The 57,671-nt window shown below is 72.6% G+C and carries 39 protein-coding genes (2 of these 39 running past the window's edge); 28 read left to right on the top strand and 11 right to left on the bottom strand.

Annotation, left to right across the window (positions count from 1 at the left end):
- Positions 1-3,364: the 3' portion of a non-ribosomal peptide synthetase gene (locus OG403_RS31775; protein ID WP_329570500.1), read on the top strand. 13,346 nt of this gene lie to the left of the window's left edge; only the last 3,364 of its 16,710 coding nucleotides appear in the window; the start codon falls outside the window, past its left edge; the stop codon is at positions 3,362-3,364.
- 109 nt (positions 3,365-3,473) lie between these two features.
- Complete coding sequence (locus OG403_RS31780) at positions 3,474-4,682, top strand: MFS transporter (RefSeq protein WP_329570502.1); 1,209 nt, start codon at positions 3,474-3,476, stop codon at positions 4,680-4,682.
- Between the two features lie 48 nt (positions 4,683-4,730).
- Here OG403_RS31780 and OG403_RS31785 read toward each other — a convergent pair whose 3' ends face one another.
- The 3 genes from OG403_RS31785 to OG403_RS31795 form a co-directional block, all read right to left on the bottom strand.
- Positions 4,731-5,723, bottom strand: a complete 993-nt coding sequence (locus OG403_RS31785; RefSeq protein WP_329570504.1) for a ParB/RepB/Spo0J family partition protein — start codon at positions 5,721-5,723, stop codon at positions 4,731-4,733.
- Positions 5,724-6,299: 576 nt separating this feature from the next.
- On the bottom strand, positions 6,300-6,584 hold the full coding sequence (locus OG403_RS31790; protein WP_329570506.1) for a phosphopantetheine-binding protein: 285 nt from the start codon (positions 6,582-6,584) through the stop codon (positions 6,300-6,302).
- 15 nt (positions 6,585-6,599) lie between these two features.
- The gene (locus tag OG403_RS31795) at positions 6,600-7,271 is read right to left on the bottom strand and encodes a 2OG-Fe dioxygenase family protein (RefSeq protein WP_329570507.1); all 672 of its coding nucleotides are present in this window, start codon (positions 7,269-7,271) and stop codon (positions 6,600-6,602) included.
- 302 nt (positions 7,272-7,573) lie between these two features.
- Here OG403_RS31795 and OG403_RS31800 point away from each other — a divergent pair, with 302 nt between their 5' ends.
- The 11 genes from OG403_RS31800 (at position 7,574) to OG403_RS31850 (ending at position 23,277) form a co-directional block, all read left to right on the top strand.
- Positions 7,574-10,054: a non-ribosomal peptide synthetase gene (locus OG403_RS31800; RefSeq protein ID WP_329570509.1), complete on the top strand. Its 2,481-nt coding sequence runs from the start codon at positions 7,574-7,576 to the stop codon at positions 10,052-10,054.
- Positions 10,051-11,352, top strand: a complete 1,302-nt coding sequence (locus OG403_RS31805; RefSeq protein ID WP_329570510.1) for an ATP-grasp domain-containing protein — start codon at positions 10,051-10,053, stop codon at positions 11,350-11,352. Before OG403_RS31800 ends, OG403_RS31805 begins: the two co-directional genes overlap by 4 nt.
- Positions 11,349-13,280, top strand: a complete 1,932-nt coding sequence (locus tag OG403_RS31810; protein WP_329570511.1) for a hypothetical protein — start codon at positions 11,349-11,351, stop codon at positions 13,278-13,280. The genes OG403_RS31805 and OG403_RS31810 overlap by 4 nt, the downstream gene beginning before the upstream one ends.
- A 221-nt stretch (positions 13,281-13,501) precedes the next feature.
- A complete protein-coding gene (locus tag OG403_RS31815) occupies positions 13,502-13,717 on the top strand; it encodes an MbtH family protein (RefSeq protein ID WP_329570513.1) in 216 nt (71 codons plus the stop codon).
- A 44-nt stretch (positions 13,718-13,761) separates the two neighbouring features.
- A complete protein-coding gene (locus tag OG403_RS31820; RefSeq protein WP_329570515.1) occupies positions 13,762-15,531 on the top strand; it encodes a condensation domain-containing protein in 1,770 nt (589 codons plus the stop codon).
- A 17-nt stretch (positions 15,532-15,548) separates the two neighbouring features.
- Positions 15,549-17,120 (top strand): amino acid adenylation domain-containing protein, encoded by a 1,572-nt coding sequence (locus OG403_RS31825; RefSeq protein WP_329570517.1) that lies wholly within the window; start codon positions 15,549-15,551, stop codon positions 17,118-17,120.
- Entirely contained in the window at positions 17,089-18,663 is a 1,575-nt protein-coding gene (locus OG403_RS31830; RefSeq protein ID WP_329570519.1) for a carbamoyltransferase C-terminal domain-containing protein, read from the top strand. Before OG403_RS31825 ends, OG403_RS31830 begins: the two co-directional genes overlap by 32 nt.
- Before the next feature lie 88 nt (positions 18,664-18,751).
- The gene (locus tag OG403_RS31835) at positions 18,752-19,588 is read left to right on the top strand and encodes a 2OG-Fe(II)-dependent halogenase WelO5 family protein (protein WP_329570521.1); all 837 of its coding nucleotides are present in this window, start codon (positions 18,752-18,754) and stop codon (positions 19,586-19,588) included.
- A 75-nt stretch (positions 19,589-19,663) separates the two neighbouring features.
- Positions 19,664-20,563 carry a 3-oxoacyl-[acyl-carrier-protein] synthase III C-terminal domain-containing protein gene (locus tag OG403_RS31840; RefSeq protein ID WP_329570523.1) on the top strand — a complete coding sequence of 300 codons (900 nt, stop codon included), beginning with the start codon at positions 19,664-19,666 and terminating at the stop codon, positions 20,561-20,563.
- A gap of 27 nt (positions 20,564-20,590) precedes the next feature.
- Entirely contained in the window at positions 20,591-22,384 is a 1,794-nt protein-coding gene (locus OG403_RS31845) for an NAD(P)/FAD-dependent oxidoreductase (RefSeq protein ID WP_329570525.1), read from the top strand.
- Complete coding sequence (locus OG403_RS31850; protein ID WP_329570526.1) at positions 22,381-23,277, top strand: formyltransferase family protein; 897 nt, start codon at positions 22,381-22,383, stop codon at positions 23,275-23,277. Before OG403_RS31845 ends, OG403_RS31850 begins: the two co-directional genes overlap by 4 nt.
- A gap of 99 nt (positions 23,278-23,376) precedes the next feature.
- Here the strand turns inward: OG403_RS31850 and OG403_RS31855 are convergent, their stop codons facing one another.
- The 3 genes from OG403_RS31855 to OG403_RS31865 all read right to left on the bottom strand — a co-directional run bounded on the left by OG403_RS31855 (position 23,377) and on the right by OG403_RS31865 (position 27,533).
- Complete coding sequence (locus OG403_RS31855) at positions 23,377-24,531, bottom strand: glycine amidinotransferase (protein WP_329570528.1); 1,155 nt, start codon at positions 24,529-24,531, stop codon at positions 23,377-23,379.
- Between the two features lie 75 nt (positions 24,532-24,606).
- Positions 24,607-26,259 carry an AMP-binding protein gene (locus OG403_RS31860; RefSeq protein WP_329570530.1) on the bottom strand — a complete coding sequence of 551 codons (1,653 nt, stop codon included), beginning with the start codon at positions 26,257-26,259 and terminating at the stop codon, positions 24,607-24,609.
- Positions 26,260-26,291: 32 nt separating this feature from the next.
- Positions 26,292-27,533 (bottom strand): peptide ligase PGM1-related protein, encoded by a 1,242-nt coding sequence (locus OG403_RS31865; RefSeq protein WP_329570531.1) that lies wholly within the window; start codon positions 27,531-27,533, stop codon positions 26,292-26,294.
- Between the two features lie 319 nt (positions 27,534-27,852).
- Here OG403_RS31865 and OG403_RS31870 point away from each other — a divergent pair, with 319 nt between their 5' ends.
- From OG403_RS31870 to OG403_RS31890, 5 genes are all read left to right on the top strand, one after another.
- Positions 27,853-28,992, top strand: a complete 1,140-nt coding sequence (locus OG403_RS31870; RefSeq protein ID WP_329570533.1) for a GNAT family N-acetyltransferase — start codon at positions 27,853-27,855, stop codon at positions 28,990-28,992.
- Positions 28,993-29,346: 354 nt separating this feature from the next.
- Complete coding sequence (locus OG403_RS31875; protein ID WP_329570535.1) at positions 29,347-30,990, top strand: ABC transporter ATP-binding protein; 1,644 nt, start codon at positions 29,347-29,349, stop codon at positions 30,988-30,990.
- Positions 30,987-32,768 (top strand): ABC transporter ATP-binding protein, encoded by a 1,782-nt coding sequence (locus OG403_RS31880; RefSeq protein ID WP_329570537.1) that lies wholly within the window; start codon positions 30,987-30,989, stop codon positions 32,766-32,768. Before OG403_RS31875 ends, OG403_RS31880 begins: the two co-directional genes overlap by 4 nt.
- A gap of 41 nt (positions 32,769-32,809) precedes the next feature.
- On the top strand, positions 32,810-33,079 hold the full coding sequence (locus OG403_RS31885) for an acyl carrier protein (RefSeq protein WP_329570539.1): 270 nt from the start codon (positions 32,810-32,812) through the stop codon (positions 33,077-33,079).
- A 40-nt stretch (positions 33,080-33,119) separates the two neighbouring features.
- Positions 33,120-40,259, top strand: coding sequence for a non-ribosomal peptide synthetase (locus tag OG403_RS31890; protein ID WP_329570541.1), 7,140 nt, complete (start codon positions 33,120-33,122; stop codon positions 40,257-40,259).
- A gap of 882 nt (positions 40,260-41,141) precedes the next feature.
- Here the strand turns inward: OG403_RS31890 and OG403_RS31895 are convergent.
- Complete coding sequence (locus tag OG403_RS31895; RefSeq protein WP_329570543.1) at positions 41,142-41,594, bottom strand: ArsI/CadI family heavy metal resistance metalloenzyme; 453 nt, start codon at positions 41,592-41,594, stop codon at positions 41,142-41,144.
- Between the two features lie 85 nt (positions 41,595-41,679).
- On the opposite strand from OG403_RS31895, the gene OG403_RS31900 reads away from it, so the two are divergent.
- The 3 genes from OG403_RS31900 to OG403_RS31910 are packed head-to-tail and all read left to right on the top strand — an operon-like array spanning position 41,680 to position 43,267.
- Complete coding sequence (locus OG403_RS31900) at positions 41,680-42,057, top strand: ArsR/SmtB family transcription factor (protein ID WP_329570545.1); 378 nt, start codon at positions 41,680-41,682, stop codon at positions 42,055-42,057.
- Positions 42,054-42,851 (top strand): MIP/aquaporin family protein, encoded by a 798-nt coding sequence (locus OG403_RS31905; protein ID WP_329570546.1) that lies wholly within the window; start codon positions 42,054-42,056, stop codon positions 42,849-42,851. Before OG403_RS31900 ends, OG403_RS31905 begins: the two co-directional genes overlap by 4 nt.
- Positions 42,848-43,267 carry an arsenate reductase ArsC gene (locus OG403_RS31910; protein WP_329570548.1) on the top strand — a complete coding sequence of 140 codons (420 nt, stop codon included), beginning with the start codon at positions 42,848-42,850 and terminating at the stop codon, positions 43,265-43,267. Before OG403_RS31905 ends, OG403_RS31910 begins: the two co-directional genes overlap by 4 nt.
- Positions 43,268-43,325: 58 nt before the next feature.
- Here the strand turns inward: OG403_RS31910 and OG403_RS31915 are convergent, their stop codons facing one another.
- Positions 43,326-45,995, bottom strand: a complete 2,670-nt coding sequence (locus tag OG403_RS31915) for a SpoIIE family protein phosphatase (RefSeq protein ID WP_329570550.1) — start codon at positions 45,993-45,995, stop codon at positions 43,326-43,328.
- 298 nt (positions 45,996-46,293) lie between these two features.
- Between OG403_RS31915 and OG403_RS31920 the strand changes: the two genes are divergently transcribed.
- The 7 genes from OG403_RS31920 to OG403_RS31950 all read left to right on the top strand — a co-directional run bounded on the left by OG403_RS31920 (position 46,294) and on the right by OG403_RS31950 (position 55,433).
- Positions 46,294-47,523, top strand: a complete 1,230-nt coding sequence (locus tag OG403_RS31920) for a serine hydrolase domain-containing protein (protein WP_329570552.1) — start codon at positions 46,294-46,296, stop codon at positions 47,521-47,523.
- A 308-nt stretch (positions 47,524-47,831) separates the two neighbouring features.
- Positions 47,832-48,824 (top strand): hypothetical protein, encoded by a 993-nt coding sequence (locus OG403_RS31925; RefSeq protein ID WP_329570554.1) that lies wholly within the window; start codon positions 47,832-47,834, stop codon positions 48,822-48,824.
- A 40-nt stretch (positions 48,825-48,864) separates the two neighbouring features.
- A complete protein-coding gene (locus OG403_RS31930) occupies positions 48,865-49,878 on the top strand; it encodes a clavaminate synthase family protein (protein ID WP_329570556.1) in 1,014 nt (337 codons plus the stop codon).
- A gap of 271 nt (positions 49,879-50,149) precedes the next feature.
- The gene (locus tag OG403_RS31935; protein WP_329570558.1) at positions 50,150-51,850 is read left to right on the top strand and encodes an ABC transporter substrate-binding protein; all 1,701 of its coding nucleotides are present in this window, start codon (positions 50,150-50,152) and stop codon (positions 51,848-51,850) included.
- Complete coding sequence (locus tag OG403_RS31940; RefSeq protein WP_329570560.1) at positions 51,851-52,807, top strand: ABC transporter permease; 957 nt, start codon at positions 51,851-51,853, stop codon at positions 52,805-52,807.
- Positions 52,804-53,793 carry an ABC transporter permease gene (locus OG403_RS31945; protein ID WP_329570561.1) on the top strand — a complete coding sequence of 330 codons (990 nt, stop codon included), beginning with the start codon at positions 52,804-52,806 and terminating at the stop codon, positions 53,791-53,793. Before OG403_RS31940 ends, OG403_RS31945 begins: the two co-directional genes overlap by 4 nt.
- Positions 53,790-55,433, top strand: coding sequence for an ABC transporter ATP-binding protein (locus tag OG403_RS31950; RefSeq protein ID WP_329570563.1), 1,644 nt, complete (start codon positions 53,790-53,792; stop codon positions 55,431-55,433). The genes OG403_RS31945 and OG403_RS31950 overlap by 4 nt, the downstream gene beginning before the upstream one ends.
- Positions 55,434-55,445: 12 nt before the next feature.
- Here the strand turns inward: OG403_RS31950 and OG403_RS31955 are convergent, their stop codons facing one another.
- The 3 genes in view from OG403_RS31955 to OG403_RS31965 are tightly spaced (each overlapping or abutting the next) and all read right to left on the bottom strand, a layout consistent with a single transcriptional unit that may run on beyond the window.
- A complete protein-coding gene (locus OG403_RS31955; protein WP_329570564.1) occupies positions 55,446-56,282 on the bottom strand; it encodes a class II fructose-bisphosphate aldolase in 837 nt (278 codons plus the stop codon).
- Positions 56,260-57,195, bottom strand: a complete 936-nt coding sequence (locus tag OG403_RS31960) for a 1-phosphofructokinase family hexose kinase (RefSeq protein WP_329570565.1) — start codon at positions 57,193-57,195, stop codon at positions 56,260-56,262. Before OG403_RS31960 ends, OG403_RS31955 begins: the two co-directional genes overlap by 23 nt.
- A protein-coding gene (locus OG403_RS31965; RefSeq protein ID WP_329570567.1) for an ROK family protein crosses the window boundary here: on the bottom strand, positions 57,192-57,671 show its 3' portion. The gene runs 477 nt beyond the window's last position; only the last 480 of its 957 coding nucleotides appear in the window; its start codon lies off the right edge, out of view — the gene reads right to left on this strand; its stop codon occupies positions 57,192-57,194. Before OG403_RS31965 ends, OG403_RS31960 begins: the two co-directional genes overlap by 4 nt.

Below are 57,671 nucleotides of genomic sequence, written 5' to 3' on the forward strand. Positions count from 1 at the left end.
GCCGGCGGACCGCCCGCGCCCGGCGTTCCCGAGCGGTGCGGGCGGCACGGTTCCGGTGTGGATCGAGGCCGAACTGCACGCGCGGATCGTCGAACTGGCCCGCCGGACGCACACCACCGTCTTCATGGTCCTGCAAGCCGCGTTGGCCGGCTGGCTGAGCGCACTGGGCGGCGGCGAGGACGTCCCGATCGGCACCCCGGTGGCCGGCCGCACCGACGAGGCGGTCCACGACCTGGTGGGGTTCTTCGTGAACACGCTGGTGCTGCGCACCGATGTGTCGGGCGACCCGACCTTCGGGGAACTGCTCGGCCGGGTGCGGGAGTCCGACCTGACGGCCTTCGCGCACCAGGACCTCCCGTTCGAGCGGCTGGTGGAGGTGCTGAACCCGCCGCGGGTCATGGCACGGCACCCGCTCTTCCAGGTGATGCTCGCGCTGCAGAACACCGCGTCGGCTCGGATCGAGCTCGACGGCCTGACGGCCACCCCGGTCCCGGTGACCGGCGCGGCGGCGAAGTTCGACCTGTCGCTGACCCTCGCCGAGCGCTACGGCGACGGGGGCCAGGCCCTCGGTCTCGACGGTGAACTCGACTACTCGGCAGACCTGTTCGACCGTGAGTCGGTGGAGTTCCTGGCGGTCTCGTTCGCGCGGTTCCTGGGTTCGGTGGTGGCCGGGCCGGATCGGCGGGTCGGTGGGGTGGAGCTGCTGTCGGCGCGGGCACGTGCCGAGCTGCTCCGGCGGGGTGCGGGCGCGGTGGTGGCGGTGCCGAAGGGGGAGTCGCTGGGGTCGCTCTTCCTGGCCCGGGCGGCTGCCGCGCCGGCCGCGGTTGCTCTGGTCGGCGCGGGTGTCGGCGCGGGTGTCGAGCTCTCATTCGGTGAACTGGCCGACCAAGCACGCGCGTTGGCCGGACGTCTGCTGGCGCGGGGCGTGCGGCCCGGTTCGCTGGTGGGGCTGCTGGTGCCGCGCTCGGCCGACTGGGTGGTCGCCCAGATCGCGGTCGCGCTGACCGGCGCCGCGTGGCTGCCGCTGGACCCGGGCCTGCCCCCGGGGCGGATCGCCGCGGTGCTGGGCGAGGCGGCCGTCGCGCTGGTGGTCGCGGTGGACGCGACGGTGGAGCTGCTGCCCCCGGGCCTGCCCCACCTCGTCCTCGGCGAGGACACCACGGTCGGGCCTTCGCCGGTCACGGCCGCGCCGGTGTCGGGTGATCAGGCGGCGTACGTCATCTACACCTCCGGTTCGACGGGTCGCCCGAAGGGTGTCGTGGCCTGCCAGCGCGGCGCGGTGAACCACATGGCGTGGATGGCCGAGCGCTTCCCGATCGGCGTGGGCGACCGCGTGCTGGCCCGTACCTCCCCGGGCTTCGACGCCGCTGTCTGGGAGACCTGGCTGCCCCTGCTCACCGGCGCGGCCGTGGCCGTGCTCGACGACGAGCGCGCCAAGGACCCGGCCCTGCTGCTGCGTGAACTGGCCGCCATGCGGGTGACCGTGGCGCAGTTCGTGCCCACCCTGCTCGCCGCGCTGCTGGAGGCGCCGGAGGCCAGGGGGCTCTCGGGGCTGCGGCAGGTGTTCGTCGGTGGCGAGGCTTTCCCCGCCCGCCTCGCCGACCGGGTGCGGCAGGTCTGGGGCGTCGATCCGGTCAACCTCTACGGGCCGACCGAGACCACGATCCAGATCACCGCCGGCACGCCCGCCGGCTCGTCCGGTGACCTGGTCCCGATCGGCCGCCCGGTCTGGAACGCGGGTCTGTACGTCCTGGACGCCGGCCTGCGTCTGGTCCCCCCGGGCGTGGTGGGCGAGTTGTACGTGGCGGGCGAGAGCCTGGCGCGCGGCTACCTCGGCCGGCCCGGTCTGACGGCGGAGCGTTTCGTGGCCTGCCCGTTCACCCCCGGTACCCGCATGTACCGCACCGGCGACCTGGTGCGCTGGGGCGCCGACGGGCAGCTGGTCTTCGTCGGCCGGGCCGACAACCAGCTGAAGGTGCGCGGCTTCCGCATCGAACCGGGCGAGATCGAGACCGTGCTGACCGCGCACCCCGGCATCAGTCGCGCCGCCGTGGTGACGCGTGAGGTCGCGGCCGGGGATCAGCGCCTGGTGGCCTACGTCGTCCCGGCCGGTCACGGGTTCGACCCGGCGGAGCTGCGTGCCCACGCGGCGGCGGTGCTGCCCGGCTACATGCACCCCTCGGCATTCGTGCCGCTGGACGCGCTCCCGCTGACCCGGAACGGCAAGCTCGACACCCGGGCCCTCCCCGCCCTGGGCATCGAACGGGCGGCCCCGGCCAGGGTGCCGGCCGATCCGCGGGAGATGGTGCTCTGCGCCCTCTTCGCCGATCTGCTCGGCGTGCCGGAGGTCGGCCCGGACGATGACTTCTTCACCCTCGGCGGCCACTCCCTGCTGGCCGTCCGGCTGATGAGCGCCGTCCAGGAGACGTTCGGTGTGCGGCTCGACCTGCGCGCGCTCTTCGAGACGCCGACCGCGGCGGGGCTCAGCGCCCGGCTCGGCGAGCAGCCGGACGTCGTGCAATCGGACGACGTGAACTCGGACGGCGGGCAGGCGGACGGGGATCTGCTCGACGTGCTGTTGCCGCTGCGCGCCCGTGGCACCGAGGCACCGCTGTTCTGCGTGCACCCGGTGCTCGGCCTCAGCTGGGGCTACGCGGCCCTGCTGCGCCGGCTGGACCCGCGGCGACCGCTGTACGGGCTCCAGGCGAGCGGCATCCGCCGGCCGGACGCCCGCCCGGCGTCCATCAGGGCGATGGCGCGGGACTACGTCGCGCGGATCCGCGAGGTGCAGCCCGCCGGCCCGTACCACCTGCTCGGTTGGTCACTGGGCGGCACCGTCGCTCACGCCATGGCCGAACTGCTCCAGCGGGACGGCGAGCGGGTGGCCTTCCTGGCGCTGCTCGACTCCTACCCGGTCGCCGTCGCGCAGGATCCGGAAGCCCTCGACGCGGAGGCTGAGCAGGAGGTGCTGGGCGCGCTGCTGCCCGGCGCGGGGCCCGCCGTGCGCGAGTTGGTGGAGCAGGGCGCCGATCGGCAGCGGATCCTGGCCCTGCTGCGCGAGGAGAACGCGCGGCGGCTGCAGGTGGACGAGCAGGTGGTGGGTGCACTGCTGGACACCGCGGTGCACAGCAGCCGCCTGGTGCTCGACCACGTGCCCGGCACGGTGGACGGCGACCTCGTCTTCGTCACGGCGACCGGCGGCCGACCCGCCGACGCGCCGACCGCGCGCGCTGCCTGGCAGGCGCACCTGACCGGCGAGATCCACGAGTACCGCGTCGACTGCCGGCACGCCGAACTGCTCGGCCCCCAGGGCCTGGCCGGGCTCGGCCGGATGCTCACCGAGAGGCTCGGCCATGACGCGTGACCTGACCGACCAGGAGTTGACCGACAGTCACACACCCGACCAGGGAACACCCGACCAGGGAACAGCGGACCCGGCAGCGGGTGCGGGTGCAGGCGGTGGCAGACGGGGCATGGGGCGGCTGCCGGCCGAACGGAACGTCCGCTGGTTCCTGCTGGGACAGCTCGTCTCGGTGCTCGGGGACACGATGCTCTGGCTGGTGGCCGGGATCTGGGTCAAGGAGCTGACCGGGAGCAACTCGGCGGCCGCGCTCACCTTCTTCCTGGTGATCGTCGGCACGCTCTGCGCCCCGGTCGGCGGCATGGTCGCCGACCGCTACCGCCGGCGCCGGCTGCTCCTGGTGCTCAACCTGGCGACCGCCGCCGTGCTGCCGGTGCTGCTGCTGGTCCGCGACAGCGGCCAGGTCTGGCTGGTCTACCTGGTGATGCTGCTCTACGGCCTGTCCAACAGCTTCCTCGATCCGGCGCAGGCCGGCCTGCTGCGGGTGCTGGTCCCCGGGGAGCGGGTGGGCGAGGTCAACGGCCTGCTGCAGACGGCGAAGCAGTCGCTGCGCCTGATCTCCCCGCTGGCCGGGGCCGGGTTGTTCGCCGCGCTGGGCGCCCATGCCGTGGTGCTGGTGGACACCGGTACCTTTCTGGTCGCGGTGGCCACCCTGCTGGCCGTGCGGCTGGACGAGGAGGCGCCGTCGGCCGGCGGCAGCGGGTGGCGCACCGAGATCACCGAAGGCGTCCGGCACCTGGCGAAGACCGTCGTGCTGCGGCAGCTCACCATCGGCTGCGCGCTGACCATGGTGGGGATGGGTCTGGCCGAGACGGTCGGGCTCGCCGTGGTCGGTGACGGGCTGGGGCGGCCGCCGGCCTTCCTCGGCGTGCTGCTGGTCGGTCAGGGGGTCGGCGCGGTGCTGGCCGGGCTGACCGCGGCCCGGATCGCCCGGCGGATCGGCGACGGCCTGCTGGTCGCCGCGGGCATGGCGTCCTTCGGGCTCGGCGCGCTGCTGCAGACCGTGCCGTCGGTGGCCGTGGTGGCGACCGGGATGGTGCTGTGCGGCGCCAGCATGCCGTGGATCGCCATCGGGCTGACCACGATCGGTTTCCGCCACACGCCGCCGGAGCTGGTCGGGCGGGTCTACGCCGGGTTCACCGTGATCATGACGGTGCCTCAGGTGCTGGCGATGGCCGTTGGCGCCGCGCTGATCGCGGCGGTGGACTTCCGGGTGGTGCTGGTGGCGATGGCGGTCACGGTGGCGGCGGCCGCCGGGTACCTCTTCACCCGCCCCGAGCAGCGGTGGGCGACGGTGGGCGCCGACGCGGTGCGGGAATGACCGCAGCTTTCCGGGGGTGGCATATCGGGTCGAAGGGGTCCCGGCTGGTCAGCGGGTCAACCGGTAGCCGGTTTTCGGAATATCCTGGTATTCCTGCTGCTGTTCTTCCAGGTCGTCCGCGAATTCCGCCCACCAGCGGCTGCAGTATTTCGCCATGCCGGCGATCCGGGACTTGCTGTGGGCCGGCAGGGATTTGATGAGGCCGGCCCGTTTCTCCCGGCTGATGGCGTGCAGGCTGAGCCAGCGGAGGAGGAATCGGCCGGTGCTGGTCAGGCAGAGTGACGGGTCGTTCTTCAGGCTGTTGAGGTTCGAGGTGTAGGTCCCGGCCATGGAGCTGGGGGAGGGCGGGGCGGCGGCTGCCGGGGGGTGGCCGTGCGGTCCGGTGGCCACGGCCGGCGCGGTGGCGGGTCCGGGTAGGAATCTGGCCGGGATGGGGTCCTCGCCGCGGCCCAGGCGCTTGCGTACGTCCCGTGCGGTACCCACCGATATCCCGGCCCGTTTGGCTATTTCGCGCAGGCTCAGGGTCGGTTCGGTGTCGATGAGTTCGCTGGCGCGCCGGCGGCCCGCCACGCTGTTCAGCGGCCGGACCCGGCCGTCGAGGCCGATCCTGGCCTGGGTGTCGATGGGGTGGTCGGGCAGGTGGTGCGCCCTGATCCGACCGACCGTGGGTGCGCTCAGGCCGGTCATCCGGGCGATGGCCCGGTCCGACCAGCTGTCGCTGGACTCGATGATGCGTGCGGCGGCGGCTTCCCGGTCGGCGAGGGTGAGCGGCAGTCCGTGGGTCACGTTCAGCTGGACGGCGCGGATGAAGGCCTCGAACTCGGTGCCGTCGAAGTACTGGACGCGGACCTCGGTGTCGCCGCGCAGTTGGGCGACCCGCAGCCGGTGCATCCCGTCGACGACGCGCATCGACCCGCGGTGGACCAGCAGGGGCGGCAGGGTGGCGTCGGATTCGGCGAGGAGCCGTATGTGGTCGGGGTCCTCGCCGTGGAGGCGAGGGGAGTCAGCGGGCTTGAGCAGCCCGACCGGCACGGTGTCCACCGTCATGTTCCAGGAACGGCGAGCGATCTGTGCGGCGCTGTCTGTGGGGGAGGTCGAGCGCTCTTCGCTGGGCAATTTCACCTTCACAGGAAGAATGGAAACCGCAGGATGAGGCAGTGGTGCTCGCCTATCTGAACTATTGACCGACGGCTAATTCATACGACCTGTGGTGGTACGGGGACGATTCGAAGCAGGTCGATCGGTGTGCGATTGGCTGTCACAACCGGTGAGCGTATTTTGTCGGCTGGGGCATGTCAAGGGTGGTGTCCATGGTGCCAGGGGGGTCGTTCGTACCGGCCGGTACGGCCCGTCGGTCGGCAATGAGTATCCGGGTAGAAACCTCGCCGAACCGATGTGTCGTAGGTGGCAGAGTTTGGGCGAATCGTGCCGTTTTGGCTCTGCGGCCTTATCACGGGCAGATCTCTGCTGGCGAATTAAAATTCGGCCCGTTCGAGAACCGGGCCGAATTCGTTCACTCACCGCAGAGCGCAGAGCGCAGAGCGCAGACCGCAGACCGCAGACCGCCGACGGCCGACCGGGTGTGGGGGCCCGGTCGGCCGGCGTGGTGGTGCGTGGTCAGCCCGCTCCGCCGCCCTCCGTCAGGCTCGGCCGGGGCTCGGCCGGCGGAGCCGTCCGGAGGGCCTGCGCCAGCAGGGTCACCGTCGGTGCTTCGATCACCGTCCGTACGGTGATCTCCAACCCGAAGGCGCTCCGGATCCGGTTGACCAGGCGCATGGCGTCGATGGACCTGCCGCTGAGCGTGAAGAAGCTCTCCTCATCGTCGACTTGGTCCAGTTCGAGGATCTCGCACCAGATCTCGCGCAGGAGTTCGGGGGTGGGGGTCGGGTGGGCCGGACTCATCGGATCAGGTCTCCGTCAGCAGAACTCGAGGAAGAACATGTCGCGGTACCCCTGCGCGGCCGGCGGGGCCACCGTCACCGGGGAGGTGGAGTGCAGGCAGGTGCGGTCGTCGAGGAAGATGTAGTCGCCGGGGTCGGTCAGGGTTCGGGTGAACACCGGTGTTCCGGCGTTGTCGTGGAGCGTGCTGGAGCCGCCGGCGACGTTCTTCCGCGCGACCAGCATCATGACGATGTGTTCGACGCCGTCCCGGTGGATTCCTTCGGGGGTCGGATTGCCCAACTGCGTTCCGGTGGCGGTGATGCGATGCTGATGGATGTTCACCCTGCCGCCGGGCGCCACCGGTCGGGCGGGCCGCGCCGTGTCGGCGATGTGCCTGGTGAAGCGGGCCAGCAGCCGGTGCACCACGGACATGCCCAGCAGGGCCGGGTCGACCGGTTCGAACCGGCGGACGACGCCGCCGTTGAGGCGGTTGATCTCCCTGCTCTGCAGGAACCCGTCGTGGTCGACCAGGCGGATGGTGTCGCTGCCGGGTTCGTAGGAAATCGTGGAGTATTTCCGGCGCCGATAGGTTCCCCCGTCCCCCATGTGCGGGTCCAGTTCGAGGTTCTCCCAGAATCGGCTGAAGCTTTCCCAGTCGTCGTCGCAGTTCCACTGCGGATCGTCCCGCACATTGCCGGACGAATACATTGGCTTGCTCATTCTTCCCAGGCTCACGGCGGGGCGGGACGCTGTCAAGGGTGCACCGGCGCCGGTCGGGCGAAGCCGATCCGGACGGGGTGTGCAACTGTCAGCCGTTTTCGGTTGCCCAGTCGGCCGGCGGATCTCGGCGGCCCTTGACGGATGCGCGGCCCTGGTCGTTACTGGCTTCTGGCCGATGCGCACTCCCGGCCAATGCGTCCGGTCAGTTCCGGCAATTCCGGCCTGGCGGAAGCCGGTGTCCAATCCTTGTTGGGAACTCTCGACGCGACACGTGAAGGAGTGACATGGCCATGGCCGATCGCCTGGATCCCACGGCGACCAGGAGTGCGGTCCGGCTGCCCGAGGGGTTGGCCGACGGGCTGACCGAGCTGAGCCGTGCGCACGGCGTGCCGCTGGAGCTGACGCTGCTCGCCGCCTTCGCGGTGCTGGCGGTCCGGCACGGCGGGGAGCGGGAGCAGGCGGTGACCGTGATCGCGGGGGAGCCGGCCCGGACCCGGGAGCTGCGCTGCGAGCTGACCGATGACCCGCCGTTCGCCGAGCTGCTGGCGCGGTTGCGGCGGCAGGCGCCGGGCGAGCTCGCAGAGCCTTCGGCCGGTTTGCGGATCGAGCTGCGGTCCGCGACCGGGTCGGCGGACGGTCCGGACCACGACCTCGCCCTGACCCTCGTTCGGGCGCCGGACGGCCCGCGCACCCGGATCGACCAGCGGCCCCGGCCCGACCAGCCGGCCCCCGCCGACCCGCCCGCCCGCGCCGACCAGCGGTCGGCGCAGGCCGCGCGCTGGACGGCGCGGTGGCACACCCTGCTCGCGGCCGTCGTCGCCGCACCGGGCACCAGGGTCGGCAGGCTCGCCGTCCTGCCGCCCGCCGAACGAGTCCTGCTGCTCGACGACTGGTCCCGCACCTCCGCCTCGGTCCCCGCCGTCGCGCTGGTCCACCGGCTGGTGGAGACCTGGGCGGAGCGGACCCCGCACGCCGCCGCCCTGACCCAGGCCGGGACCACGCTCAGCTACGCGGAGCTGAACGCCGACGCCAACCGGCTGGCCCACTGGCTGCGCGAGCGCCAGGTCGGGCCGGAGGTCGCGGTGGCGCTGCACGGCGGCTCCACCCTCGCCATGCTCACCGCCATGCTGGCCGTGCTCAAGGCCGGCGGGTACTACGTGCCGCTGGACGTCGCCGCACCGCCCGCGCGCACCGCCGAGGTGCTCGCCGACTGCGCACCCCGGCTGGTGCTCACCGAGAGCGGGTCCGCGGCCCGGTCGGCGGAGCTGCCCGACGGCGGGTGGGAGGTGTACGACCTGGCCGCCTGCGACCTCGCGCACCGGCCCGCCGGCAACCCCGACACCGCGGTGCACGGGGAGAACCTGGCCTACCTGATGCACACTTCGGGCTCCACCGGCCGCCCGAAGGGTGTGGCCATGCCGCACCGCGCCCTGGTCCGGATCACCGACTGGTACGCGACCGAGACCGCGATCACGCCCGGGGCACACGTGCTGCAGTTCAGCGCGCTCAGCTTCGACGCCTCGTTCTGCGAGATCTTCGGCGGCTGGCACGCCGGCGCCCGGGTGGTCCTGCTGCCCGACGAGGGGGTACGGCGTGACCCGGAGGCGCTGCTCGACCTGCTGGAGGCCGAGCGGATCGACCATCTGGAGGCCCCCTACTCCGGCCTGCTGAACATCGCGCACTGGGCGGTGCGCCAGGACCGGCCCCGCGACTGCCGGCTGCGCACCATCGTCACCGGCGGCGAGCAGCTGGTGATGCCGCCCGACCTGGTGCGCTGGCTGGAGCGGCTGCCCGGCTGCGCGCTGCGCAACGGCTACGGCCCCTCGGAGACCAGCGTGGCCACCACGCACTGGCTGCGCGGGGATCCGACCGGCTGGCCGCAGCTGCCGCCGATCGGACGCCCGATCACGGACGCCCTCGTCTACCTCCTCGACGAGGCGCTGCAGCCGGCCCCGGTCGGCGTGACCGGGGAGCTCTACGTGGGCGGTGAGATCCTCGCCCGCGGCTACGCCGGGCGGCCCGGGCTGACCGCCGAGCGGTTCGTCGCCGACCCGTTCAGCGCGGTGGCGGGCGGCCGGATGTACCGGACCGGCGATCTGGCCCGCCACCGGCCGGACGGTGTGCTGGAGTTCCTGGGCCGGGCCGACCACCAGGTGAAGATCCGCGGGGTGCGGGTCGAGCTGGGCGAGGTCGAGGCGAAGCTGCTGGAGCATCCGCGGCTGGCCGAGGCGGCGGTCGTCCCGCACGAGGACGCCACCGGCCGGAGCCTGGTCGGGTACGTCGTCGCCCGGGACGCCGCCCGGCCGCCGACCGCCCGTGAGCTGCGCGCGCACGCCGCCCGGCTGCTGCCCGAGCACCTGGTGCCCGCCCGGTTCGTGCCGCTGCCCGCACTGCCGCTCACCCCGACCGGGAAGCTGGACCGGGCCGCGCTCGGCGTGCCGCTGTCCGAGCCGGCGTCCGATCCGGCGTCTGACCCGGCGTCCGAGCTGCCGCCCGAGCCGCTGCCGCTGTCCGAGCCGCCGTCGGCGACGGCCGCCGCGCTGCTCGGCATCTGGCGGGAGGTCCTCGAGGTGCCCCGGATCGGGCTCGCCGACGACTTCTTCGAGCTCGGCGGCCACTCGCTGCTGGCCACCCGGGTGATCGCCAAGGTCCGGACCGAGCTGGGCAAGCGGGTCCTGATCGGCGACCTCTTCGAGTGCCCGACGATCGAGCTGCTGGCGGCCAGGATCGACGAGACGGCCGGCCGGTCGGCGCTGCGGGGGGCGAAGTGAGCAAGCCCGTCGTGGTCATCGTCGAGCCCTACTCCTCGGGCAACATGTACGCACCCGCGCTGCGCCGGGCCGGCTTCTCGACCTGCGGGATCACGCTGCGGTCGGCCGCCCCGCTGGCCGCCTCGTTCCGGGCCGCGGACTTCGACCACCACCTCGAGTACGGCGCCGACGACGCCGCACCGATCACCCCGCAGCTGCTCGACCCGGTGCTGGACCGGCTGCGCGAGCTGGCGCCGGTCGCGGTCCTCCCGGGCGAGCAGCACGGCGTGCGGCTCGCCGACCGGCTGGCCGCCGAGCTCACCCCGGACCGCGCGAACCTGCCCGAACTCGCGGCCGCCCGCTGGCACAAGGGGGAGATGTACGCCGCCGTGGCCGCCGCCGGACTGCCGGTCGTCGAGGGCCTGTGCACCCGCGATCCGGACCAGGTGGCCGACTGGCTGCGCGCCAGCGGCCTGACCGGGCGTGACCTCGTGGTCAAGCCCGCCAACGCCTCCGGCACCGACGGCGTGACCCTGCACCCGCGCGGGGCCGGCTGGCGCGCTGCCGTCAGCGGCCTGGCCGGCTCGGTCAGCCGCCACGGGATCCAGCTCACCGACGTGGTCGTGCAGGAGCACGTCACCGGCGTCGAGTACGCGGTGGACACCTTCAGCCACGACGGCGCGCACACCGTGACCGACATCGTCCGGTACCGCAAGCGGTCCACCGGCGGCCGGATGGCGATCTACGAGAGCATGGAGTTCGTGCCGTTCGACGCGCCCGGCCACGCCGAACTGCTGCGGTACACCGAGCGGGTGCTCGACGCGCTCGGCGTGCGGTTCGGCGTCGCGCACACCGAGGTCATGGTCACCGACCGCGGGCCGCTGCTGATGGAGGTGAACGCCCGGCCGCCGGGCGGCGCGCAGCCGTGGGCCTGCCAGCTGGCCACCGGCGACAACCTCATCGACCGCGCGGTGCGGTACCTGGGCGGGCAGGCCGCGATCCGCCCCGACTACGACCTGGAGATGACCGTCCTGGTGGTCTTCTTCGCGGTCCGCTCGGCCGGGCGGATCAGCGGGATCGACGGCCTGAACGCCATCACCGAGCTGCCGAGTTGCTGCCATCTCAAGATCAACGTCGCGGACGGGGACGAGGTGCCCGAGACCCTGGACCTGATGGACGCGCACAAGCTCGGCGTGGCGGTGCTCGCCCATCCCGATCCGGCCCAGGTCCGGGCCGACCACCTCGAAGTGCGGCGGATCGCCTCCCGGGTCGGGCGGCCCGGCGGATTCACGATCGACCCGGTCCCGGTGGCGCCGTGACCGCCGCCGGGCCGTTCTCGGCCCACCAGGACCTGCCCGGCTACCTCGACGCGCTGCGGAACCCGGCCCGGATCCCGCTGCTGGGAGCGGTGGGCGGCCGGCTGGGCGAACTCCGCGACCTGCTGGGGGCCGGGCCGGCCGGGGAACTTCGTGGTCCGGCCGGCGGGGTGCTGGTGCTGGTGCCGCCCGGTTCGGCCGCCGCGCCGGTGGGCGCGGCGCTCGCGGAGCGGGTCGGCGGGACGTTCCTGGCGGGTGCGCTCCACGAGCCGGCTGCGGGCGCCGCCGAGGTGGAGCATGTCGTGCTGGCCGGTCTCGCCGACGAGCTGTCGCTGGAGCTGGTGCTCGAAACCCTCGCTGCGACGGCGCAGTTGCGCCGGGACGGCCGCGGTACGGCGGCCCTCGGCGTGCTGCTCGGCCGGAGCCTGGACGAACTGAGCTGGCTGATCGCCAAGGGGCTCGGCTGCGGCCTGCGGGAGCCGCCGGCCCACCCGCAGCTCTGCGTCGCCCCGTGGGGCGGCCTTGAGCGCGAGGACCCGCCCGGCGCCCGCTGGGTGGTGGGCGACGAGGTCCGGGCCGAGGTGGTGGCGCCGCTGCTCGCCGAGCGGCACGGCCTGGTGTCCTTCGCCGTCGCCGGCCGGGAGCACGGTCTGATCCTGCGGGACACCGTGGTCTGCGGGGCCGACGTCGACCCGGCCGGGCCCGCCGTGCCGCCCGCCGGTGCGCCCGGCTGCGCGTTCTCCGGGCAGTGCTTCCGGGCGGGCGTCACCTCGGCCGACGTCATCCTGGCCCGGGAGATCCGGGCCGACGCCGTCCTCGCCAACAGCTGCATGTCCTGGCGGCCCGGACACGGCCTGGTGGCCGCCGACTACCAGCTGACCAACGCCTTCCAGCGCGGCATCGCCGCGGCGTTCATCGGGGCCGTGCACCAGATGGTCCCCGACGTCCGGCTCAACCGCCTGGCCCACCGGGCCGCGGCGGCCGGCGCCACCGCGGGTCAGCTCGCCGTCCTGCTGAACCAGCAGGTCGCCGGCCGTGAGGTGCCGCACTACCTGCTGCTCGGCCTGCCGTGGGTGGCGCCGGTGCCGGCGGCCGGGCCGGTCGGGTTCGACCGCCTCGTGCCGCTGCTCGCCGCGACCTCGACGGCTGCCGAGGACGGTGTCCTGGCCCGGCTGCGGCAGGCCGGACGGGCGATCGAGGGGCTGCGCGACCTGCCGCTGGCCGGGTTCCTGCCGGCCGCCGGCCTGGCCGGCCTCGACACCCAGGTCGTCGCGGTGGTGGGCGGGCTCCGGCAGGACCGGTCCGGAGCGGGGACGGCCGCCGACGGCGCGCCGGTCGAACGGCTGCTGGAGCTGGTGGCGGACGCGGAGTTCGACGTGGCGCTCGACCTGTACGACTTCGCGCAGGTCAGCGAGTCGCCGCCGAGCGAGGTCTGGGAGGACTTGCTGGAGACCACGGCCGTGCCCGGCAGCGGGCGGTGCCCGTACTGCGGTGGACCGACGGCCGCGGTGACCGGCCGGCATCCGGCCCACCCCCGCCTGGAGCGCGAGGTGCTGGCCTGTCACCGCTGCGGCCCGGTGCTCGATCTGCCCGCCGGTTCGCCGATCCGGATGATCACGATCGACTGCCCGGAACTCTGGCCGCGTCCGGGCACGGTGGACCTCGAGCTGACGATCACTGCGGCGGCGGGAGCGGAGCTCCGCACGGCGGCGGTGGTGGTCCAGGTGGCCAGGGCGGCGGCCCACGGCCTGATCGGGCCGCAGCCGCAGCGGGTGCGGCTGCGGCCGGGGAGCGCGGCCCGGCTCCGGGTCGAGGTCGCGGTCGAGGAGCACGCCTTCGCCCACCACGAGCACGTCGTCCGGGGGTTCGTGGTGGCCGGTGGTCAGGTGCACTGCGCGGCCCGGCCGGTGGCGGTCCGGCCGCGGGCGTGACGGGGCCCGGCGCGGCACGGGAGCACGACGGCGATGTGCAACTGACAGCTGCTGGCAGTTGAACGCCGAACGGACCGGGTGTCCGACCGGCGTGGGAAAGCCGGCGTGGGAGAGCCGGCGCGGGAAAGCCGGTGTCGGAAAGCCGGCCTGGGAAAGCTTGTGCACGCCCGGCTCGGTCGGTTTTAGTTGGTGGGATACCTAGGCGCGCGGGAAGGTGGACGATGAATCCGTTCGATGATCCTGAAGCCAGCTATGTGGTGCTGGTCAACGAAGAGGGCCAGTTCTCCCTCTGGCCCGAGTTCGCCGGAATTCCGGACGGCTGGCGGATCGCCCGTCCAGCTGCGGCCCGGACGACCTGCATCGAGTTCATCAATGAGAATTGGACGGACATGAGGCCGGCGAGCCTGGTGCGGGAGAGCGAAACCACCGCGTCCTAGTTTTCCCGAATTCCTGACGTCAGCAGCAGAAAATGGAGGGGGACATGGCTGCGGCACCGCTGTCGTTCGCGCAGGAGCGGTTGTGGTTCCTGAACCAGGTGGAGGGCCTGTCGGCGGCGCACAACTCGGCGGAGACGTTCCGGTTGTCCGGTCCGCTGAGCGCCGGGGCGCTGGAGGCGGCGCTCGGGGACGTGGCGGTGCGGCACGAGGTCCTGCGCACGGTCTTCCCGATGGGCGAAGGCGGCCCGTACCAGCGGGTGCTGCCGGCGGCGCAGGGCCGGCCGGCCCTGGTGGTGGCCGAGCCGGGTGAGCGGGAGCTGGCTGCGGCGGTGGCCGAGGTGGCCGGGCGGGGTTTCGACCTGACGGTGGATCCGCCCCTGCGTGCCTGGCTGTTCGTCGCCGGGCCGGCCGAACACGTGCTGGTGGTGGTGTTCCATCACATCGCGTGGGACGCCTGGTCGGCGGGGCCGTTCTGGCAGGCGCTGGCCCAGGCCTACCAGGCCCGGCTCGCGGGCGCCGAGCCGCGCTGGGACCCGCTGCGGGTCCAGTACGCGCAGTACGCGGTGTGGCAGCGCGCGGTGCTCGGCGACGAGGACGATCCGCAGAGCGCGATGTCCCGGCACCTGGCCTACTGGCGGGCCGAACTCGCCGCACTGCCCGAGTCGTTGGAGCTCCCCGTCGACCGTCCCCGGCCGCCGGTCCCCAGCCGGGTGATCGGCACGGTGCCGTTCCGGGTGCCGGCCGGGCTGCACGGCGGGCTGCACGAGCTGGCCCGGGACTGCGGGGCCACCATGTTCATGGTGCTGCACGCGGCGATCGTCGCGCTGCTGACCCGGTTGGGGGCCGGGACGGACATACCGCTGCGCGCCACGGTGGCCGACCGCCCCGACGACGCCCTCGGCGAGCTGGTCGGCTTCTTCGTGAACACCCTGGTGCTGCGGGTCGACACGGCCGGCAACCCGAGCTTCCGCGGGCTGCTGGGCCGCGTCCGGGACACCGACCTGGCCGCCTACGAGCACCAGGACCTCCCGTTCGAGAAGGTCGTGCACGCGCTCAACCCGGAACGCTCCCTCGACCGCCACCCGCTCTGCCAGGTCGCGATCGCCTGCTACGACGGGTTGGAGAACGAGCTGCGGCTGAAGGACGTCCGAGCCCGGCACGAGAGCATCGACACCAACTCCGGGGTGCTGGACCTCATCTTCGACCTGAACCAGCTCCGCGCCGCTGACGGTGGGCCGGGCGGCATCGAGGGCACCCTGGCCTACGCCGTGGACCTGTTCGACCGGCAGACCGCGGCCCTGCTGACCCGGAGCCTGGTGCTGCTGCTCGAAGCCGTGGTCGCGGCGCCCGACGCGCCGATCGACCGGGCCGACCTCGGGTTCCCGCCGGAGCGGACCCGGCCGCTGCCGCAGCGCGGTACGGCCGCACCGGCGTCGGCGCAGCGCGGTACGGCCGCGACGGCAGCGGCGGCGCCCGGCGCCGAGCCGTCCCCGCCGGCGGAGCAGGGGGCGCGCACGCCGCTCGAGGAGACCCTGTGCGGCCTGTTCGCCGAGGTCCTCGACCGGACGCCGGTGCGCGCCCAGGACGACTTCTTCCTGCTCGGCGGGCACTCGCTGGCGGCGACCCGGCTGGTCAGCCGGATCCGTTCGGTGCTCGGCGTCCGCTTCGGGCTCCGCGAGTTCTTCGACGAACCCACCGTGGCGGGAGTCGCCCGCAGGATCGGCGCCGCCGCCCGGCCGGATCCGCTGCCGCCGATCTCCCGTCGGCGCGCGGGCCCGGCCGGTGGCGCTGCGACGGCTGACCAGGATGGATAGACGACGGGGGAGTCGCCATGGGTTCGGGTGAGCCGGAGCCGACCACGCGGTGCCTGCACGAGATCTTCGAGGACCGGGCCGCCGCCGCGCCCCACGCGTTGGCGGTGGTCGCCGAGGACGAGCGGTTGAGCTACGGCGAGTTGGACCTGCGCGCCGATCGACTGGCCCAGCGGCTGGTGGACGCGGGAGTGCGGCGCGGTTCGCTGGTGGGGATCCACCTGGAGCGCGGGACCGGGATGGCCGTGGCCATCCTCGCCGCGCTGAAGGCGGGGGCCGGCTACGTGATGCTGGACCGGGACTTCCCGGCGCACCGCCTGCGCGGCATGGTCGAGGACACGGACCCCGTGGTCGTGATCGCCCGCAGCGCGGCGGAGGTGCGGCGGCTCGGCGCCTCGGCGCGCTTCGTCGCGCCGACCGCGACTGCCGGTCGGGCCTTGCCGAGGGGCGCCGCGGGTGCCCGGTCCGCGGACCTGGCCTGCGTCATCTTCACCTCCGGTTCCACCGGGCGGCCGAAGGGTGTCGCCGCTCCGCACCGGGCGATCGTCGCCACCATCGTGGGACAGCGCTACACGCGTTTCGGCCCCGACACCGTCTGGCTGCAGTGCGCGCCGGTCTCCTGGGACGCGTTCGCGCTGGAGCTCTGGGGCCCGCTGCTCTCCGGCGGCGCCTGCGTCTTCCACCCGGGGAGCCCCGATCCGATCCGGATGGCGCAACTCGTCGCCCGGCACGGCATCACCACGATGAACCTGCCGACCGTCCTGTTCCACGTGATCATGGAGGCGTACCCGGCCGCCTTCGCGGCCCTCACGGACCTGCTCGTCGGCGGCGAGCGGCTCTCGCCCGAGCATGCCGCGCGGGTGGTGCGCGAATTCCCGGCGCTGCGCTTCGTCAACGGGTACGGGCCGGTCGAGTGCATGATCTTCGTGACGACGCATCAGGTCACCGCGGCCGGCGCGGAGTTGGCACCGGTGCCGATCGGGCGCAGCCTGGCCGGCAAGAACCTCCAGGTGCTGGACGAGCGGTTGCGACCGGTGGTCGACGGCGAGGTCGGCGAGCTGTACGCCTCGGGGGAGGGGCTGGCCCGCGGATACCTCGGCCGGCCCGGGCTGACCGCCGAGCGGTTCGTCGCCGACCCCTTCGGCAGACCGGGCGGGCGCATGTACCGTACCGGTGACCTGGTGCGCCGGAACGCCGACGGGCCCCTGGAGTTCGTCGGCCGGGTGGACGGACAGGTGAAGATCCGCGGCATCCGCGTCGAGTACGCCGAGGTGGAAGCCGTGCTGGAGGCGCATCCCGCCGTCAGCAAAGCCGTCGTCATGGCCACCGACGACCATCCTGAGGACCGGCGGCTGATCGCCTATCTGACGATGCGTCAGGAATCGGGGATCGGGCCGGTCGAGGACGGTCTCCGAAGCCATGCGGCGGAACACATGCCGGATTTCATGGTGCCGTTCCGGTTCGTCCTGCTGGACTCGTTCCCGCTGACGCCCAACGGCAAGCTCGATCGCAAGGCCCTGGTCACACTCGAAGCAGACCGGCCGCCCGGAGGTGGGCAAGATGCTGATTCTTGGATTCAAAGAAGGTCATGACGGCGCGATAGCCGCGATCGACGACGGTCGGCTCCTCTTCTCGCTGGAGGCGGAGAAGGACTCGTTCCCCCGCTACGACCGGCTGACCGCCGAGGTGTTGCTGCTCGCCGCGGAACGGCTGGGGCGGCTACCCGACGCGTTGGCGGTCGGGGGCTGGGTCAAGGGCACTCACTCGGTGGAACCCCCGTCCAGGACGGGTTACTTCGGCGTGGGTCCGGGAGCGGTCTCGGATGAGCTCGGGAGGTTCTTCGGCCAGGACGTGCGGATCTTCTCCTCCACCCACGAGCGGTCGCACATCATGACCGCGCTCGGCCTCTCGTCGTTCCGGCCCGGACAGCCCTGCTACTGCCTGGTGTGGGAAGGGAACATCGGCTCGTTCTACCTGATCGACGAACACGGCGCGGTCACCCACCTGCGCCATGTGCTGGCCGACCCGGGTAACAAGTACGCCTACCTGTTCGCGCTCGCCGATCCGAGGTTTCCGGCGAACAAGGGCCTGCTCCGGCTCCAGGACGCCGGGAAGCAGATGGCGCTGACCGGCTTCGCGCAGCGGACCGCGCTGAGCCCGGACGAGAAGAAGCTGATCGACTTCATCCTGAACCAGGAGCAGATCGTCCTGCGGCTGCCGAAGGACGAGATGACCTGGACGCCCTTCCACAACATCGGAGTCGAGTCGCAGGAGTACCGGAACCTGGCGGCGAAGCTGTCGGACGCCATCTTCGACCGCTTCTACCAGTACGCCGAAGGGGCGCTCACCGAGGGGTATCCGCTGCTGATCTCGGGCGGCTGCGCCCTCAACTGCGAGTGGAACCGTCGCTGGCGCGAGTGCGGACTCTTCCCCGAGGTGTTCGTGCCGCCCTGCCCGAACGACAGCGGCTCGGCCCTGGGCACGGCGATCGACGCACAACTCCACTACACCGGATCGGCGTCGGTGTCCTGGGACGTCTACGCGGGCGACGCGTTCGTCGAGGACGCCGGCTTCGACCCGGCGGAGTTCGACGTCCGGCCGCTGGACTACGCCGAGGTGGCCAAGTCCCTGGCGGACGGCAAGGTGCTCGCCTGGGCACAGGGGCGCTGGGAGATGGGCCCGCGCGCGCTCGGCAACCGGTCGATCCTGGCCGCGCCGTTCAGTCAGGAGACGACGGTTCGGCTGAACCGGATCAAGCAGCGCGAAGGGTACCGGCCGATCGCTCCGATCTGCCTGGCGGACGACGCCGAGCGCTGGTTCAGCGGTTCGATCCCCGACCCCTACATGCTCTACTTCAGCCAGGTGCTGGCACCGGAGTTGCAGGCCGTCACGCACGTCGACGGCACGGCCCGCGCGCAGACCGTGACGCCGGAGCAGAACCCGGAGATGGCCCGCCTGCTCGCGGCGTTCCGCGAGCTCACCGGATTCAGCGTCCTGTGCAACACCTCGCTCAACTACTCCGGGCGCGGTTTCATCAACCGCACCAGCGACCTGGTCCAGTACGGCGAGCAGCACGGCCTGGACGGTTACGTCGTGGGTGACACGTTCGCGGTGCGGCGGAGGCCGAGCGCGTGACGCGGATCCATTGGTGACCGGGCCCAGGGTCCGGCACCCCGATGCCAGCCAGACACCTCAGCCATGCCAACGGGAAGGCGGTTCGATCGTGGTACGAGAACCTCGGCCACTGGCCGGATTTCAGGCGGACCCCGACTTCTTCCGCCTCGAGGAACGGTCCGCGTTCGACCCCGGGCTGGTGGTGGACGTTCTTCGGGGGAAGCGGCTCGGCGTCATCTTCCGGGGGGTGATCCCGGCGGCCGCCCAGAAGGAGTCGGTGGCCAGGTTCTGGGCCAGCCCGGCGCGCCGGCACCGCGAGGGAGAACCCTCGCACTACCTCGGCTCCTACCACTGGAACAAGTCGACCGAGACCTACCTCGCCGAGACCGCGCAGGTGGTGGCAGAGGTCAGGGAGGTCCTCGAGGTGCCGAACTCGCCGTGGCAGTCGTTCCGGTCGGGACTGGCCGCGGAACTCGCCCGGCAGGACGCCGTCATCCGGATCGCCGAGCACGAGGGCGCGCAGGCCTGCCCGGCGCTGATCCGGGCCTGGGACAAGGAGGGTGCGTTCGCCCTCGAGCCCCATGAGGACGCGGCCCAGTGCACGGACCCGCGGCAGGCCGGCTTCGAGGTCCAGGGCGTACTGGACCACGAGGTCTGCGCCGTCAACATGTGCGTCGAGCACGAGGAGGGCGGGCGGCTGGTCATCTGGAACATCCGCCCCGACGATGCCAGCAGGCGACGCCTGGGGATCGAGCACACCGGATTCTCCTACCCGGCCGACGTCCTGGTCGACTTCGACGAGCTGCGCATCGACATCCAGCGGGGCGACGTCTACGTGTTCAACGGCTCCTACGTGCACGCCGTGGACACCAGCACGGGAAACCGCAGCAACCTGTCCTTCCTGATGGGGTTCATCGACGAGCACACCGTGGTCACGTGGACGTGACCGGCGACGCGACCGACGCGGACCAGGCCCGATGAATCCGGCACACCCGATCCCGGCAGGCGGTACTTGATCAGGATGACCCTCCTCCACCTCTCCGCCGTCGAGTACGTGCACGGCGACCGACACAGCATCGCCGAACTGTCCGGCCAGCTGGATGCCGAACTGCTCGACCCGGACTCGGGTCTGGCCTACTACCGGGCCAGCGACCTGGAGATCTGGCAGCTCGCCGCCGCGGCCGGCGCCCGCACGGTCGCGGCCGGCGCGGACCCACCCGACCTGCTCGTCTACGTGACCGAGAACGACCACGGGAGCAGCGACTCCCTGACCCGCCTGGTGCGCTCGCTCGACCTGCCCGCCGCCGAGTACCTGCGGGTGTCGGGGCACGACTGCGGCAACCTCGGCCCCGCCCTGCTCCTCGCCAGGCGGGCACTCGCCTCGGGCGAGCACCGCCGGGTGCTGCTCCTGCTGGCCGACAAGGTGCTGGACGGCGACCGGAGTCAGGCCGACAAGCTCTCCGTGGTCAGCGACGGCGCCGTCGCCTGCCTGGTCACCGCCGAGCCGCTCGAGGTGGGCGGTCCCCGGTTCGCGGTGCACGGGGTGTCGACCGTCACCGACTCCGAAGCCGGGGGGCAGGGTGAGGCCGGTGACCGGATCCTGGGCACGGTAGCCCTGTCCGTCGCGGGAACCGGGGCGATCACCCGGCAGACCGGACGCGAGGTGACGGACTTCGACCACCTCCTCTTCCCGAACTACCAGACCATCAGCCGGCAGTTCCTCTGTTCGGCGATGGGCGCGCCGGTCGACCGGCTCCTTGCCGGGCCGGCGGCCGAGTTCGGGCACTGCTTCTCCGCGGACGTTCTCGTGTCCCTGGCGTCCTGCGCGGACAGCGGGCGGATCCGACCGGGCGAGCACGTGCTGGCCTTCGGTGACGGCCCGAACTCCTGGACCTCGCTCGCCCTCGAGCGGCTCGGCTGACCACCAGAACGATCTAAGGGACCTGCCATGCCCATCGTTGTAACCGGCCCGGTGAACCGGGAGGTACTGAACCTCGTCGGGGACGGGACGGATCCGCGGACACCCGCGGGCTTCGTGACCGATCCCCGACGAGCCGTCGTCATCGCCGATGACCGGTCGGGTGCGGACCGGGAGCGCACGTCCGCCGATCAGCACGCGGTGACCGTGCGGGCGTACGAGGCGAGGAGGACGCCGGGCGGGCTGACGGACTTCTCGCTGCCGCTCGTCGAGGTCATCGGCCCACCGGCCCGAGCGTTCCTGACGGCGCTGCGCCACGCGGAGGAGCGCTGCCGCTCGAGCGGCCCGCGACCGCCGCTGCCGCCGCCGTTAACGCAGCCCGCCGACCGGGACGTCGTGCTGGTCGGCGCCGGGATCGTCAACCTGATCACCGCCTGGTACCTGGCCCGCGCCGGCTACCGGCTGCGGATCCTGGACGCGCGCCCCGACCCGAGGACAGCCCTGCACTGGTCCGCGTACGGGTGCACCCGGGCCGGCGGCGACGCCCGCATGTTCACCCTGACCGAGGCCGACGACTACCACGCCAAGGCCGCCGGCGACCGGCTCGCGGTCAACGGGGTCTTCCGCCGCTCCCTCGGCGCCCGGGGCTGGAACGTCAGGGCGGCGCCGTTCACCGCCCAGGAAGAGCGCTGGGTATCGGACTTCGAGGCCGTCCCCGGCTGGCTGGCCCAGCTCTACAACGAGGACATCATGTCCTTCAACCGCGAGAGCCGCGGGCTCTGGCGGTCACTGATCCAGGACTGCCCCGAACTGTTCCAGGACGCGGGTCACGCGCCGGGGATCCTCAGGCTCTACACGGATCAGGAGCAGTTCGAGCAGTCGGCGCTGCGCCACCGCGGCATCGGCGCACTGCGACGGGTTCTCGGACCGGCCGAGCTCCGCCGACGCCATCCCGGACTCGCCTCCTCGACCGACGACCTGGTCGGCGGCCTGGAGGTGCCCGGCTTCACCGTCAACGTGCACGCCTTCATGGCCCGGCTGATCTCCCGCCTGGAGCAGGCCGGCGCGGTGTTCGGCTGGGCCACCCCGGTCGAGCGGATCGAGCGGGGGGAGGGCGGGCGGCTGCGCGGTCTGCGGGTCGCCGGCGAGCTGGTGACCGCCGGCGGCTACGTCCTCTCGCCGGGGGCCCAGGGCCGCGAACTGCTGGCCGGCACGCGGTCCGCGGAGCGGATCCACGGCGTGCTGGGGGTGTGGATGCACCTGCCGAACCTTGCTCCGGAGCTGCGCCACTCGCTCAAGATCGCCCGGCGCGGCCACCTGACCGAGGACGCCAACGTGACCCTGGGGACGGACGGACTGGGCCGCCCCGAGCTCATCGTGGGTTCCGGGTACGGCTACCTGGGTGCGGACGGTTCCGGTGCCGATCCCGCCGAACTCGACAAGATGTTCGCGGCCGTGGAGGACACCTGCCGCCAGTTCTTTCCGAAGGCGTACGCGCAGGCGTCCGGCGACGGTTCGCTGCGGCGGAGCCGGCGCGTCTGCGTCAGACCCTGGACACCGTCCAACCTCGGGATCTTCGAGGCGATCCCGACGACCGCGGGCGGCGTCGGGGTCATCACCGGCGGCCACAACACGGGCGGCTTCGCGCAGGCGCCGAGTGTGGCAGCGGCCGTCACCGCCGCGCTGGAGGGCCGGCCGCACCCCATGCACGAGCTGTACGAGCCGCAGCGCCTGGACCGGTTCCTGCGGCCGGCCGAGGACGGCCGCAGCGTGCTGTCCCGGCGTGCCCTCGCCGCCTGCTCCGGTGGGCGGGTGCTCCGGTGAACCTGGCCCGCGAGAACGCCAACGAGTGGCATGCCACGCCGAGTTCACCCGGTGAGCGGCTGCGGGTGGCCGTACTCTGCTCGGACGACCCGCACCACGAGTACCTGGTGTCCCGCATCGCCCGCGAGTTGAACCTGGTGGGGGTGGTCGTCGAGCCGGGTGCCGCGCAGCAGCGGCGCCTGTGGGCCAGACGCGCCTGGCTGGACGCCGTCGCCCGCGCCTACCAGGTCCGCCGCCAGCGGTACACCGGCCGGTCCGCCTACCGGCGCCGGTACTTCGCGCCGCTGACCGCGGGGGAAGTTTGGCCGGCGGACCGGGTGCGGTACGTCGACTGGGTCAACTCGGCGCAGGCCAGGGCGTATCTGGAAGACGTCCGGCCGGACGTGACGGTAGTCTGCGGGACCACCTACCTCAGATCCGCGACCATCGCGGCCGGCGGTCTGATGATCAACATTCACGGGGGTTTCCTGCCGCACTACAAGGGCAACCACTGCGTCTTCTTCGCCTTCCTGCGCAAGGACTACCAGCGGATCGGTGCCAGCCTGCACCTGGTCGCCGGCAAGCTGGACGGCGGCGAACTGCTCGAGGTGGTGCGGCCGGAGATCCGCCCGCAGGACAACGACCAGCACCTCTACGACCGGTCGGTGCAGCTGGCGATCGACCGCCTGGTGGAGATCCTCACCGTCTTCGAGATGGGGGATTCGGTCCTGCGGACCGTCCCGCAGGAGGACACGGGGGAGACCTTCCGGCACCGCAGCCGCAAGCCGCACCTCGACCTGTGGGTGTGGCTGAGGAGGCGGCTGGGGCTGGCGAAGGTTCCGCACCTGCCGCGTGAGCAGTCGCCGATCAGCTGCCTGGTGCCGCGCGCTGCCCGGCACGACGAAGCCCGGTGATCCAGCCGGAGTTCGAGGCTCTCTTCCCCGCCTGGTGAGCGGAACGCCCGGCCGGCCCCTCGGGGCGGGCCGGGCGTTCCGCTCACCAGGCGGGGTTGCTCAGCTGAGGTAGTCCTCCGGAGCGGAGCCGCGGCGGACGGTGTCCAGGGTGAAGCAGTGCAGGCCGCCGCCGAACAGCCGCCGGTGCCGGTGGCGGACCGGGACGGTGGTGAAGCCGTGCCGTTCCAGGGTCCGCCGGAGCTCCGGGCACGCCTCGTTCACCAGGACCGTCTCCTGGTCGATCGACAGGACGTTGAGGTCGATGTACGGGCTGGTGAGCACCAGGTCGTCGTCGTCATAGCTCGGGAAGGCGTTGATCTCCGGCTCGGGCGCGAAGATCATGTCCCACTTGCGCAGCGGTTCCGGCAGCAGCTCCGCCACCTTCGGCGTCCGCACCAGGAGCAGCCCCGGCCGGAGCGCGAGCACCATGCTGTCGATGTGATTGTCCGTCAGCGAGACCCGGTGGATCCTGAACCGGCCCTCCAGGTGGCGCTCCAGCCAGTCGCACCCCAGGGCATGGTTCGCCGTCGAGACGTTGACCATCAGGTCCTTGCCGAGGCGCAGGCACTGGGCGCCGTCGATCATCATCTCGAAGCCCGTGTCGTAGGGCGACGGCTTCGGTTCCTTGATGAGCTCCGCCGGACTGCCGGGCGACCGCTCGGCATAGGACGGATCGAAGGACGCGTCCGTCATCAGCGGCCTGGGCATCACCGTCCAGCGGGCGCCTTCCTCGAAGTAGCCCTGGAACACCTTCTTCAGGAGCTGCGTCTCGAAGTACCGCGACCGGACCTGCGGCGGGGTCTCGATGATCTCGTCGCCCAGGATGAGCGTGTTGTCCCGGATGTTCAGCGGCGGCAGCACCGCGGCCGGCCAGGCCAGGGTTTCGACCCGGGTCACCTCTGCCAGCGGCATCGGCCGGTGCACCTTGATCGACAGGGACTCGAGGGTCTGGGCGATTCCCTCGACATCCTCGGTCAGTTCCTCCACGTACCGCTTCTTGATGGGCGACTGCGGGCTCGCGGCCGGGCGGCTGCCTTCGCCGGGCGGGGTCACCACCGGGTAGTACTGCTGGTCGTAGAAGGATTTCTGGGTGGCGAGGTTGTCGTAGAAGAACAGCTTGAATGACAGTTCCTGCTCGTGCGTCGTGTAGTTCTCGGCTGACCCGACGACCACTTCCTGGAGTGGCGACCAACCGTCATAGCTGTTCAGGCGCATGCGCCCGCCTCCTCTGTCGGTTTTGAATTTTCCAGTCATGCTACGACCGCGCCGACTGCTCGACAATGTGTCAATTCACCGCTGTTGTGCGGTCGGAGCACCGGTCGTTTTCGGATTCCGCTGCGCGGCCGGCCCGTCGACGAGTCGGGCCAGCGTCGCCAGGGTGGGATCGGTCAGGAAGGCCGGCAGTGAGACGGACACGCCGTACTCCGCCCTGACCCGCTCCAGCAGCTTCATGACCCTGACCGAGTCGCCGCCGCCGGCGAAGAAGTGGTCCCGGAGCGTGGCGGTCCGGCAGGCCAGGACCTCGCACCAGAGCGCGGCGAGCCGGCGTTCCCGCTCGGTCCGCGGTGTGTCGTCCGCCGCCGCCTCGGGGGGTGCGGGCAGCCGCGCGGGGTCGAGCGCGCCGGTCGGATCGAGCGGCAGCCTGGGCAGCACGAGGAGCCGGGCCGGCACCGCGTAGTCGGGCAGGACCCCGCGCAGATAGCGGAGCAGTTCCTCCGGTGCGGCGGCCTGCGGCCCCGGCGAGGTGAGGTACCCGATCAGGCGGTGGCCGGGCGCACCGTCCGGGCGGGCCACCACTGCCGCGTGCCGCACCGTCGGATGGGCGCGGAGCAGCACCTCCGCCTCGGCCGGCACCGGCCGGCGCCGCAGCGCCACCGCGCCCGCCACCGCACCGGCGCCGGAACCGTCGACCAGCTCCGCGCCGGGGAAGTGGCGTGCCACGCCCGCCAGATCGGCGTCCGCGACCCCCTCCCCGTCGAGCTCCCCGTCGAGCTTCCCGTCGAGGACGATGGCACGCGGCTCAGGTGCCGGTGCGCCGGCCTCCAACTGGGCGATGAACAGCCGCAGCAGGGCGGGTGTGCAGGGCAGCACGGTCGCCCGCTGCCGGACGAGCTCACCCAGCAGGGTGGCCGGCGGTGCCGCCCAGGGGTTGATGACGTGCAGGCTCGCACCGGCCAGCAGCGCGCCGAACAGCTCCGGCGCCGGGCCGTCGAAGGCGCACTGCGCGAGCATCGGCACCCGGTCCTCGGCGCCGAGGCCCAGGCGCTGGGCGAACGCGAGCGCCCGCGTGAGCAGGCCCCGGTCGGTCAGCCCGACCTCCTGCGGCGCGCCGGTGAGGCCGGAGGTGTGCAGGACGCACGCGAGTGCGTCGCGGGTGCCGTCTGCCTCGTCTGCCTCGTCTGCCTCGTGCGGCTCGTGCGGCTCGAACGGCGGCTGGGCCGGCCCGTCGTCGTCGGCGACCGCCAGCACCGGGCGTCCCTCGGCCGGCCGCTCGGCAGCCGTGGCGTGCGCGGCGTCGGTGAGGATCAGTGCCGGATCGGTGCCGGTGACGGCGGCGGCCAGCTGCGCGGTGGGCTGCTGCGGGTCCAGCGGCAGGTAGGCGGCGCCGGCCTTCAGCACCGCCAGCACGGCGGCGACCACCTTGATGTCGTGGCCGTACAGCAGGGCGACCCGCTCACCGCGACCGGCCACCGCCCGGATCCGGGCCGCCAGCGCGTCGGAGCGGGCGTCCAGCTCGCGGTAGGTCCAGGCGCCCGAGGGGCCGTGCACGGCGAGCCGGTCGCCGAACCGGGCGGCGACGGCACGGAACCGGCGGACCAGCGTCTCCTGGGCCGGTACCGACGGCACCGGCCACGAGTCCGCCGCGCCGGCCGCCCGCCGGCCGGCGGGCCGCCCGTCCTCCGGTGGGCGGTCGCCGGGCTGCTCGGTCGGATTCCGCGTCATGCTGCACTCCTGTCAGGCGGGACGGACAGCTCTCAGGCCGGGATGAACAGCTCGCCGAGTCTCTGGTTGACCTCCCAGGCGTCGTCGAGGTCGGGCGCCACGGTGCAGTAGGTCGCGCCGTGGCGGGCCTCGTTGTACCCGCTCACGATCAGCACCCCGGTCCTGGTGGCCGGGTCGTACGCCAGGCCCGCGCCCGCGATGGCATCGCGCATCGCCGCGAACGACGGGGTGGCCCAGCCGCGCGGCCACACGTTGTTGAGCAGCACCCGGTCCTTGGCGTAGCCCGGACCCACCACGACCTCCCCGAGCACGTGGTAGGCGTGCGTCGAACTGGTGATGCGCCCGTTCCACTCGGTGAAGACGACCTGCCGATCCGGCGTGATGACCGCGTCGGCGCTCAGCCAGCCCCGGTAGCCCATCGCGTGCAGCGGCGTGCACACCTTGCGGCCGCCCTCGATCAGCTCGGCCTGCAGTTCGGCGTCGAGCTCGGGCGGCGTCACCTCGGCGAGGTAGCGCGGCGCGTGCATCAGCTGGCCGATCCCGCCGAACTCGATCCCCTGGTCCTCGATGTGGAACTCGGCGTAGTAGGCGCGGCTGTCGTTGAAGTAGCGCTCGACCACCAGCAGATGGGACCCGCCGTCGGTGAGCCAGTCCCAGTGCTGCGCCAGGTACTCGCGCACCTGCCCGCGGTCCGTCAGCAGCACGGTCCGCCGCGCGCCGACCGGCCGCGTCCCCTCCACCGGGCTGAGCACCTCGTTGCCCCCGCCGCCGGCGCCGTACTCCAGCTTCACCATCACGCTGTGGCCCTGCTCGATCAGCCGGGTGATGGCGTCCTCGGCGGCCCCGGCGTCGGCGCACACCGCGCCCGGGGAGATGGGGGCGCCCGCTCCCGCCGCCACCGCGCGGAAGACCGCCTTGCTGCTGACGATGGCTCCGCCGCCCTGGTCGATGAACGCGTGTCCGGGCAGCGCGGCCAGTGCGCCCAACCGCTCGGCCAGCACCGCCACCGACGCGTCCGGCCACATCGGGATCACCTGCTCCACCGGCCGGCCCCCGAGCGCGGCCAGCACCTCGGTGGCCAGGCGCGGATCGGCGAGCTGGTCCCTGCTGAGCATCCGCGACTGTGAGGACGCGGGGGTCGGCGGCACGATCACGGTGAGCGTCCGCCGGTCGACGCCGGTGTGCTCGGTCACGTACCGCAGGAACGATTCCTCCGGGATCTCCGGGAGCACCAGGACGTCATGGTCGCGAGCGAACCAGACGAAGTGGTTCACCCACCAGACGGCTCCTTCGCTGTGGCCACCCAGATTTCTGTCCCAGTCGTTGCCTATGAGGACTCTTGCCATCTCAGCCCTTCCCTGGAAACCATGGCGGGTGACTACTGGTCAGCTCGAATCCCGCCCCGTCGGATGATGTCATAAACGGTCCGACGTGCAAGCGGTGCAATGTGCCGAGCGCTCACCGCATTCGGTGCGCAACGCGTTTTCCTCGAAATTCCGTCCTGCTGCAGGAGGTGCCGTCCATGGCTGATTCGACTCGGGACCGGGACGCGGTCCACGCGTCCGGGGACGGTTCCTCATGATGCGGGTGCGGGTGTGCGACACGCTCGCGGCGGTGCCGGCGGCGACCTGGGCGGCGCTGGCCACCGGGGCCGGCCTGTACTTCTCCCACGAGTGGCTCTCGCTCGTGGAGCAGGAGACTCCGGGGCGCTGCCGCTACCTGCTGGCCCACGACGGCGCGGGGATCGCCGGTGCCCTGCCGGTCTACCTGGTGGCCGGGGAGCCCAACCCGTACTACGACCCGCAGTTGCTGTTCCGTGCCGCAGTGCCGGGCCGCGGCGGGCGGTACTGCGTGGCCGGCAGCCGCAGCGGCTACAGCGGCGAACTGCTGCTGGCCGACCGGCTCACGCAGGCCGAGCAGCGCTGCGCGGTCGCGGCGCTGCTCGACGAACTGGCCGTACTGGCCCGGGCGGAGGGGCAGCAGCACGCGTTCCTGCTCTACCTCAACGCGCGGGGGCTGCGGCAGGTCGCGGGCTACGCCGAGGACCTCTCCCCGGTGCTCAGCTACAGCGGCGACGCCTGGCTCGAGGCGCCCGGCCGGAGCTTCGACGACTACCTCGCCGGGTTGGCGTCCGGGCGGCGCTGGACCGTCCGGAAGGAGGTCCGCCGCTTCGCCGAGCAGGGCCTGACCGCAGTGCGCGCCGATCCGCGTGAACGGCTCGACCTGATCGTGGAGTTCGCGCGGCTGGGCAACGAGAAGTACGGGATCGAGGAGAGCGAGGACGAGCTGCGGACGCGGTTCGAGCGGCAGTGCGCGGTACTCGGCGAGCACGGGGTGCTGATCGAGGGCCGGCGCGGGGAGACGGTGGTCGGGATGGCGCTCAGCTACCGCTGGGAGGACCGGCTCTACCTGCGGATGGCCGGGTTCGACCAGAGCGCGCCGGCCGGCGCCTACCCGTACTTCAACCTGGTGATCTACGAGTCGCTCCGGTACTGCTACGAGACCGGCCTGCGCGGTGTCCACCTGGGCACCGGGTCCCACGACGCCAAGTCCGCCCGAGGAGCGCGGATCGGACCGCTCGCCAGTGTCGCGCTGCCCGCGGCGGGTGCGGCGGGCGCCGATCCGGCCGCGCCGACCGCGCGGTCCGGGGTGCGCCGCTACTGGCAGCAGCAGGTCGCGAGTCGGCCGCATCTGGTCGACCGGGACCTGTGGCGGCCCTGGCTCGACCTCTGAGGGGTCCGTCCTGGTGGCTTCGGATGACGCCGTTCAACCGGCAATGTCTGGCAGTTGCACGCCGGCCGGCCGGGGCCACCAGGTGGACGGAGATCTGACGACGCGTCAGCCTCTGATAGGACAGGTACGCACAGCCTCGGGGATGGACAGATCACGCGGTCTGCGCCGTTAATTGCTGTGCCAAACGACTGCCCGTCGGTCAATCGCTACTGTTCTACGATGGAGGCTCGGGTGCGGGGCAGGCTTCAACTGATGTGGGCTTCAACGGAGGTTGAGGGCTGAGTGGTGCGAACTTTCGCTGCCGCGGATCCCGGGACACCCGACATTCGCGGACCGTGGCGATATCTGCTGTGGATGGCGCTCAGGCATTGGCCCGTCCTCGTTCTCGACTGCTTCTTCAACATGATGTGGGCGGCGGGACTGGCGCTGACCCCGGCCGTGATCGGGGAGGCCGTCAACACCGGCCTGGTGGCGAAGGACCAGACGGCACTGGTCGGTTGGGGCCTGGCGGTGCTGGGTCTCGGCATCGGCACGGCGCTGTCCGCCATGGCGGTGGAGCGCCTCGAACTCAGGGTCAAAGTCGAACCCGGCTACCGGACCATGCAGTTCGTCACCCGTCAGGCCTGCGAGCTGGGCACGACGGTCGACCGGGAGGTGTCGGCCGGTGACCTCGTCACCGTCGGCGTCTCGGACATCGGCCTGATCGGCGAGACGCTGCAGTACGGCGCCCGCGGTGTGGGCGGGGTGGTCGGGTTCGTCTCCGTCGCCGTGCTCATGCTGGTCGCCTCCTGGCAGGTCGGACTGCTGGTGCTGATCGCGGTCCCGGCCATCCTGGTCGTCACCACGCGGCTGGCCGGGGTGCTGCGCAGCCGGCAGAGCCAGCTCCGCACAGATCAGCGCGAACTCACCGACCAGGCCGTCGACATCGTCCGCGGGCTGCGGGTGCTGCGCGGGATCGGCGGCGAGGAGCTGTTCGCCGGCCGGTACCGCGACGGGTCGCAGCGGCTGCGGTCCACCGCGCTGCGGCAGGCACTGGCATCGGCGATGCTGGGCGCGGCCAGGACCTTCCTGCCGAGCCTGCTGCTCGCCGGCGTGGTGGCCCTGGCCGCGGAACTGGTGCTGACCAGGCACCTGAGCGCCGGGCAGATGGTCGCCTTCTACGGGTACGCCACGTACCTGATGATTCCGCTCAACCAGATGACGTTCGCCGTCTCCACGGCCATGCAGGGTCATGTGGCCGCCGCGAGCGTCACCCGGCTGCTCGCCCTGCGGCCGGACCTCGCGCCGGGTCCGCGGACGGGCGCGATGCCCGGTCCCGGCGTGCTGGCCGACCCGGTGTCGGACCTGCGGGTGCCGGCCGGCGGGCTGACCGCCGTGGTGTGCGCCGCGGGTGACGCGGTCGCGCTGGCGGACCGGTTGGGGCGCTATGTCGAGTCCGGCACGACGTACGCCGGCCGGTCGCTGGCCGGCCTGCCGCTGGCCGGGGTCCGCGAACGCATCATGGTCACCACCGCCGACGCGCACCTGTTCGCCGGGCCGCTGCGCCGCGAGCTGGATCCGGCGGACCGGGTGGCCGGTGGCGACCTGGACGATCAGCTGTGGGCGGCCATCGACGCGGCCGCCGCCCGGGACATCGTCGAGGCGCTGCCGGACCGCCTGGACACCAGCGTGGCCGCCGGCGGCCGGGAGTTCTCCGGCGGCCAGCAGCAGCGGCTGCGGCTGGCCCGCGCCCTGATGGCCGATCCGGAGGTGCTGATCCTGATCGACCCGACCAGCGCCGTCGACGCGAACACGGAGAAGAAGATGGCCGAGGGAATCGCGAGGCTGCGCCAGGGCCGCGCCACCGTCGTGTTCACCACGAGCATCCTGCTGCTGAGGCAGGCCGACCAGGTGGCCCTGGTCCTCGACGGCACGGTGGCGGCCGAGGGCTCCCACGGGTCGCTGATGGCGGACGAGCGCTACCGGTCCCTGGTGGAGCGCGGGACGGCCGCCGTATGAGCGAGCTGCCCGTCGCCACCAATCGCGAGCTGCGCGCCTACGCGCGGCGCACCATCGGGGCCCACCGCGCCGAATTCGGCCTGGTGGTCTGCCTCCAGGCGCTCTCGGCGATCGCCGGGCTGTTCGCCCCGTGGCTGCTCGGCAACCTGGTCGCGGACGTGACGCACGGCCACGACACGGTGCTGCGCCTGGTCCTGCTGATCCTCGGCTGCCTGGCCGTCCAGGCCGTACTGGTCCGGCTCGCCGGGTACGCCGCGGCCGCGCTCGGGGAGAAGATCCTGGCCGCGCTGCGGGAGGAGTTCGTGGCGGACCTGCTGGCGCTGCCCCCGGAGGTCGTCGAGGACGCGGACCGCGGTGACCTGCTCACCCGGACCACCCGCGACATCGGCCTGATGTCCAACGCCGTGCGCTCCGCGATCCCGGCGACCATGACCTCGATCGGCGTCGTCGGGTTCACCTTCGGTGCCCTGCTGCTGATCAGCCCGGTCCTGCTGCTGCCCGGCCTGCTCTCGGTGCCGGTGCTGTTCGGCGCGGCGCGCTGGTACCTGCGGCGGGCGCACGAGGGATACCTGCGCGAGGCCGCGTCCTACTCCCGGCTGACCGAGAGCCTGGCCGAGACCGTCGAGGGCGCCCGTACCGTCGAGGCGATGCGGCTGACCGCCCGCCGGATGGACCAGCTCAACGAGGACATCGCCAACTCCTACGCCGCCGAGCGCTACACCCTGCGGCTGCGCAACGTCCTGCTCCCGCTGTGCGACGCCAGCTACTGCCTGCCGGTGGCCGCGATGCTGGTCCTCGGCGGCACGCTCTACCTGCACGGCATGGTCTCCCTGGCCGCCGTGACGGCCGGCACGCTGTACGCCTCGCAACTGCTCAACCCGCTGGACCAGCTGGTCTCCTGGCTGGACTCGCTCCAGTCGGCGGGGGCCGCGCTGGCCCGCCTGCTGGGCTTCGAGCGGTTCCGGGAACCCGCCTCGGCGGCGACGGCAACGACGGCACCGGCCTTGGCCGAAGCGCTGCCCGCGGGGCACGGCACGGTGCCGCGACCCCGGCCGCGGTCGCGGGACATCGAGGTGCGGGATCTCCACTACGCCTACCAGCCGGGGCACGACGTGCTGCGCGGCATAGACCTGACCATCAGGCAGGGCGAATGGCTCGCCGTGGTCGGCCCCTCGGGCGCCGGCAAGTCGACGCTCGCCAAGCTGCTGGCCGGGATCTACCAGCCGCACACCGGCGGCATCGCCATCGGCGGCCGGGACCTGGTCGGCCTGGCACCCGCCGAGCGGCGCGCCACGGTGGCCCTGGTGACCCAGGAGCACCACGTCTTCCGCGGCACGCTGCGCGACAACCTGACCATCGCGCGCCCGCAGGCCGGGGACGAGGAGATAGCCGCCGCGCTGACCGCCGTCGGGGCCTGGGACTGGGCCGAGGCGGCGGGCGTGGACAGCGCGGTCGGTCCCGGCGGAGCGGCGCTGGACCCGGCGAAGGTGCAGCAACTGGCCCTGGCCCGGCTGATCCTGGCGAATCCCGACATCCTGATCCTGGATGAGGCGACCTCGCTGCTGAATCCCCAGGCCGCGCGGCGGCTGGAACGGTCGCTGGCCGCCGTCACCAGCGGCCGGACCGTGATCGCCGTGGTGCACCGGCTGCACACCGCCCGGGACGCCGACCGGATCGCGGTTCTCGATGACGGCCGGATCACCGAGTTCGGCACCCATGAGGAACTGCTCGCCAAGGACGGCGCCTACGCGGGACTGTGGGGCGCCTGGCAGGGGTAGCGCCCGGGCCCTGGGCGCCATTATCAAGGGGGACCGTCGAGTTGAGCCATCGGATACTGGACCAGGTGCGGGCGGCCTGGGGAGACGTGTTCGGGACCGTTCCAGCCGGCCCGGACGAGGATTTCTTCGTCTGCGGCGGCAATTCCATTCTGGCCATCAGGCTGCAGCAGGCCCTGCTCGTCCGGACCGGGACGGCGGTCAGCGTCGCGGAACTCCTGCGGCACCGGACGATCGGTGCACAGGCCGCACATATCGGCAGCGCTTCGAAGAGCGAGAGCGGTCAGGACCGTGTGCCCGGCCGTGAATGTTGACCAGTGAGTCAGGATCTTCTCAGAGGACCAGGGGTAACAGATGCCAGACGATGTCCTGTTGCCGGTTTCGTTCGCTCAGCAGCGGCTCTGGTTCCTGGATCAGCTTTCGCCGGGGAGTACGGAGTACCTGATCCCGGTGGTGTTGCGGCTGACCGGGGAGCTGGACGTCGCGGCGCTGTCCGCGGCGGTGGCCGACCTGACCGCCCGGCACGAGTCCTTGCGGACGGTGTTCGGCGAGCGTGACGGCCAGCCCGTTCAGCTCGTGCGCGAGCCCGACCCGCAGGTGCTGCGGGTGGCCGGCGGGCCGGCGGGTCCCGAGGAGGTCGCGGCGGCGGCGATGGCCCCGATGGACCCGCAGCGCGGGCCGCTGTTCCGTGCCGTGCTGTTCCGGCAGGGTCCGGATGAGCACCACCTGGTGCTGACGGTCCATCACATCATCGCCGACGGCTGGTCCATGGGCATCATCGCCGCGGAGCTGGGGCGGCTGTATGCCGCCCACCGCGACGGCGGAACCCACGACCTGCCGGAACTGCCCATCCAGTACCCCGACTTCGCCATCTGGCAGCGGGACTCCCTGGACGGGCGGGTGCTGGACGAGCAACTGGCCTACTGGACCGGGCGGCTGGCGGGGCTGGCGCCGCTGGAGCTGCCCGGCGACCGGCCCCGGCCGGCGGTCCGCTCCGCGCGGGGCGCCACGCTGTCCTTCGAGATCCCGGCAGCGCTGTCGGCACAGCTCAAGGACCTGTTCGACGCCCACCGGGTGACGCCGTTCATGGGGCTGCTGGCGGCGTTCCAGGTGCTGCTGGCCAGGTACACCGGAGAACAGGACATCGCGGTGGGGACTCCGGTCGCGGGCCGCAACCGGGCCGAGACCGAGCAACTGGTCGGACTCTTCCTCAACACCCTGATCATGCGTGCGGACCTGTCCGGGGACCCGGCGTTCACGCGGTTGCTGGCACAGGTCCGCCAGACCGCGCTGGCCGCCTACGACCATCAGGACCTGCCGTTCGAGCGGCTCGTCGAACACCTGGCTCCCACACGGGACCTGTCCCGCACCCCGCTCTTCCAGACCATGTTCAACCTTCAGGACACCCGGGCGGGCGACCGCGGCTGGGAACTGCCCGGGCTGCGCGTCGAGGCCGAGCAACTGGACTGGGACGTCGCCAAGTTCGATCTGTCGCTGGACATGGCGGAGACCGCGGCAGGGTTCACCGGTGTCCTCGAGTACGCCACCGAGCTGTTCGACCGGGCGACCATCGAGCGGCTGGCGGGCCACTTCCTGACCCTGCTCGCCGGCGTGGTGGCGGAGCCGGCGACCACGGTGTCGCGGCTGCCGATGCTCACCGCCGCCGAGGAGCACCGGCTGGTCACCGAGTGGAACTCGACCCGGGCGCCCTTCCCGGACGCCTGCGTGCACGAGCTGGTCACCCGCCAGGCGACCGAATCACCGCAGCGGACCGCGGTGGTCTGCGGGGACCGTGAGCTCTCCTACCGGGAGCTGGAGGAGCAGGCCAACCAGCTCGCGCACCTGCTGATCGAGGCCGGAGTGGGGCCGGAGACCCTGGTGGGCTTCTGCGTGGAGCGCGGCCCGGAGCTGATCACCGGGCTGCTGGGCATCCTCAAGGCGGGTGGCGCCTACGTGCCCCTGGACCCGGCCCACCCGCGCGAGCGGCTGGCGTTCATGCTGGACGACATCGCGGCCCCGGTCGTCGTCACCCAGCGGCACCTGGCCGACCGGATCCCCGCCCGGGACGGTCGGCGGGTCCTGTGCCTGGACGACGGCAGCCCTGCCGGGTACCCCGTCACCGCCCCGCCACGGCGGGCCACCGCCGGCAACCTCGCCTACCTCATCTACACCTCGGGCTCCACCGGCGCCCCCAAGGGCGTCCAGACCCGGCACGACAACCTCACCAACGGCCTGCTCGCGATGCAGGACCTGATGCGACTCTCCGCCGGGGACCGCCTGCTGGCCCTCGCCCCGTACACCTTCGACATCTCCACCGTGGACCTGCTGCTGCCGCTGGTGCGGGGCGCTCGGATCCACCTCGCCACCCGCGCGCAGGTCACCTCACCGGCCCTGCTCGCCGCGATGCTCGCCGACGACGGCATCACCGTCGTGCAGGCCACCCCTTCGCTGTGGAGACTGGTCGTCGACGAGCTCCCCGACCTGTCCGCCCGCCTGCACCTGCTGCTCGGCGGCGAAGCCCTCGACCCCGAACTCGCCGCCACCACCCGCCCGCTGGTCCGCCGGCTCACCAACGTGTACGGACCGACGGAAACGACGATCTGGGTGCTGGGGGCGGAGCTCGAGCCGGGGTTCGCCGCGGACCAGGTGGTGCCGATCGGCCGTCCGCTGGCCAACGCGCGGGGCTACGTGCTGGACGGATACCTGAATCCGGTGCCGGTCGGGGTGCCGGGGGAGCTGTACTTCGCGGGCACGGGGCTGGCGCGTGGCTACCTGAGCCGGGCCGGGCTGACGGCGGAGCGGTTCGTGGCGTGTCCCTTCGAAGCAGGGAGGATGTACCGGACCGGGGACCTGGCGCGGTGGCGGGCGGATGGGACCCTGGAGTTCCTGGGCCGGGTCGACGACCAGGTGAAGGTCCGGGGGGTCCGGATCGAGCTGGGTGAGGTGGAGTCGGTGCTGCGAGGCAGCGGGCTGGTCGCCGACGCGGTGGTGATGGCACGTGAGGACATGCCGGGGGACCAGCGGTTGGTGGCGTACGTGGTGCCGCTGGAGCCCGGTGGCGGGGTCGAGGTGGCCGAGTTGCGGCGGCTGCTGGCGGAGCGGCTGCCGCAGTACATGGTGCCGTCGCTGGTCATGGTGATCGACGCGGTGCCGTTGAAGTCGAACGGGAAGGCGGACCGGCGGGCGCTGCCGGCTCCGGACGGGTCGCGCCCGGCGACGGGCCGGGCGTACGCGGCGCCGGTGGGGCCGGTCCAGGAGGCGATCGCGCGGATCTGGGGGCAGGTCCTGGGGCTGGACCGGGTCGGAGCCGAGGACAACTTCTTCGAACTCGGCGGGCATTCCCTGCTGGCGACCCGGGTGATATCCCGGCTGCGGCAGGAGTTCGGCACCGGGCTCGGGGTGCACAGCATGTTCGCGGCCCCGACCGTGGCCGGGCTGGCGGACGTCGTGGCGGACGTCGTGCGGGCGGGCGGCGACGCGGAGCCCGGCATGCCGTCGATCCGGCCGGTGCCGCGGCAGGGTGCACTTCCGCTGTCCTTCGCGCAGGAACGGCTGTGGCTGCTGGACCAACTCGTCCCGGAGAGCACCGAGTACCTGCTCACCAGGGCGCTGCGGCTGGCCGGGGAACTGGACGAAGCGGCGCTGGAGCGGGCGCTGGGCGAGATCGTCGACCGGCACGAGGTGCTGCGCACCAGGTTCGAGGTGGTGGCAGGCGTGCCGGTGCAGGTGATCGAGCCACCGGCCGGGCTGGCGCTGCCGGTGACCGACCTGAGCGGGTTGTCGGCCGAGCGGGCGCGGGCAGAGGTGTCGGCGGTGGTGACGGCCGAAGGTACCCGGCCGTTCGAGCTGGGCACGGCTCCGCTGCTGCGGGCGCGGCTGCTGCGGCTGCCGGCCGGCGAGCACGTCCTGGTCCTGGTGGTGCACCACATCGCCACCGACGGGTGGTCGATGGGGCTGCTCACCCGCGAACTCGCCGTGCTGTACGGGGCGTTCAGCCAGGGCGGGCCGTCGCCGCTGGAGCCGTTGCCGATCCAGTACGCCGACTTCGCCGTGCGGCAACGGGACTGGATGCGCGACGAGGTGCTGGAACGTCAACTCGGCTACTGGCGGCAGCGGTTGAGCGGCCTGGCGCCGTTGGAGCTGCCCGCCGACCACCCGCGGTCGGCGGTGCGCTCCGGTCGTGGAGCCGAGTACGAGTTCGCGGTGCCACCGGAGTTGACCGCGGCGCTGCTCGCGCTCTCCCGCCGTGCGGGGACGACGCTGTTCATGACGCTGCTGGCGGCCTTCCAACTGCTGCTGTCCAGCTACTCCGGCCAGGACGACATCGCGGTGGGCACCCCGATCGCCAACCGCAACCTGGCCGACACCGAAGGGCTCATCGGGTTCTTCGTGAACACCCTGGTCATGCGCGCGGACCTGGCCGGGAACCCGACCTTCACGCAGCTGCTGGCACAGGTCCGGCAGGCCGCGCTGGATGCCTACGCGCACCAGGACCTGCCGTTCGGGAGCCTGGTGGAGGAACTGCGCCCGGAGCGCGATCTCAGCCGCAACCCGCTGTTCCAGGTGATGTTCATCTTCCAGAACACCCCGGTGGCGCCCTTCGAGTTCACCGGTGTCACGGTCACGCCGGTGGAGTGGGAGCAGCCGGTGTCGAAGTTCGATCTGACGCTGTCGGTGCGGGAGCGCGGCGGGGAGCTGAGCTGCCTGATCGAGTACAGCACGGACCTGTTCGAGTCCGGCACCATCGCCCGGATGGCCGGACACTTCGGCGCCCTGCTGACCGGGATCGCGGCCGATCCGGACCGCCGGCTCTCCGGACTGTCCGTGCTCACCGCGCCCGAGCGGCGGCAACTGCTGGACGAGTGGACCGACACCGCCGCACCCCTGCCGCGCGACCGCCGTGTGCACGGGCTGTTCGAGGAGCAGGCCGCCCGCACACCGGACGCCGTCGCGCTGGTCGCCGGCGACACGGAGCTGACCTACGGCGAACTCAACCGGCGGGCCAACCGGCTCGCCCACCACCTCAGGGACCGTGGCGCCGGGCCGGAGACACTGATCGCGCTCTGCGTCGAGCGGTCGCCGGAGATGGTGGTCGGCCTGCTCGGGATCCTCAAATCCGGCGCCGCCTACGTGCCGCTGGACCCCGCCTACCCCACGCAGCGGCTGCTGCACATCCTCTCCGACACCGGGGCACCGCTGCTCGTCACCCAGCGGCACCTGCGGGACCGGCTCGCCGCCACCACCCCCGCCCTCTGCCTGGACCAGGACGAGGACCAGCAGGCCATCGCCGCCCGCCCTGGCGACAACCCGGCGCCACTGGGCGGACCCGCCAGCCTCGCCTACGTGGTGTACACCTCGGGCTCCACCGGCCTCCCCAAGGGCGTCAGCATCCAGCACGAGGGAGTGGCGGCGTACCTGCGGTTCATCGCCTCCCGGTACCGGATCCTGCCCGGAACGCGGGTGCTGCAGCTGGCGTCCATCGCCTTCGACGCCTCGGTGCGGGATCTGCTCGGGCCGCTGACCTGCGGTGCCACGGCCGTACTGTTCCACCAGGAGGGGCCGTTCGACCCCGCCGCGATCGCCGCGTGCATCGCCCGGTACCAGGTGGAGGTGCTGCTCAGCGCGGTCCCCTCGCAGCTGCGGGAGATCATGTCCGTCCCCGGCGCGGAGCAGTACCTGGAGTCCGTGCGGCTGACGGCGGTCAGCGGTGAGAGCCTGCGCCTGGGCGGACTGCGCGGCCACCGGACCGTGCGCGGCAGCCTGGTGAACCAGTACGGCCCCACCGAAAGCACGATGACCGCTACCTTCTGGCCCGTCAGCGAGGACTGGGCGGAGCGGACCGAGGACATTGTCGGCCGTCCGGTCGCGAACAAGCGGGTCTACGTGCTGGACCGGTACCTGAATCCGGTGCCGGTCGGGGTGCCGGGCGAGGTGTACGTCGCGGGCCTCGGGCTGGCGCGCGGGTATCTCGGCCGGGCCGGGCTGACGGCGGAGCGGTTCGTGGCCTGTCCGTTCGACGGCGGGAGGATGTACCGGACCGGGGACCTGGCGCGCTGGCGGGCGGACGGGAACCTGGAGTTCCTGGGCCGGCTGGACGACCAGGTGAAGGTCCGGGGGTTCCGGGTCGAGCTGGGTGAGGTGGAGTCGGCGCTGCGGGCCAGCGGGCTGGTCGCCGACGCGGTGGCGATGGCGCGGGAGGATGTGCCGGGGGAGCAGCGGTTGGTGGCGTACGTGGTGCCGCTGGACCCTGCCGCCGGCGTCGAGGTGGTCGAGCTGCGGCGGCTGCTGGCGGAGCGGTTGCCGGACTACATGGTGCCGTCGCTTGTGCTGGTGATCGATGCGCTGCCGCTGACGGTCAACGGGAAGGTGGACCGGCGGGCGCTGCCGGCCCCGGACGGGTCGCGCCCGGCGACGGGCCGGGCGTATGTGGCGCCGGTGGGGCCGGTCCAGGAGGCGATCGCGCGGATCTGGGGGCAGGTCCTGGGGCTGGACCAGGTCGGGGTCGAGGACAACTTCTTCGAACTCGGCGGCGACTCCATCGTCAGCATCCAGGCCATCTTCCGGGCCGGCCGCCTGGGCATCCACATCACGCCCCGGATGATGTACCGCCACCAGACCATCGCCCAGCTCACCGACCGGATCGGGCGCGACGTCCTCGAGGGCACGCCGGAGACGGCGGGCCGCGGCATCATCTCGCCGCTGAACGACAGCACCAGTGACCGCTCGGTCTTCTGCTTCCCGGTGATCGCGGGAAACGTCACCGGCTACGTCCCGCTGGCCCGGGCGCTGAACGCCGACGCCCGGGTGCTCGGCGTCGAGCTGTCCTGGTGGGACACCCCGGACACGGTCGAGTGGAACCTCCTTGAGATGGCGCGCAGTTGCCGCGATGCCATCCTGAGCAGCCGGCCGAAGGGGCCGTACCTGCTGGTGGGCTGGTCGTTCGGCGGTGTCCTGGCAACGGAGACCGCCAGGCTCCTCGAGTCGACCGGGAACGCCGTGCGCGTCATCGCCCTGGACACCATCTTCCCCACCGCGGAGTACCAGGCCGCCTCGCGAGCCACCATCGAGACGATCGACGCGCTGCTCGCCCATCTCGCCGATCTCGCCCATCTCGCCGCAGAGAACGAGCCCGCCACGGCGGGCCGGGCCCTGCCGGACGAGGTGCTGACCAAGCTGAACTGGCTGAACATTCCCCCGGAGCTGTACGAGATCGCCGGTGACGACCTGGTGCGCCACCTGACCGTCATGCGGGGAATCGGCACCGCGATCACGACCTACGCCCCCTCACCCGTGGGCTGCCACGTGACCCTCTACGAGGCGGCGGACCGGGTGCTGCCGGACTGGGTCAACGGAACGGTCAAGGAGACCTGGCGCCCCTTCGCCCCCGACCTCGAGGTGCGGAGCACACCGGGCGACCACCACTCGTTCCTGCGCTACCCGATCGTCCGGTCGCTCGCGGACGGCCTCCGCGAGGACATCCGCGACCACGGCTGACCGCGCCCGCCTTGGCTACCGAGGCCTTCGACCACCTGCGGGCCCGTGCCCTCGGCCCACCCGAGATCCGCAGCCAGATCAAATGGATCCTCAAGGAGCTCTGGGCGTGAACACCACCAAGCTACGACGAGCACAAGGCGTTCCCCGCCGTGGTCCAGGACATTCCCGCGGCGGCCTGGCGGCCGGGGCCCGCCCTCCGCAGCACTGAGGGCCTGGCTGGCAGAAGGCATCGGTCTGCGAGAATCGCGCGGTGGCCGACATGAACGCGATCTCCCGACAGAACCTGCTCCGCCGTGGCTTCGCCCTGGAGTACACGACGCTGGGCTGGAACATGGTCGGCATTGTGGTGCTGGGGATCGCTGCGATCTCCGCCCGCTCGGTAGCTCTGGCCGGCTTCGGCCTGGACTCCTTGATCGAGATCGGCGCGTCCACCGTGGTGATCTGGGAGCTCTCCGGCACCGGCGAGGCCCGCCAGCGTCGGGGCCTGCGCCTGATCGGCGTCGGCTTTGCTCTGCTTGCCGGCTACCTGCTGGCGCAGTCCACCCTCGTCCTGGTCAGCGGCTTCCACTCGCACCACTCGCCCCTCGGTATCGCCTGGACCGCAGTGACTGCTGCCGTGATGTTCGCCCTGGCAGCGGGCAAAGCCCGCACCGGCGCCGCGTTGGACAATCCGGTCCTCAAGACCGAGGGCCGGGTCACCCTGATCGACGGCTGCTTGCCGCCGCCGTCCTGGTCGGTTTGGTCCTCAACAGCACTCTCGGCTGGTGGTGGGCCGACCCGGCCGCTGGCTACGTCCTGGTCTACTACGCCGCTCGCGAGGTTCGGGAGATCTTCTTCGGCGACCACTGATCTTCCGCTCCGGCCCCGGCGGACCGATGACGTTCAGCAGCAGCCCGAGGCCGCTGTCCCGGGAACCCCTGCCGAGCCGGTCGCGCAACGCGTACCGCCGTCCTGCCCAGCCAGGACGTCGGCGTCGGCCTTGACCACGAAGACCTCCCAGGGCTCCCGGCCGGGGCCGTGGATCCACACTTTGTCCTGGACGGCATAGCAGCAGGTCGTGTCACTCTCCTCGACGGTGGCGAGCCCGGCCACGGCCAGCCGTGATGTTGCCGCAGCCACCTGTTCGCTGGTTTCCACCTCCACGCCCAGGTGGTCCAGGCGGGTCTCCTCGCCGGCCTGGCCCTCGATCAGGACGAGCTTGAGCGGTGGTTCGGTGATGGCGAAGTTGGCGTAGCCGGGGCGCCGCTTGGCCGGCTCGGTGCCGAAGAGCTTGGCGTAGAAGGCGATTGAGCCTTCGAGGTCGGCGACGCGAAGGGCGAGCTGAACACGGGACATGGCGGTCTCCCCGATCCATTCTGTATCGACAGCTGTCGATACAGGCAAGGTTGCCTCTTGAATAGATGGCTGTCAACATAGACGCATGTCGAATCTGGAACTGCCGGTGCTCGGCCAGGACGATGTGGTGGCGTGCTGCTCGCCGATGGTCCGAGAGCCACTGGGCGAAGAGGCCGCCGCCGACCTGGCGAAGATGTTCAAGGCGCTGTCGGACCCGGTGCGGCTGCGGCTGCTGTCGCTCATCGCCTCGCACGAGGGCGGCGAGGCGTGCGTCTGCGATCTGACCGGGCCGTTCGACGTCTCCCAGCCGACGATCTCCCACCACCTGAAGGTGTTGCGCGAGGCCGGCCTGGTCGGCTCGGAGCGGCGCGGGACCTGGGTCTACTACTGGGTGCTGCCCGCAGCGCTGGCCAAGCTCTCGTCCCTCCTCCAGGCTCCGGTCGGCTCGGGCGGTTCCAGATGACCGAGCTCGCGCCTCCCTCTGCCTCCGGCCGGGGGTACCGCCTCGGCCGCCGGACGGCCGTCGAGTTCGTCGGGACGGGCGCGCTGGTCGCCGTCGTCGTCGGCTCCGGCATCCAGGCCGCCAGGCTCTCCCAGGACGTCGGCGTGCAACTGCTCGCCAACTCGCTGGCCACGGTCTTCGGCCTGGGCGTGCTGATCGCGCTGCTGGGTCCGGTTTCCGGTGCCCACTTCAACCCTGCCGTCACCCTCGCCGCGTGGTGGACCGGACGCAGCGGTGGTGAGGGGCCGACCCTGCGCGAGGTCGCCGCCTATGTGCCCGCGCAGACCGCCGGAGCGATCGGCGGCGCGGTGCTCGCGGACGCGATGTTCGCCGAGCCGCTGGTGCGCTGGTCCACCCACGACCGATCGGCCCCGCACCTGTGGCTGGGAGAGGTCGTGGCGACCGCCGGCCTGGTCCTGCTGATCTTCGGCCTGGCCCGCACCGGCCGCGCGCACTTCACGCCGGTCGCCGTCGCCTGCTACATCGGCGCGGCCTACTGGTTCACCTCCTCGACCAGCTTCGCCAACCCGGCAGTGACCGTCGGCCGGGCCTTCAGCGACACCTTCGCCGGCATCGCGCCCGGCTCGGTGCTGCCGTTCGTCGCCGCCCAACTCGTCGGCCTGGCCGTCGGCGTGGGCCTGGTCGCCGTGCTGTTCGGCCGACCCGCGCCTGCCGCTGAGGACGTCGTCATCCCGCACCGCGAGCGCCACCTCCCCGCACACCCTCTTCTCGATCAAGGAAGCACCCTGCCGTGAGCACTCCCGCCGTCCCGTCCGTGCTGTTCGTCTGCGTCCACAACGCCGGACGGTCCCAGATGGCCGCCGCCTTCCTCACCCACCTCGGCGGCGAGCGGGTCCAGGTCCGCTCGGCCGGCTCCGCCCCCGCCGACGCCGTGAACCCGGCCGTGGTCGAGGCCATGCGGGAGGTCGGCATCGACATCTCCGCCGAGACACCGAAGGTGCTGACCGTCGAGGCCGTGCAGACCTCTGACGTGGTGATCACCATGGGCTGCGGCGACGCCTGCCCGTACTTCCCTGGCAAGCGCTACCTGGACTGGAAGTTGGCGGACCCGGCCGGGCAGGGCGTCGATGCCGTCCGCCCGATCCGCGACGAGATCGAGCGGCGCATCCGGGACCTCATCGCCGAACTCGGCATCGAGGCAAGGGCGTGACTGTCGACCCGGTTGCCGGTGCGCTGGTTGCCCGCTGGCGGGCAGGCGATTTCCGGCGTCAGCCGGCGCCGTCGTCCGCCGTTCCCGGCAGGGCCTGCTCGACCCAGATGATCTTGCCTCGGGCGGTGTAGCGGGTCCCCCAGCGCTCGGCGAGTTGGGCGATCAGGAACAGGCCGCGCCCGCCCTCGTCCTCGTCGGCCGCGTAGCGCAGGTGGGGTGAGGTGCTGCTGGCGTCGGAGACCTCGCAGATCAGGTTCCGGTCGTGGAGCAGCCGGACCCGGATCGGGGCGGTGCCGTAGCGGATGGCGTTGGTGACCAGTTCGCTGAGGATCAGTTCGGTGGTGAACACCGCCTCGTCCAGGCCCCAGCGGGTCAGCTGCCCGGTGGCCTCGGCGCGGGCGGTGGCCACGGCGGCGGGATCGGAGGGGACCTCCCATTCGGCGATCCGGTCGCGGGCCAGGCGGCGGGTGCGGGCGACCAGCAGGGCGATGTCGTCGTGCTGCCGGTCGGGCAGCAGGGCGGCGAGGAGCGCCTCGCAGGTCTCCTGGGGTGACCGGCCGGTGGCGGCCAAGGTGCTGGTGAGGAGTTCCAGGCCGGCACCGATGCCGTGGGCGCGGTCCACGATCAGGCCGTCGGTGTACAGGACCAGTGCGCTGCCCTCGGGCAGGGACAGTTCCACGGCCTCGAAGGGCAGCCCGCCCAGCCCGAGCGGCGGGCCGGCCGGCAGCTCGGGGAAGACCACCGTGCCGTCCGGGTGGACGAGTGCGGGCGGCAGGTGGCCGGCCCGGGCGAAAGTGCCGGTGCCGGTGGTGGGGTCGTAGATCCCGTACACGCAGCTCGCGCCGGTGACCGGGGCCGGCCGCTGCGCGCCGGCCGTCTCCTGGTCGATGCGCCCGACGAGTTCGTCCAGGTGGCTGAGGAGCTCGTCCGGCGGCAGGTCCAGGGTGGCGAAGTTCTGCACCGCGGTCCGCAGCCGCCCCATGGTGGCGGCGGCGTGCACGCCGTGGCCGACCACGTCGCCGACCACGACCGCGACGCGCGCGCCCGAGAGCGGGATGACGTCGAACCAGTCGCCGCCGACACCGCCCTCGGCCGGCAGGTAGCGGTGGGCGACGTCGAGGGCGCTCTGCGAGGGCACCGTGTGCGGCAGCAGGCTGCGCTGCAAGGTCACCGTCATCGCCCGCTCGCGGGTGAAGCGGCGGGCGTTGTCGACGCACACGGCGGCCCGGGCCGACAGCTCCTCGGCCAGCGACAGGTCCTCCTCGTCGAAGGGCTCGCTGCCCTGCGCGCGCCAGAAGTTGGCGATGCCCATCAGGACGCCCCGGGCCTGCAGGGGGACCGTGACCAGGGAGTGGATCCCGAAGTCCAGCACCTCCTGGCTGCGTACGGCGTCCTGCGCCCGCCAGTCGAACCTGACCCGCAGGTCGGGCACCAGCACCGACTGCCCCTCGACGAACCCCCTGGCCTCCGGCGTGGAGGCGGCGAAGGTCACCAACTCGCCGACCGGATACAGGGGATGGTCGTCCCGGGCGGCGCTGGTCGCCACCCGGAGCAACTCGGGAGCCGCCCGGTGCGCACCGGGCGTGGGCTCCTCGCCGCGCAGCACCGACTCGGCGAGATCGACGGTGGCGTAGTCGGCGAACCCGGGCGCCGCGACCTCGGTCAGCTCCTGCGCCGTGCGCCGCACGTCGAGGCTGGTACCGATGGCCGCGCCCGCCTCGTAGAGCAACCGCAGCCGGCCCCGGGCGGCTTCCGCCCGGCCCGAGAGGGCCTGCAGCTCGGTGGAGTCGCGCAGCGTGGCCACGCTGCCGCCGGGGCTGCCGTCGTGGCCGGTCGGCCGGGTGTTCACGGCCACCAGCCGCTCCCCGACCGGGAACACCCCGTCCGTGACCGCGCGTCCGGAGATCAGCAGCTCGGTCATGGCGGCGTCCAGGCCCAGTTCGGCGACCGCGCGGCCCTCCACGTCCGAGGGCAGGGCGAGCAACCGGCGTGCCTCGTCGTTGGCGAGCAGCACCTGCCCGTCGGCCCCGAGGATGAGCACGCCCTCGCGCACCGCGTGCAGCACCGCGTCGTGGTGCTCGTACATCCGGGTCATCTCCGCCGGCCCGAGACCGCGCGTCTGCCGCAGCAGCCGACGGCCCGTCAGCGCCGCGCCGATCGTCGCGAGCACGAGTGCCGCGGCCCCGGCCCCGAGCACCAGCGGCAGTTGCCGCCAGACCGCGCTGCTCACCTGGCTGACCGTGACTCCGGACGCCACCATGCCGACGACCCCGCCGCTCGCGTCCATCACCGGGACGACCGCCTGCACGTCCTCGCCCAGCGAGCCGTTGGTCGTCTCGAGGGTGACCCGCCCGGCCAGCGACGGGCCGATGGTGCCGATGAACCGCTGCCCGATCTGCGCGGGCACCGGGCTGGTGTAGCGGATGCCGTCGCGGTCCATCACGACGATGAAGTCGACCCGGCCCTGCATGCGGGCGGCTTCGGTCATCGGCTGCAGCACCGCGGTAGGGTCCGGCCCCTGCATGGCGCTGACCAGGCCCGGGCCGTGCGCGAAGGCCGCGGCGGCGGCGAGTGAGCGGTCGCGGGCCGCGTCGAAGCGGTCGCTGCGCGCCCTGAGCAGCAGCGCCGTCACGGCGGCCAGCACCAGCAGCACGATGATCAGCACCTGCAGCACGAAGATCTGGCCGGCCACGCTGCGGACCGTCGCCGACGGCCGTGGACGTCGCATCCCGCTCCTGTGAGATGGGAGCGGTGGTCGCCGCTCATGCCGACGCCCGGACGTCGACCCGGCACTGTCGCGGTCGGCGGCCGGGAGGAGCGCCCGGGGCTCGGACACCATGTGTACCCCACCGCCGCCCGGCGGGACCCGCACCACGCCCGGGACCTCACCCGCCGTCCGCGCCGAGGGCGGCCGGGCCGGGGTGGCCCGCGGCGGCGTCGGCCCGCGACGAGCACGACCAGCCGGACGGCGTAACGGACGGAGTGGCATCCGCCGGTTCACCGCCGCCGTCGGCGCATAGTGCGGCATGACACGTGTCCGAACCGCGCTGCTCTGCGCCGCCACCCTGTTCGCCGCGACCCTCCAGACCACCGCCGTCGCGTCCGCCGCCTCATCCGCCGCCTCAGCCACTCCCGCCGCGAGCCGTGCTGCGCGGCACTGCGTCGGCTCCCCGGAACCGGTCGACGGGCAGGCTCGCCAGGTGCTCGACATCGCCCGGCAGGCCAAGACGGAGTTCGACCTCAACTCCGTCATCCTGCGGGTCACCGAGGACGGCCGGGAGGTCGTCACCGGTGCGCTCGGCGAGTCCATGACCGGCGTCCCCGCCGAACCCGACATGCACTTCCGCGCCGGTTCGGTGGCCATCGCCTACCTGGGCACCGTCCTGGCGCAGTTGGCCGACGAGGGGCAGGTCAGCCTCGACGACCCGGTCTCGCGCTGGCTGCCCGACCTGCCGCACGCCGACCGGATCACGCTGCGGATGCTCGGCGCCAGCACCTCGGGCCTGCACGACTACGTCACCGACCCGGACTTCCTCGCCGCGCTCGAAGCCGCCCCGTTCCGCCAGTGGACGCCGCAGGAGCTCGTCGGCTACTCCACCAGCCACCCGCTCTGGTACGAGCCCGGCACCAACTGGAGCTACTCGCACGCCAACTTCGTGCTGCTCGGCGCCGCCCTGGAGAAGATCACCGGCACCCGGCTCGACAAGCTGCTGGAACAGCGCGTCATGGACCCGCTCGGCCTGCGCGACACCCGCAACAGCTACACCCCCGACATCCCGACCCCGGTCCTGCACGCCTTCACCGCCGAACGCGGCAGGTACGAGGAGTCCACCTTCTGGAACCCCTCCTGGACCACCGCCCCCGGCGCGGTCATCACGACCGACATCTGCGACCTGGCCCGCTCGGCGGTGGCGATCGGCAGCGGAGAGCTGCTCTCGGCGCAGGCGTTCCGGACCCAGCTGAACCCCGGCACGGTCGGCCTCGGCGGCCCCACCGCCACCTGCCCGGCGACCGTCTGCATCGCGAACACCGAGGCCACCCACTACGGCCTCGGCATCCTGGTGCTGCACGGCTGGGTGGTGCAGAACCCGTCCTTCTCCGGCTACGCCGCCATCCAGGCCTACCTGCCCGACCGGCACCTCGCCATCGCGGTCGCCACCACCAAGGGCTGTGCGACGCCCGACGGGAACACGGCCCAGACCATCGCCGAGCGCATCTCCGAGCTGCTCGCGCCCGAGCAGCCGCTGGCCGGCTGAGAGCAGCCCGGGAACGGACGGGCGGCGGGAGCAGCGCAGCGGCTCCCGCCAGGGCAGCTGGGGCAGTCGGCCGGAGCCGGCGCCGACAGCGCGGCCGCCAACTCCACCGCACCGCAGGGAAATCGTGGTGCGGATCAGGGTTTCGCGTGACGTGTTCCTGGCGAAGTACTTCAACCATGGGCTTATCGCCGGTTGCCGGCCATCCTGCTGTCGCTGTCTTCCGTGAACCCCGAGGCGGGCGGCCCGTCCCGGAGTTGGGCCCGTGGGTCGACGCTTCGGCGAAGCGGACCGCTCGGGTGCTGGCCGGGGTGGCGACCCATGCCAGACCGGTCGAGCGGAGCGTCGCACTGCGGCAGGCCGCCGCGGTGGCGGGGGAGTTGGTGGCCGCGCTGGCGGCGCTGGCTCCGGCGGTGGCCGGTGAGGGACTGCCGGCGGAGTCGGTCAGCCAGTCGTTCTTCCGGGTCCGTGAGGTGGAGTTGTCGGACCAGCAGGCCGCCCTGCACGGCGCCTTGGTCATCCACCGCGGTCTGGAGGATCTGTGTGATGCCCCGCTGTCGGGTGCCGACCTGGCGCTGGAGGTGGCCGGGATGCGGCAGTCGGTGCTCGACCTCACCGGCGCACTGCCGGGCGCCGACCCCGACCCTGACCCCGTCTCGCCGGTGGCCGGTCCCGAGCCCGGTGCGGGGCAGTCGCTGGAGAGCGTGTGGACTGCCCGGTGGCTGATCGGGCACCAGGTCCACGTCCTGTTCAACGTCTGCGCCGCGGTCGCCGTGGCCGAGGCCACCCGCCAACTGCGGCACGGTGACGGCGAGGCGGCGCTGCTGCGGCTGGTGGACGCGACGGTGTACGTGCGCGGCTTCCCGGCGGCCATGACCCACGCCAGTACGATCCCGGCCGACTACTATATGGCGGCTATCCGCCACACCATGGCGCCGCCGTCGGTGGACGTCCCGTTGAGCGGGCGTCAGCACCGCGGGTACAAGCTGTTCCGGGCGGCGATGAAGGACCTGCTGTCGGTGGTTCCGGACTCCTTCGAGCAGTTGGCGGCCCGCGACCCGGAGTTGGCCGAGGCGCGGGGCGCGCTACTGGAAGCCGACCTCGTGGACGGCGAACGGCACGTCACCCTCGCGTACTCGATGGTGCACCTGCGTCGTTCGATCGCCCAGAAACCCGAAGGCCCTGACAACGCCGTCGCCGAACTGCGGCTCATGCGCCATCGCCGGGCGGCCCAGTACGCCTCCCTGATCCGGTTCGGGGACCACTACATCGCAGACGCCGTGGCCGGTCTGCGCCACTCGTGAGTCCGCGCGTCCGCCGCCCACCCCTCGGCAGGAGACCCTGATGCCTGAGACGACGCCCGACACCGCCCGAAGCACGGTCGCCGAGAAAGCCGCCGACTGGGCGCTGGATACGGCCGATGCCGGCGCGTGCGAGCGACTGGCCCGCAGCCTGTGCACCGGCGCGCAGGACGAGGTCGACGACCCCGAGTGGCTGGCCCGGGCCCGGGACGCCTGGGAGGACCTGCCGCTACCGCTGCGCCGTGCGGTGCGGCGGTTCCGAAGGCACTCCGGCCCGCACGGCACCCTGGTGGTCGGCGGTCTGCCCGTCGATCAGGCGGCCCTGCCCGCGACACCGGCCGTTCCCGGCTCGGTCCAGCGCCGGGCCACCGTCCCGGCCGCGCTGCTCACCATGGTGGCCTGCGGGCTCGGCGAGCCGCTCGCCTACCTGGCCGAGAAGTCCGGCGCCCTCGTGCAGGACGTCGTGCCCGTGCCCGGACAGGAGACCTTCCACGGCAACGCCGGATCGGCGCCGCTCTCCTTCCACACCGAGAACGGCTTCCACCCCCATCCACCCGACTACGTGGTCTTCCTGTGCCTGCGCGCCGATCACGACCGGATCGCCGGCCTGCGCACCGCCGGCCTCCGCCAAGCGCTGCCGCTCCTCACCCCGGCCGCCCGCCAGACCCTGTTCGCACCGGAGTTCAGCACCACACCCCCACCCTCCTTCGGCCCCGCCGCCACCGGCGAGCCCGCCGCCGAGCCCCGACCAGTGCTGTCCGGCGCGGCCGAGGACCCCGACATCCGGATGGCCCAGCTCGTCACCACCCCGCTCACTCCTCGGGCCACCGCGGCACTGAGCGAATTCGGCCGCGCCTGCGAGGCCACCGCCCGCACGCTGCGCCTGACGCCCGGCGACCTGGTGATCATCGACAACCGTGTCACCGTCCACGGCCGCACCGCCTTCCAGCCCCGCTACGACGGAGCCGACCGCTGGCTGCAACGCACCTACGTCACCGCCGACTTGCGCCGGTCCCGCGACCACCGTCCGCACGACGGCCAGATCCTCGCCCGCTGACCGGCCTGGAGAGCCGGCGGCTCGGCCGGTACGCGGCCGGCCGGCCGGAGGGCCGGGCCTGCCGTGCGGCCAGCACCGTGAACCGCACGGTGGCATGTCCTGCGGCTGTCCCCGGCTTGCCTCCGCCTTGCCTCGGCTTTCCTCGTGTTGCGGGTGGATGGCAGTTCGGTGGGCGGTCTTGACCGGGGTTGCCAGGAGTCGCAGAGTTCATGTCAGGTCCCTGCTGTCAGCCGGGGGCGCACAGACCCCCCCCAGGCACGAGGAGTTGGGCATGAGGAAGAGCAGGGCCGTCGCCGCGACCGCGGGATTCGTGCTGCTGGCCGGGCTGGCCACGGCCTGCGGCGGCGGTGCGGCCAAGGGCTTGGCCGCCGCCTTCGACCCGGCCACCTGCCAGGGCGGGACGCTCTCGGTGCTCGCCCAGCAGGGGATGGGCAAGTTCGACCCGGCCGAGCTGTACACCTCCGGTGGCGGCAACGTCCCCAACCTGGTGTTCCGCACCCTCACCACCCGCAACCACACCACCGGCGGCCCGGACGGCGCCAAGGTGGTCCCCGACCTGGCCACCGACACCGGCGAGCCCAGCCAGGACGCCACGGTCTGGACCTACCACCTCAAGGCCGGGCTGAAGTTCGAGGACGGCACGCCGATCACGTCGGCCGACATCAAGTACGGCATCGAGCGCTCCTTCGCGCCGGAACTGCCGGGCGGGCCACCCTATCTGCGCGACTGGCTGATCGGCGGCGAGCAGTACCAGGGCCCCTTCAAGGGCGCCGACCTGCCCTCGATCGAGACCCCCGACAGCAGCACGATCATCTTCCGACTCACCAAGCCCGAGGGCGACTTCCCCTATCTGGCCACCGCCACCCAGTTCGCTCCGGTGCCCAAGGCCAAGGACACCGGCACCGACTACCAGAAGCACCCGATCTCCTCGGGACCGTATGAGGTGACCAGCAACGACAACGGCAACTCCATGGTGCTGGAACGCAATCCGTACTGGTCGCGGAGCATCGACGACCAGCGGCTGGCCTGCCCCGACAAGGTGGTCTTCACCTCGGGGCTCGATCCGGCCGTGATCAACCAGCGGTTGGCCGCCAGCAGCGGCGACGACGCCCGCGCGGTCACCAGCGACACCGACATCGACGCGAGCGTCCTGGCCCGGCTGAACAGCGACTCCGAGCTCAAGAGCCGGGTGGCCACCGGCGACTTCGGGGCCACCCAGTACCTGGCCTTCAACCCCAAGGTGCAGCCGTTCGACAACCCGCTGGTGCGCGAGGCGATCTCCTACGCCGTCGACCGCCAGTCGGTGATCAACGCGGTCGGCGGCAGCGCGGTCGCCAAGCCCGCGACCACCTTCCTGCCCGACCAGGCGGCCTTCGGCTACACCCCCTACGACTACTTCCCGTCCGGCCCGAATGGCGATCCCGCCAAGGCCAAGCAGCTGCTGGCGCAGGCGGGTTACCCGAACGGGCTGAGCATCACGCTGAGCCACGCCACCGACGAGACCGACCTCGGCCCGGCGGTCGCCGCCGCGGTGCAGGAGGCGCTGGGCAAGGCCGGGATCACCGTCAAGCTCGACCCGTCCGCCGACGACGACTACTTCACCAAGACCGAACTGCCCGCCAGCGAGCCCGGGTTCTTCATCGGCGGCTGGGGAGCGGACTGGCCCTCCGGCGGCCCCTTCCTGGCCCCGATCTTCGACGGCCGGCAGATCCTCACCGCCGGCGGCAACTTCAACTCCGCCCAGCTGAACGACCCGCAGGTGAACGCCGAGATCGACGCGGCCAACAAGCTCACCGACCCCGCCGCCGCGCAGCGGGCCTGGGGACAGCTGGACGCCCAACTCGGCAAGCAGGCCTGGACGGTGCCGCTCTACCACCCGATCTACAAGCGGCTGTTCGGCAAGGACGTGAAGAACGCGTACGTCAGCCAGTGGAACGGCGTCTACGACCTGTCCCGGATCTCGGTCAAGTAGATGTCGGGATCAGCATCGTCCGCGTCCTCGGCGGTCAACCCGATCTGGCGGCGGCTGCGCGCCGACCGCGCGGCGATGGCCGGGCTGGCGGTGGTCGTGCTGCTCCTGCTGCTGGCCGCCGCCGCCCCACTGGTCGCCGCGCTGGAGGGGCAGAACCCGACGGCCTTCCACAACGACCTGATCGACTCGGCCACCGGCGGGGTGCCGATCGGCCCGTTCGGCGGGGCGAGCGCCCGGCACTGGCTCGGCGTGGAGCCGGGCACCGGACGCGACGTGCTGGCCCGGCTGGTCTACGGCGCGCAGGTCTCGCTCTCCGTCTCGGTGGGCGCCACCATCGTCCAGATCGCGCTCGGCACGCTGATCGGGCTGGCCGCCGGGCTCGGCAACCGGCTCGCGGACACCGTGCTCAGCCGGACCATGGACCTGGCGATCGCCTTCCCCGGCCTGGTCTTCGCCATCTCGCTGATGGCCGTGGTGCCGGGCTCGTTCCCGCGCCCGGTGCTGCTGATGCTGGTGCTCGGCGTGCTCGGCTGGGGCGGTACGGCCCGGCTGGTGCGCGGGCAGGCGCTCACCCTGCGCTCGCTGGACCACGTCGCGGCGGCCCGGCTCAGCGGGGCCCGCGGCTGGCGCACCGCGCGGCGCGAGATCCTGCCCGGACTGGCCGCGCCGGTGATCACCTACGCGGCGCTGCTGCTGCCCGGCAACGTCACCGCCGAGGCGGGCCTGTCCTTCCTCGGCGTGGGCGTGCGCCCGCCCACCTCCTCCTGGGGGCAGATGCTCTCGGGGGCCACCACCTGGTACCAGGCCGACCCGACCTACGTGCTGCTGCCGGCCGGGCTGCTCTTCGCCACCGTGCTGGCCTTCACCGTGCTCGGCGAGGGGCTGCGCACCGCGCTCGACCCGCGCGCCAAGTCCCGTCTGCGCAGGACGCGTTCACGTCGGGCGGTGTCGGCGTGAGCCGCTTCCTGCTGCGCCGCGCGGTCAGCACGCTGATCGTCATGCTGGTCCTGTCCGTGGTGGTCTACCTGGTGTTCTACGCCGCCCCGCGCGATCCCGCCGTCCTGGTCTGCGGCAAGGGCTGCGACGGCGCCCGGCTGGCCGTGGTGCGGCACAAGCTCGGCACCGACCTGCCGCTCTGGCAGCAGTACTGGCAGTTCCTGCACGGGCTGCTGGCCGGGCGGGACTTCGACGCCGGCACCGACGTCACGCACTGCGCCGCGCCCTGCTTCGGCTACTCCTTCCAGACCGACCAGCCGGTGCTCGGCATGATCACCGCACGGCTGCCGCTGGACGCCTCGCTGACGGTGGGAGCGGCGGTGCTCTGGCTGCTGCTCGGCATCGGCACCGGCGTCCTGTCGGCGCTGCGGCGCGGCGGGATCGGCGAACGGGCGCTGACCGGAGTGACGTTGGCAGGCATGGCGATGCCGGTCTTCCTGGTCGGGCTGCTGCTGATGATGCTCTTCTGCGGCTATCTGCAGTGGCTGCCCTTCCCGAGCTATGTGCCGCTGACCCAGGACCCGCTCGGCTGGGCCTCGAACCTTCTCCTGCCATGGCTCTCGCTGGCCCTGGTGATGGCCGCCGGCTACGCCCGGATGACCCGCAGCTCCCTGCTGGAGACGCTGGCCGAGGACCACATCCGCACCGCCCGGGCCTACGGCCTCGGCGAGCGGCGGATCGTCCTGGGCCACGCGCTGCGCGGCGCGCTCACCCCCGTCATCACGCTGCTCGCGATGGACCTGGGCGGACTGCTCGGCGGCGCCCAACTGACCGAGTCGGTCTTCGGGTTCGACGGGATCGGTCGGCTCCTGGTGGACTCGGTGAACAAGATCGACCTGCCGGTGGTGGTGGGGGTCACGCTCTTCGCGGGCTTCTTCATCGTCATCGCCAACGCCGTCGCGGACCTGCTCTACGCGCTGGCCGACCCGAGAGTGGGACTCCAGTGACGGACGACCCCGACCTGCTCGAAGTCGAGGACCTGACCGTCGACTTCGGCGCGCTGCGCGCCGTGGACGGGCTCTCCTTCACGCTGCCGGCGGGCCGGTCGCTCGGTCTGGTCGGCGAGTCCGGCTCGGGCAAGAGCACCGTGGCCGCGGCCCTGCTCGGGCTGCACCGGACCAGTGCGGCCGCGGTGAGCGGCAGGATCCGGCTGGACGGCACCGACGTGCAGCGCGCCTCCGACGCCGAGTTGCGCCGGCTGCGCGGCGCCCGCGCCGCGATGGTGTTCCAGGATCCGCTCTCCGCGCTGGACCCTTACTGGCCGATCGGCGCGCAGATCGCCGAGGTGCACCGGGTGCACACCGGCGCCGGCCGCCGGGCGGCGGCCGAGCGGGCGGTCCAGGTGCTGGACCGGGTCGGCGTCCCCGACGCCGCCCGGCGGGCCGCCGCCCATCCGCACGAGTTCTCCGGCGGGATGCGGCAACGGGCCCTGATCGCCATGGCCCTGGCCTGCTCGCCCAAGCTGCTGATCGCCGACGAGCCGACCACCGCGCTGGACGTCACCGTCCAGGCGCAGATCCTCGACCTGCTGCACGACCTGCGGGTCGAGCACCGGATGGCGCTGCTGCTGGTCACCCACGACCTGGGCGTGGTGGCCGGCAACACCGACCGGGTGCTGGTGATGCGGGGCGGCCGGGCCGTCGAGCACGGTCCGGTGGCCGAGGTGCTGGGTGCGCCGACGGACCCGTACACCCGGGAACTGATCAGCGCCGTACCGAGGTTGGACGCCCGTCGGCAGGCGCCGGCAGTGGCCGGGGAGGTGCTGCTGAGCGTCCAGGAGCTGCGCAAGGAGTACCCGATCCCCAGCCGCGGGCTGTTCGGCCGGCGCGAGCGACTGGCGGCACTGGACGGCGTCAGCCTGGACCTGCACCGCGGCGAGGCGCTGGGCGTGGTGGGGGAGAGCGGCAGCGGCAAGACCACGCTGGGGCGCCTGCTGGTGCGCCTGCTGGAACCCACCGCCGGGCGGATCCTCTTCGAGGGGCGCGACCTGGCGCACGCCTCCGAGAGCGAACTGCGCCCGGTGCGGCGCGAGTTGCAGATGGTCTTCCAGGACCCGCTGTCCTCGCTCAACCCGCGCCGGACGATCGGCGACGCGATCGCCGACCCGCTGCGGGTGCAGGACCGGGCCGGTGAGGCGCAGGCCCGGTCGGCGGTGGGCGAACTGCTGGAACGGGTCGGCCTGCAACCGGACTGGTACGGCCGCTATCCGCACGAACTCTCCGGCGGACAACGCCAACGCGTGGGCATAGCAAGGGCATTGGCGCTGCGGCCGAAGATCCTGGTGTGCGACGAGCCGGTCTCCTCGCTGGACGTCTCCACCCAGGCCCAGGTGGTCCGGCTGCTGGCCGAGCTGCAGCGGGAGTTCGGGCTGACGCTGGTCTTCGTCGCGCACGACCTGGCGGTGGTGCGGCAGGTCAGCGACCGGATCGCGGTGATGCGAGCCGGCCGGGTGGTGGAGCTGGGGGTCGCCGACGACATCTACGAGAACCCCCAGCATCCTTACACCCGGAGGCTGTTGGCGTCCGTGCCGGTTCCCGATCCGGCGGTGGAGGGGGAACGGCGGTTGGCCCGGGCCGCGTTGGCCTGACGGCTGGACGCGTCAGGCGCCGGTCAGGATGCGCAGCAGCCGGGCGACCTCCGCGGCGACGGCGTCGCGGGCGGGGCCGAGGTACTTGCGGGGGTCGGCGACCTCGGGATGTGCGTCGAGGTAGCCGCGGGCGGTCCGGGTGAAGGTCTTGTTGAGGTGGGTGGAGATGTTGACCTTCGTCATTCCGGCGTTGACGGCCTTGGTGAGGTCGGTGTCGCCGACGCCGGAGGAGCCGTGCAGGACCAGCGGGGTGCGCACGGCATCGCGCAGCCGGGTGATGAGCGCGAAGTCGAGGACGGCGTCGCGGGTGAGCATGGTGTGCGAGCTGCCCACGGCTACGGCGAGCGCGTCGACGGCGGTGGCAGCGACGAACTCGCGGGCCTCGTCCGGGTCGGTGCGCACGCCGGGGGCGTGGGCGCCGTCCTTGCCGCCGACCTCGCCGAGTTCGGCTTCGACGAAGACACCGTGGTCGTGGCAGAACGCGGTGATCTCCCGGGTCGCGGCGACGTTCTCGGCGTAGGGGAGTTTCGCGGCGTCGAACATGACCGAGGTGAAGCCGAGTTGGACGGCCTCGCGCACCAGGTCGGCGGATTCGGCGTGGTCGAGGTGGACGGCCACCGGCACCCGCGCCGCCCGGGCGGTCGCGAGCGAGGCGAGCGCGATGGGTTCCAGGGCGCCGTGGTAGCGGGCGGTGTTCTCGCTGATCTGCAGGATCACCGGGCGACCGGCGGCCTCGGCGCCGGTCACGATGGCGTGCGCGTGCTCGATCTGCACCACGTTGAACGCGCCGACGCCGACGCTGTGTTCGGCGGCGTGCCGGACGATGTCATGGGTGGGTGTGAGTGGCATGGATGTCCTCCACGGGTACGGCGGTACGGAGTCGGCGGTAGGTGTCGGCGTCGAAGTCGCCGGCCACCGGGCAGGGGACGGCGGCGGCGGACAGGGCCACGGCCTCGCGCAGGATGCCGGGCCAGGGTGTGCCCGCCGCGAGTCCGGCGGCGAGGGCGGCGACGCAGGCGTCGCCCGCGCCGGTCGGGTTGCCGCTCAGCCGCTCGGTCGGCGTGGCACGCCAACTGCCCTGCTCGGTGAGCGCGTAGAGCCCGTCCGGACCGCAGGAGGCGACCACCGCGCGGGCGCCCAGGGCGCGCAGTGCGGCGGCTCCGGCCGCGATGTCCTGGTGGCCGGTGACGGCGGCGAGTTCGGCGGCATTGGGCTTGACCACGTCGGGACCGGTGTCGAGCGCGGCCAGCAGGGCGGGGCCGCTGGTGTCCAGCACGGTCGCCGCGTCCGCCACCGCGGCCAGGGTGATCAGCTGCGCGTACGCGTCGTCCGGCAGCCCCGGGGGGAGACTGCCGGAGAGCACGACGACCTCGGCGTCACGGACGAGTTGGGCGTAGCGGGCGGTGAAGGCGCGCCACTCGTCGGGCTGGACGGTCGGACCGGCCTGGTTGAAGACGGTGGCGTCGCCGTCCTCGCGGGAGACGACGGTGACGGTGCGCCGGGAGTCGCCCGCGATGGGCACGAGCTCGTCCGCCAGCCCGACCGCGCGCAGTTCGCCGCGCAGCGCGGCACCCGTCGGGCCGCCGGCCAGGCCGGTCACCATGGTCGGCTGCCCCAGGGCGGCGAGCACCCGGGCGACGTTGACGCCCTTGCCGCCGGCGCGTTCGTGCAAGGCGTCGACCCGGTGCGAGGCGCGGGGGACCAGGGCGTCGACGAAGTAGGTGACGTCCAGGGCGGCGTTGAGCGTGACGGTGAGGATCACGGTGCCACCGCCCCGGCGAGCCCGGACCCGACGGCCTGCCAGGCGTACAGCCCGGCGCCCAGGCAGCCGGCCTCGTCGCCCAGCGCCGCGCGGACCACCCTCGGCTGCCGCTGGAAGGTGAGCTGCTCGGCCAGCGCGGTCCGCACGGGTGCGAGCAGGAGTTCACCGGCCTCGGCGAGGCCGCCGCCGAGCACGATCAGCTCGGGTGCGAGCAGGGTGGTGGCGGTGGCGAGCGCGGTGGCCAGGGCCCGGGCCGCGCGCTGCCAGACCGCGTGGGCGTCCGGATCGCCCTGGGCGAGCAGCACCGCGACCTGGTGGGCGCCCTCGACGGCGCGCCCGGTGCGGGCGCGGTAGGCGGCGGCGACGGCCGGCGCGGCGGCGGCTGTCTCCAGGCACCCGCGGCTGCCGCACCCGCACGGCGCACCATCGGACTCGACCACTAGATGGCCGAGTTCACCCGCGTAGCCACCGGCCCG

The organism is Kitasatospora sp. NBC_01266 (genome assembly GCF_036242395.1).
Classification (GTDB): domain Bacteria; phylum Actinomycetota; class Actinomycetes; order Streptomycetales; family Streptomycetaceae; genus Kitasatospora.

What these genes read in the sequence shown, in the direction of transcription:
- OG403_RS31955 (WP_329570564.1), bottom strand. Translation starts at nt 56,282, where the DNA reads ATGCCACTCACACCCACCCATGACATCGTCCGGCACGCCGCCGAACAC.
- OG403_RS31875 (WP_329570535.1), top strand. Translation starts at nt 29,347, where the DNA reads ATGGCGCTCAGGCATTGGCCCGTCCTCGTTCTCGACTGCTTCTTCAAC.
- OG403_RS31830 (WP_329570519.1), top strand. Translation starts at nt 17,089, where the DNA reads ATGCTGATTCTTGGATTCAAAGAAGGTCATGACGGCGCGATAGCCGCG.
- OG403_RS31780 (WP_329570502.1), top strand. Translation starts at nt 3,474, where the DNA reads ATGGGGCGGCTGCCGGCCGAACGGAACGTCCGCTGGTTCCTGCTGGGA.
- OG403_RS31845 (WP_329570525.1), top strand. Translation starts at nt 20,591, where the DNA reads ATGCCCATCGTTGTAACCGGCCCGGTGAACCGGGAGGTACTGAACCTC.
- OG403_RS31905 (WP_329570546.1), top strand. Translation starts at nt 42,054, where the DNA reads ATGACCGAGCTCGCGCCTCCCTCTGCCTCCGGCCGGGGGTACCGCCTC.
- OG403_RS31900 (WP_329570545.1), top strand. Translation starts at nt 41,680, where the DNA reads ATGTCGAATCTGGAACTGCCGGTGCTCGGCCAGGACGATGTGGTGGCG.
- OG403_RS31890 (WP_329570541.1), top strand. Translation starts at nt 33,120, where the DNA reads ATGCCAGACGATGTCCTGTTGCCGGTTTCGTTCGCTCAGCAGCGGCTC.
- OG403_RS31940 (WP_329570560.1), top strand. Translation starts at nt 51,851, where the DNA reads ATGTCGGGATCAGCATCGTCCGCGTCCTCGGCGGTCAACCCGATCTGG.
- OG403_RS31820 (WP_329570515.1), top strand. Translation starts at nt 13,762, where the DNA reads ATGGCTGCGGCACCGCTGTCGTTCGCGCAGGAGCGGTTGTGGTTCCTG.
- OG403_RS31815 (WP_329570513.1), top strand. Translation starts at nt 13,502, where the DNA reads ATGAATCCGTTCGATGATCCTGAAGCCAGCTATGTGGTGCTGGTCAAC.
- OG403_RS31790 (WP_329570506.1), bottom strand. Translation starts at nt 6,584, where the DNA reads ATGAGTCCGGCCCACCCGACCCCCACCCCCGAACTCCTGCGCGAGATC.
- OG403_RS31930 (WP_329570556.1), top strand. Translation starts at nt 48,865, where the DNA reads ATGCCTGAGACGACGCCCGACACCGCCCGAAGCACGGTCGCCGAGAAA.
- OG403_RS31895 (WP_329570543.1), bottom strand. Translation starts at nt 41,594, where the DNA reads ATGTCCCGTGTTCAGCTCGCCCTTCGCGTCGCCGACCTCGAAGGCTCA.
- OG403_RS31825 (WP_329570517.1), top strand. Translation starts at nt 15,549, where the DNA reads ATGGGTTCGGGTGAGCCGGAGCCGACCACGCGGTGCCTGCACGAGATC.
- OG403_RS31795 (WP_329570507.1), bottom strand. Translation starts at nt 7,271, where the DNA reads ATGTATTCGTCCGGCAATGTGCGGGACGATCCGCAGTGGAACTGCGAC.
- OG403_RS31880 (WP_329570537.1), top strand. Translation starts at nt 30,987, where the DNA reads ATGAGCGAGCTGCCCGTCGCCACCAATCGCGAGCTGCGCGCCTACGCG.
- OG403_RS31915 (WP_329570550.1), bottom strand. Translation starts at nt 45,995, where the DNA reads ATGCGACGTCCACGGCCGTCGGCGACGGTCCGCAGCGTGGCCGGCCAG.
- OG403_RS31855 (WP_329570528.1), bottom strand. Translation starts at nt 24,531, where the DNA reads ATGCGCCTGAACAGCTATGACGGTTGGTCGCCACTCCAGGAAGTGGTC.
- OG403_RS31935 (WP_329570558.1), top strand. Translation starts at nt 50,150, where the DNA reads ATGAGGAAGAGCAGGGCCGTCGCCGCGACCGCGGGATTCGTGCTGCTG.
- OG403_RS31800 (WP_329570509.1), top strand. Translation starts at nt 7,574, where the DNA reads ATGGCCGATCGCCTGGATCCCACGGCGACCAGGAGTGCGGTCCGGCTG.
- OG403_RS31860 (WP_329570530.1), bottom strand. Translation starts at nt 26,259, where the DNA reads ATGACGCGGAATCCGACCGAGCAGCCCGGCGACCGCCCACCGGAGGAC.
- OG403_RS31840 (WP_329570523.1), top strand. Translation starts at nt 19,664, where the DNA reads ATGACCCTCCTCCACCTCTCCGCCGTCGAGTACGTGCACGGCGACCGA.
- OG403_RS31920 (WP_329570552.1), top strand. Translation starts at nt 46,294, where the DNA reads ATGACACGTGTCCGAACCGCGCTGCTCTGCGCCGCCACCCTGTTCGCC.